This is a genomic window from Kitasatospora sp. NPDC001309 (assembly GCF_042896295.1).
Lineage (GTDB): Bacteria > Actinomycetota > Actinomycetes > Streptomycetales > Streptomycetaceae > Kitasatospora.
The window spans coordinates 57085-113959 of the sequence record NZ_JBIAXC010000005.1 but is presented as its reverse complement, the minus strand read 5'-3'; the positions used below and the strand labels follow the sequence as shown (position 1 = coordinate 113959).

The following is a 56875-nucleotide window of genomic DNA, read 5'->3' as shown; positions in this document are numbered from 1 at the left end:
GGCTACCTGGTGCGCACCGACGGCGGCTACGCCCTCGGCTACCAGGTCTCCGCCCTGCACCGCGCGTTCCAGCGGCAGATGGGCCTGACCGACGGCATCGACGACCTGCTCGCCCGGATGCGGCAGGCCACCCGCGCGTCCGCGAACTACGTCGCCTACCAGGGCGACGGGCTGGTGATCGCCGACGTGCGCACCGTCGCCGCCGACGGTGACCAGCGGCCCGAGCTCACCGTCGGCGTCGACCCGCGCTCCCACGCCTACGCCCACGGCAAGATCGCCCTGGCCGCCGCCGGCCCGGCCGCCCGCCGCCGCTACCTGGAGCAGCCCGGCCTGCGCCGGTTCACCCCGCGCACCATCGCCTCGGTCGACCGGCTCGACGAGGAGCTGCGCCGGATCCGCCGCACCGGCGTCGCCCTGGACGTCGAGGAGGCCCGTACCGGCCTGGCCTGCCTGGCCGCGCCCGTGCTCGGCGCGGACGGCGCCGTGATCGGGAGCGTCTCGCTGGCCGTCCGCCCCGAGGACCTGCGCGCCCGCCGCCACCAGCTGATCGCCGCCGTCAAGCAGGCCGCCCGGGAGGCGTCCCCGGCGCACCCGTCCTGACGCCCGGGGGCCCCGCCGTCAGGAGGGACCGGGCACCAGCGGGGCGATGACGTGCTGGGTCGGGTTCGTCCCGTTGTCGTCGTCGTTGTCGTCGGTGTTGACCGAGGCGGTGACGGAGCTGGTCGCCCAGGAGACCACGCCGAGGATCAGGAAGAGCACCACCAGGCCGCGCCCGCCGCCGCTCAGCACCAGCGGGCGGGTGGCCGAGACCCGCTCGGGCTCGCTGCCCGGCTCCTCGCCGAACAGGCGCTTGGGGTAGGCGGAGGTGAGCATCACCAGGTAGGCGGTGTAGCGCAGCTGGTAGCGCAGGATCGCGGTCGTCGCCTCGTAGAGCGGCTGCGGCATCCGGCCGAGGACCAGCACCACCAGCCAGATGATGAACGAGACCATCCACCAGCCCGCGTGCAGCAGGCCCTGCACGATGGAGGCGGGGATGACCAGGATGATCCGGAACAACACGGCCAGCCGGTTCAGTTCACCGGGCCGCAGGCCGACCTGCACCGGGTACTCGGGGGCGCTGAACCGGAACGGCGGGTAGCGGTCCACGGTGAGCATCAGATAGGCGGTGACCCTCGCCTCGTACGGGACGAAGGAGCTGAGGTAGGTCGCCGCGAAGTCGGGCAGCCGGCCGAGGACCAGCGCGCAGAACCAGCCGACCACGGTGACCACGAACGCCACCAGGGACAGCACCCACAGCACCACGAACTGAGGGATCAGCAGCAGCAGGCGCAGCAGCACCGTCCAGCGGTTCTGCTCGGCGGGCGCCGGCATGTCCAGGACGGGAAGCCACTCACGGCTGACGGGGGCGGGGGGAGCCTGCCACATCCGGGCCTCCACGATCTCGGAACGACGGGGACCCGGCAGTCGTGCACCGCCGGGTCCCTCCGAAGATCGCAGTCCGCCGCCCGCCCCGCGCGCCACGCTGCGCCGGACGGGTCACGCCGCACCCCGGCGCCGTACGGGGGCAATCCCCACCGTTCGTACACCTGGTGTCCGGATGGTCCAGTGGATCTTGGAAAGGGGAGGCTGAGGGGGCAGACGGAAGTCCTACCTCCGAGGAGAGCCCCGATGTTCAACGGGAAGTCCAGCAAGCGTCGTACGGCCCGCGCCGCGACCGTGGCCGCGGTCGCCCTCGGCTGCGCGGTCGCGACGGCCGGCAGTGCCGGGGCGATCGTCAACGGGACGGCCGCCCCGCAGCGCTACCCGTTCATGGCCTCCGTCCCGGTGTCGGCACCGGGCCTGGACGACGGGGTCTGCGGCGCCTCGCTGATCGACCGCCAGTGGGTGCTGACGGCCGCCCACTGCGTCGACCCGAACCTGGTGAAGCCTGCGGGCACCGTGCGCATCGGCAGCGCGGAGCGCAGGTCCGGCGGCACCGTCCGCGCGATCGCCGGCACGGTCACCCACCCCGGGTACCGGCAGGGAGGCAACGCCGGACCCAACCAGAACGACGTCGCGCTGATCCGGCTGGACCGCCCCGTCAAGGAACGGCCGATCCCGATCGCCGGGCGGCCCGGCGACCCCGGCACCCCGACCCGGCTGCTCGGCTTCGGCACCGTCGTCGACACCGGCGACCTCGGCGGCCTGCGCTTCCCCGACCGCCTCCAGCAGTTGGAGACCCGCCGGGCGGGCGAGGCCGAGTGCGACCCGGGCTACGCGGGCCCCACCCGGCTGTGCACCGTCAGCCTGGTCCCCCGGGCGATGGCCTGCTTCGGCGACTCCGGCGGGCCGCAGCTCCAGCGCGGCCGGGGCGGGCGCTGGGAGCTCGTCGGCGTCACCTCCGGCCCCGGCGTCGGCGGGCACGTGCCGTGCTCCGCCGGCCCCGGCCTCTACAGCAGCGCGCCCGCCTACGCGGAGTGGATCCGCGCGACGATCCGCGCGAACGGCTGAACGCCCGCCCGGTGACGGGGTGACCGGCCCGGGGCGGACCCGGGCCGGTGACCCCGTCACACGGCGCCGGTCAGTAGAACAGGTCCGGGCTGAGCTGGTAGTCGTAGTTGGAGCCGCCGTTCCAGTAGAGGCGCACCTCGGCCTTGTAGTCGTGGCCCGGACTCGGGTTGCTCAGGGTGTAGCTGAAGCTGTACGGGCCGGTGTGGCAGCCGAAGCTGGTGTCCAGCGCCCTGCCGCCGGTGGTGTAGTCCCAGAGGATCACCTCCTCGGTGCAGTTGCCGTTGCCGAAGTTGGTGTTGGCCGTCGCCGTGACCTGGCCGTTCCCCGCGCTCACACACGCCTGTTCCCAGTCGGGGCCGCCGCAGCCGCCACCGCTGGACGCCGCGGCGGTCCCGGTGCCCGCCAGCGCGAGGCCGGCGGCCAACGCCGTGCCGACCAGGGCGATCGCCGTCTTCCTGACTCCGTTGCCGAACATGACGGTCCTGCCTCTCAGTAGCGGCCCGGTCCGGTGACCGGGCGCAACAGAAGGTTCGGGTACGGCGATGGACGTTTGATGAGCAAGCGCGTCGGACGCGTGCGCGAGTCCGTCAGGCGAGGCCGTGCAGCGTCCGTTCGATGTCGGCCGCGTCCCGGAGGTGGCCCAGTTGCCGGAACCGTCCCAGTGCCTCGCTCAGGCAGCTCCTGGCCCGGTCGGTGCGGCGCAGCGCGGCGAACGCCTCGCCGAGGATCCCGAGCGCGTGCCCCTCCAGGGTGCCCGAGGCCTGCCGGGCCAGCGGGAGCGTCTCCTGCGCCGCCCGGACGGCGGCCCCGGCCCGCCCGGCCGCCAGGTGGACCCGGGCGATCAGCACGCTCGCGGCGACGTGGTAGTCGGTCTGGCCGAAGCGGCGCATCCGCCCGCGGGCGTGCTCGGCCTCGACGAGGGCGGGTCCGAGGTCGCCACCGAGGTGCAGCACCCGGGCGAGGTAGAAGTGGCTGAGGGCCTCCGCGCAGCAGCTGTGCCGCCCGGTGAGCTCGGCGCCCCGGGTGGCGGTGGCCCGGGCCTGGGGGAACCGGCCGGTCTGCGCCTGGTTGACGGCGAGTTCGCCGAGGGCCAGGCCTTCGGCGCCCTCGTCCCCGAGCTCGTGGAAGAGTGCGACGGCGCGGCGCAGCGCGACGATGGCGTCCTCGTAGCGCCGCTCCAATCGCGCGGTGGAGCCGAGGAGGTGCAGGGCCCTCGCCCGCAGTGGGCGCAGCTCGCGGGCCCGGCAGAGCGGCAGGGCGCGCTCGAGTTCGGCGCGCGCCTCGGGGAAGCGGCCGGTGTGCCAGAGCATGCTCGCGCGCACCGAGCGGGCCAGTGCCTCGGCCGCGTGCTCGCCGCGGCCCCGGGCCGTGTCGGCGAGCCGGCCGGCGAGCTCGGCCACCGACCCGGCGTACCCCCGGCCGAAGAGGGAGGATCCCATGGTGTCCAGCAGGTCGGCGGCCCGGGCCGCCGGCAGGTCGGGGTCCCGGCAGACCCGGTGGATCACCGCGTGGTGCAGGGCGCTCTGGGCCAGCATCCAGACGTTGGCCTCGTCGACGCCGCGGAAGGTCAGCCCCGGCACGGTCGTCGTGGCCCCGGTCAGCTGCTTCCCGGCCCGGTCGACGTGGCGGGCGCTCCCTTCACCGTTGCGGGCGCTGGCGAGGCAGAAGTCGAGCAGCCGGGCGAAGGCGGCGGTGAGCGCCTCCGGGGCGTCCTGCCGCTCGCTCCGGCCGCGGGCGAACGCCCGCACCAGGTCGTGGAGCCCGTAGCGGTCGGCGGCGGGCGACTGGAGCAGGTTGAGGTCGACCAGCGTCTCCAGCAGTTCCCGGGTCTCCTCGGGGGCGCGGTCGAGCAGGGCGCCGGCGGCGGCGAGCGGGAGTTCGGGCGTGTCCGGCAGCGCGACCAGCCGCAGGGCGCGGGCCTGGGCGGCGCCGAGCCGGGCGTAGGAGAGGGCCAGCACGGGTTCCACCGCACTGTGGTCGAAGGCAAGTTCGGCGAGCCGGGTGCCTTCGTCGGCCAGGCTCGCGGCGAGCGCCGCGAGCGGCTGCCCCGGGTCGGCGGCCAGCCGAGAGCCGGCCACCCGTACCGCCAGCGGCAGCAGGCCGCAGGCCGCGACGATCGCGGTGGCCGCCCGGGGCTCGGCCGCGATCCGGGCCCGTCCGGCGACGGCGGCGAGCAGGTCGACCGCCTCGGACGGCGGCATGGCGTCCAGGTGGAGGTGGTGGGCGCCGGGCAGGAGGCCCAGCCAGTGGCGGCTGGTGAGCAGCACCGCGCAGTTCCGGGTGCCCGGCAGCAGCGGGAGCACCTGGGCGGCGTCGGCGGCGTTGTCGAGCAGCAGCAGCACCCGGCGTCCGGCCAGCGTGGTGCGGTAGAGCGCGGCGCGTTCGGCGGGGTCGGTGGGCACCGCACGGTCCGGCACGCCGAGGGCGGTGAGCAGGTCGGCGAGCGCCTCGGCCGGGTCGAGCGGGTCGCTCAGGGTGCCGCGCAGGTCCAGCCGGAGCTGACCGTCGGGGAAGCGGTCGCGCAGGGCGTGCGCGACGTGCAGGGCCAGCGTGCTCTTGCCGACCCCGCCGAGGCCGTTGACCGCCACGACGGCCACGGCGGTCGGGTCCGGTGGGGCGAGCAGGGCGGTCAGCCTCGCCACCGCGCTCTGCCGACCGGTGAAGTCCGCGATGCCGAAGGGCAGGTGCCGGGGCGCCGGGAGCAGGGACGGAGGCGGAGGCGGGGACTGGGCCGGGGTCGGGGACTGGGCCGGTACGGCGCTCGGGCGGTGGGCCGGGCCGCTCGGGCCCGCCGGCGCCGAGGCCGGTGCGGTACGGCGGATCCGGTCCAGTACGGCGTCCAGCTCGGCGCAGTCCAGACCCTGGTCGTGGTAGAAGCGCCGGGCTTCGGCGTGCACGGCCCGGGCCTCGTCGGGCCGACCCGCCCGGTGCAGCCCCAGCACCAGCAGGGCCCGGAAGCGCTCCTGGAACGGATGGGCGAAGACCGCCCGGCCGAGGTCGACGAGGCAGGACGGGCTGTCCCCGAGTTCCACGTCGAGGCCGAGCTTGGTCTCCAGTGCCGCGATCCGGCGCAGGGTCAGGTGTTCGCGCATCTCGGCCGCGTGCCGCCCCGGCAGACCGGCCAGCGGCTCGCCCCGGTGCAGGGCGAGCGCCCGGGCCAGCAGGTCGCGGGCCTGCGGCGGCCGGCCGGCGGCCAGCGCCCGGTCGGCCTGCCCGACCAGGAGGTCGAACACCCCGAGGTCGACGGCCCGGGCCGGCACGTCGAACCGGTAGCCGTCGTCGACCGTGACCAGCAGGTGCCCGGCGGCGTGCCCGCGCAGTTCCTTGCGCAGCCGGTAGGCGTGGGTGGCCAGTACGGCGGCGGGGCGGTTCGGGAGGGCCCCCTCCTCGAAGACCCCGTCGGCGAGCGCGGCGGCCGTCAGCACCCGGCCGGGGCGGGCCAGCAGCATCGCCAGGAACGCCCGCTGCTGGCGGCGGCCCAGGTCGAGCGGCTGTCCGTCGTACCAGCCGGCCGGCGGGCCCAGCAGGGCGAAGCGCGGTCCGGCCGCGCCGCCTGCCGGGGCCCCGGGGTGGGCCCACACCCCGTCCGGCGCGTCCGCGCACTCGGTGGGTTCGCGGCGGCTCATCGGCCACCGCCCGACCCGCAGCCCACGGCCGTGACCGAGGCCGTGACCGGCGCGACCGGTTCGGCCCGGGGGTCCTCGGGCCGGGGCAGCAGAGCGGAGATCGGCCAGGCCGGGCGGCGGACCAGCCGGTCGGCCGCGCGGCGCAGCGGGCCCGGCAGGTGGTCGCAGGCGGCCGCCAGGGCCCGGGCGGCCTCCGGCTCGCGGGCCGGCCGCTCCGGGCCGAGGATCCGGCCGAGCAGGAGCAGTGCCTCCGGTGGGCTGAGCCGGCCGAGACCGACGGGGTGTCCGCCGCCCTCGATCCCGGCCGCCCCGGCCGAACCGGCCGAACCGCCCGGGCCGTCCGAACCGCCCGGGCTGCCTGGGCCGCCTGGGCCGTCCGAACCGCCCGGGCTGCCTGGGCCGCCTGGGCCGCCTGGGCCGTCGAGCGTGACGAGGGCGGCGCAGCCCGGCGCCGTGGGCAGCAGGGGGCGGACGGCTGCCACGGCGGCGGCGCCGTCGAGCACGACCAGCAGGCGCCGTCCGGCCAGCAGCCGGTGGAACAGGTCCCGGCGCTCGGCCGGACCCGGCGGTACGGCCCCGTCCTCGACGCCCAGCGCGCGGACGAACGCCGCCAGGGTGTCGGACACGGCGTCGGGGCCCGTGGTGTGCAGGTCCGCGTACAGCTGGCCGTCGGGGTAGCCGGTGGCGGCCAGGTGGGCGGCGTGCACCGCCAGGGCGCTCTTGCCCGCGCCGCGCGGGCCGGTCACGGTGGCCAGCGGCGCCGTGCGGCCGGCCGGACCGGCCAGCAGCGCCGCGACGGCGGCCAGTTGGGCCCGGCGTCCGGTGAAGTCGGGCAGATCGGGGGGCAGTTGGAAGGGCCGTCGAACCGCCCGGGTGGGTGGCGTCGGCGTCGGCGTCGGCGCCGGGTGGCCGGAGAGCTCCAGGTCGAGCTCCCGGCAGTGCCGCAGTGCCTCCTCCCGGCGGCCCGCCAGCAGGCGGCGTTCGTGGGCCGCGAACGGCCCCGGCACGTCGTCCAGGGCCGGGCCGGACCAGAGCGCGAGTGCGCCGGAGAGCAGGGTGCGGGCGCGTTCGGGCTGCCAGTTGCGGCGGGCGGTGGCGGCGTCGGCGAGCCCGGCCAGGAAGGCCGTCCGGTCGACGGCGCCCGGGTCGACGTCCAGCCGGTAGCCCTTGCCCTGGTGCCGCAGCACGCTCGGGCCGGTCCGGTCCGGCGCCGCGCCGTCCAGCAACTTGCGGAGCCGGTAGACGTGGCCGGGCAGGGCGGCGGGCCGGTCCGGCGCGCCGTCCGCCTCCTCGCCCCACACCCCGTCGACGATCTCGCCCACCGGGACGGTCCGGCCCTGGGCGGCGAGGAGCACCGCGAGCACCGCCCGGTCCCTGGCCCGGTTGATCCGCAGCTCCCGGTCGGCGGACCAGGCCCGCAGCGGCCCCAGGACGGTGAAGCGCATCTCTCGCACGGCCCTCTCCGACAGGTCCTGCCCGGCCCGCTCCGACGGACCGGACCCAACTCTGCGTCATCTTACGTGTACAGAACGAGAGTTGGTCCGATCCTCCGGAGTTCCGGCCGGATTGCCGGGGGGCGCGGGCCGGTTCCGCACGCCGGGCGGGCGGCCGGAACGGTCAGTCCGTCAGCTCCCGGGCCAGGTCCGCCACCATCCGTTCCAGCCAGGACCGGACCGTCCCCGCGTCGAACAGGTCGGCGTCGTACTCGGCCAGGCCCGCGTAGCCGTCCGCGTCCGGGGTGAGGAGCACGGAGAGGTCGGCGCGGGTGGAGGGGCCCGGCACGTCCTCGACCTCGACGGCCAGGCCGGGGAGGTCGAGGGCGATCGCCGGGGTGCTCTGCACCGCGAGCAGGACCTGCGGGTACCCGGCCGGCAGCCGGACGCCGCGCTCGCGCAGCGGCTCGACCAGCTGGCCGAAGGGCACCGTGGCGTGGTCCAGCGCGGTGGCCACCGCCCTGGCCGCCGTGTCCACCGAGGCCCCGAACCCGCCGGGCGGGCGGGTGGGCAGCCGGATCGGCAGGCCGGTGGTGAGCAGGCCGACGACCTGCTCGTCCACCGGCCGGGTGCGGTTGGCGTACGAGAGCACCACCAGGGTCTCCGCAGCCCCGGTCAGCTCGCCGAGCAGCCGGGCGTAGGCGGCGAGCAGCACCGCCGAGGCGGTGGTGGAGCGCCCGGCGGCGCAGCGGCGCACCGCCTCGGCCGACCCGGCCGGGACGCGGAAGGCGAGGGTGCCGCCGCGCCCGGAGCGCTGCTCGGGGCGCGGCCGGTCGGTGGGCAGGTCCACCGCCGGCGGGGTGTCCCCCAGGACGTGGGCCCAGTGGTCGAGGGCCTCGGTGACGGCGGCCGGGGTGACCACGGTCCGCTCCCAGCAGGCGTGGTCGGTCATCCGGCCGGGGTCCGGCAGCGCGGCGCCGTCCCCGCGGTACAGCGCGCCCAGGTCGGCCAGCAGGGTGGCCAGGGACCAGCCGTCGACCACGATGTGGTGGAGCGACAGCAGCAGCACCGCGACGTCCTCGGCCGTGCGCAGCAGCCGGGCGCGCAGCAGTCGGTCGCCGTCCAGGTCGAACGGCAGGGCGCCCTCGGCCCGGGTGGCCCCGGCGAGCGCCGCGTCCCGGGCGGCCGGGTCGAGCGTGCGCAGGTCCTCGACCGGCAGCTCCACCGGGGTGTTCGGCCGCACCTGCTGGAGCAGGCCCAGGTCGGTGTGCCGGTAGCCGGTCCGCAGGCTCTCGTGGCGCTCGCTCAGCGCCGTGAGGGCGGCGGCCAGCCGCTCGGGGTCGAGCGGGCCGCGCAGGGTGATGCGCTGGGTGATGTTCCACACCGCCGGGTCGGCGGAGCGGCCGTGCATCCCGTACAGCCGGCGCTGGGCCAGCCCGGCCGGCGCGGCGGCGAGCGCCGCGCCGGAGCCGGTCAGGACGGCCAGCAGCCGGTCCCGGTGCGCCCGGACGAGCCCGGCGGCCTCCTCGTCCAGCGCGCCGGCCGGGGCGAGGTAGCCGAGCCGCTCGCCGGTGGTGCGCAGCACGATCCCGCGCTCGTCGAGCAGCCGGACCAGGCGGTCCCAGCCCTGGTCGGCGGTGGACACGGGGGCGGGGGCGGTCACAGCTCGCCCTCCTCGTAGGCCGGGGCCGGGCGGTCCTGGACGGCCGGGCGGTGGGCGGCCATCGCCCGGATGGTGGGGCGGCGGAAGAACTCCAGCACGCCGATCCGCAGCCCGGTGGCCTCGCGGACCCGGTTCAGCAGCCGGGTGGCGGCCAGCGAGTGGCCGCCGAGGTCGAAGAAGGAGGTCTCCACGCCTGTGGGGCGGCCGAGTTCCTCCTCCCACAGCCGTTGCACGGTGCGCTCCAGTTCGGTGGCCGGGGCGACGGCGGCCAGTCCGGCGCCCAGCGGCAGCGGCTCCGGCAGGGCGGTGGTGTCGAGCTTGCCGTTGACGCTGAACGGCAGTTCGGCGACCGCGGCCCAGAGCCCCGGCACCATGTGCTCGGGCAGCAGGTCGGCCAGCCGGTCGCGCACCCGGGGCAGGTCGGCGGCCGCGCACTGGACGTACCCGGCCAGCGCGGTGCCCGTCGCCGTCCGGCGTCCCGTCACGGCGGCGCCGCGCACGCCCGGCACGGTCCGCAGCACGGTCTCGACCTCGCCCGGTTCGATCCGGTAGCCGCGTACCTTGACCTGGCGGTCGGCCCGGCCGAGGTACTCCAGGGTGCCGTCCGGCCGCCAGCGGCCGAGGTCGCCGGTGCGGTAGCGGCGGCCCTCCGGGGTGTCGGTGAAGACGGCGGCGCTCTCCTGCGCCCGGCCGGGGTAGCCGAGCCCGACCTGGACGCCGAGCACGTGGATCTCGCCGACGGCCCCGGCCGGGACGGGGCGTCCGGCGGCGTCCAGCAGCACGATCCGGGTTCCCGGCACCGGGCGGCCGATCGAGGCGTGGTCCGGTCCGTCCGGGGTGGCCTCGCCGGCCGTGACCCCGTGGGTCTCGGTGGGGCCGTAGTGGTTCAGCAGCCGGCAGCCGGGGTTGCGGGCCAGGAACGCCCGCAGGGCGGGGGTGAGCAGCAACTGCTCGCCGCCCTGGATCAGTTCGCGCAGGTGGGGCGCCGGTTCGTCACCGAGCGCCGCGACCAGCGCGGCCAGCGGGGTGTACGGCAGGTGCAGCCGCTCGGCCCGGGTGGCGCGGACCACGGCGGCCAGCGCGGTGATGTCGTAGCGGGTCTCCTCCTCGATCAGCAGCAGGGTGCCGCCGCCGGCCAGTGTGGTCAGCATCTCCTGGACGCTGACGTCGAACCCGCAGGAGGCGTACTGCAGGGTGCGGGCGGCCGGGTGCTCGGCGACGTTCCAGTCGATCAGCGAGGCCAGGCCGAGGGTGTGCATCAGCACGCCCTTGGGGCGGCCGGTGGAGCCGGAGGTGTACAGCAGGTAGGCGGCGGCCTGCGCCGACGGGACGGGCAGCGGCAGCAGTTCCGCCCCGCCCGCGGGCCCGGTGTCGGTGTCCGCGTCCGTGTGGACGGTCGGCAGCGAGATGCCCATCAGGTCGGTGCCCCGGGCGGTGAGCAGCACGGTCGGGGCACTGTCCGCGGCGATCAGCCGGCAGCGCTCCGCGCCCTGCACCGGGTCGATCGGCACCAGGACGGCGCCCAGCCGCAGCACGGCCAGCAGCGCGGCCACCTGGTCCGCCGAGCGCGGCAGCAGCACGGCCACCCGGTCGCCCTCCCGCACCCCGGCGGCGAGCAGCCGGCGGGCCAGGCCCTCGGCCCTGGCGTGCAGCGTCCGGTAGTCGGCCGCGGTGCCGTCGGCCGCGACCACCGCGACGGCCTCCGGCCGGTCGGCCACCGTGGCCGCCACCCGGGCCAGCGGGTGCGCGGGCACCGGCGCCGCCTCCGGTCCGCACTCCAGGGCGGGGTCGGCGGGGGCCGCCGTCAGCTCGGTGAGCGGTCGCGCCGGGTCGGCGACGGCGGCGGCCAGCAGCCGCTCGAAGGCGTCGAACAGCCGGTCCACCGTGGCCCGGTCGAACAGGGTCTCGGCGTACTCCACGTGGCAGCGGATGCCGTCGGGGAGGTTGGTGAGGAAGAGCGCCAGGTCGAAGGCGGAGCGGTCGACCACGTGGTCCAGCGGGCGGGCCGTCACCCCGGGCAGGTCCAGCTCGAAGACCGCGTGGTTCTCGAACTCGACCATGACCTGGAAGAGCGGGTTGCGGCTGGTGTCCCGCTGCGGGTTCAGTTCCTGGACGAGGACCTCGAAGGGCAGCTGCTGGTGCTCGTAGCCGTCCAGCGCGGTGGAGCGGACCCGGTCCAGCGCCTCGGCGAAGTCCGGCTCGCCGGTGAGGTCCAGCCGCAGCGCCAGGGTGTTGACGAAGAAGCCGACCAGGTCCTCGGTGCCGTCCGCCCGGTTGGCCAGCGGAGTGCCCAGCACCACCTCGTCCTGGCCGCTGTAGCGCTGGAGCACCCCGGCGAAGGCGGTGAGCAGCACCATGAACAGGGTCGAGCGCCGCTCGCGGGCCAACTCCCGGATGCCCGAGGAGAGTTCGGCGGGAAGGTGGCGGACGTACGAACGGCCGCGACCGTCCGGTACGGCGGGGCGGGGCCGGTCGGTGGGCAGGGTCAGCACCGGCAGCTCGCCGCCCAGCACCTTGCGCCAGTGGTCGAGGCTCTCCTCGTAGGCCCCGGCGGCCACCGCGGCCCGCTCCCGGGCGGCTTCGGCGGCCGGGGTGGTGGTGAGCGCGGGCAGCCGGTGCGGCCGCTGCTCCCGGGCCGCCCGGTACAGCTCCCCCAGCTCCCGGGTGATCACCACGGTGGACAGGGTGTCGATCACGATGTGGTGCATGGACAGCACCAGGACGTGCCGGTCCGGCCCGGTCGCCAGCAGCCCGGCGCGGAACAGCGGGCCCTCGGCCAGGTCGAAGCGGCGGGCGCCCTCGGCGGCGACCAGCGCGGCCACCGCCTCCTCGGCCGGCCCGTGCACCGGGACCCGCTCCAGCACCGGGCCGTCCGGCGCCGGGATCACCTGCTGGAACGGTTCGCCGTCCTGCTCCCGGAAGACGGTGCGCAGCCCGACGTGCCGCTCCACCAGCGCGCGCAGCGCGGTGTCGAGCGCCTCCGGGTCGAGCGGGCCGTCCAGCTCGACGGCCTTGACCTCGTTGTACTGGGCGGCGTCGGGCAGCATCCGGTGCAGGAACCACATCCGCTGCTGCGCGTAGGACAGCGCGGCGCCCCGCTCGGTGGAGCGGCGCAGCGCGTCGATCTGCGGCAGGCCGGCGGCCACCAGGTCGGGGGCGAGCCCGAAGTCGACGAAGCAGGCGATCTCGTCCGCGCCGGCCGCCCGCAGCTCGGCGAGCACGGACCCGACGCTCTCCGGGGTGCCGATCAGGGCGCGCGAGGCGCAGTAGCGCTCGTAGGCGCGCTCCAGCACGAACTCGAGGTCCTCCTCGCGGGTGTTCTCGAAGTCCAGGGTCAGGCCGAGGCTGTTGGCCATCTGCCCGAACAGCGAGAGCGAGGAGCGCAGGTAGTGGCAGAACGGGCGGTAGGCCTGCGCGCGGGCGGTGGCGAGGTCGGCGCCCAGGTAGGTGTGGACCAGCACCACCACCCGGCCGGCCTCCGGGTCCAGCCCGTGCTCGGCCCGGGTGCGCCGGTAGAGGGCGACGTTCTCGGCGAGTTGGGCGATGTCCTGGGTCATCAGGTTGGTGATCACGCCGAGGTCGTGCCGGGCGGCCTCGCGGAAGCTGTCCGGGTTGCCGACGATCGCGGTGAACATCGGCGGCTGCTCCTGCAAGGGGCGCGGGTGCAGGGTCACCTCGATCGGCTCCCCGTTGCCGTTGCGGCCGCGGTAGGGCTCGCCGCGCCACAGCGCCCGGACGGTGTCGACCTGGCGGTGCATCAGCTCCTTGTGGCCGCCGTAGTTCTCCGGGAAGAACAGGAAGTCGTTGGGGTGCCAGCCGCTGGCGCAGCCCAGCCCGACCCGGCCGCCGGACAGGTTGTCCACCACCGACCACTCCTCCGCCACCCGGACGGGGTGGTGCAGCGGCAGCACCGCGCAGCCCGCGTTGAGCCGGATCCGGCTGGTCTCCCGGGCCAGCGCGGCCGCCAGCACCGAGGGGTTGGGGAAGATCCCGCCGAAGGAGTGGAAGTGGCGCTCCGGCAGCCAGACGGCGTGGAAGTCGTGCCGGTCGGCGAAGCGGGCGCTCTCCAGGACGATGCGGTACTTCTCGTCCCCCGGGGAGTCCTGGGGGTAGTCGCCGAAGAAGTACAGGCTGAAATCGACCGGGCGCTGCGGGTCGCTCACCGGGTGGTACGGAACGGGCTCGGCCCCGGTACCGGTGCGGGATTCCGTGGTGAGTGCGGGCAGTTCGGGCAGGTCGGCCGCCGGGCGCGGGGTCGGGGCCGGGAGCCGCACCCCGGGCGAGGCCGGGAAGAAGCCGCCGCGCCGCAGGCCGCGCAGCGACTCCCGGACGGCGTCGACCACGAACTCCAGGTCGCCGTCGCTGTGGGCGGTGGAGAGGAAGAAGTTGCGCCACTCCCAGACGTAGACCCCGCGGGTCAGCAGCTCCGGGAAGAACAGCTCCACGTCGGCCCGCGGCTCGAACCGGAACAGCGAGCCGAAGTGGGCCAGCCGGAGCGGGAACTCCTCCTCCTCGAAGAACCCGTTGAGGGTCGCGGCCAGTTCGTCGGTGCGGGCGTTCAGCCGCTCCTGGAGGCCGGGACCGGCCTCCTTGAGGTGGCGCAGCACGGCACCGGCCGCGGTCATCGCCAGCGGGTGCTGGATGTAGGTGCCGCCGAAGAAGGTGGTGTCCTGGGGCGGGTAGCTGTCGTCCCCGTAGTCCCAGTGGCCGCCGTCGATCCCGTCCATGATGTCGGCCCGCCCGGCGATCGCACCGATCGGGTAGCCGCCGCCGAGCACCTTGCCGTAGGTGGAGAGGTCCGGGGTCACGCCCCAGAAGCCCTCGGCGCCGCGCAGGTGGGGCCGGAAGCCGGTGAGCATCTGGTCGAAGAGCAGCACGATGCCGCGGCGGGCGGTCAGTTCGCGCAGCGAACGGACGAACTCGGCCGGCTGGCGCCCCGGGTGGCGGCTCTGCACCGGCTCGACCAGTACGGCGGCGATCCGGTCGCCGAGCTCCTCGATGACCTGGAGGCTCTGCGGATCGCCGTACCGCAGCACGATCAGGTCGGCGACGGCGCTGCCGGGGATGCCGCTCGACACCGGGACGGTCTCCCGGTCGGCGCCGTGGCCCACCGTCCGGCCCAGGGTGTGGTCGAAGTGGCCGTGGTAGGAGCCCTCGAACATGACGATCTTGTCCCGGCCGGTGAAGGCGCGGGCGAGCCGGATCGCCCCGGCGTTCGCCTCGGTGCCGGAGTTGGCGAAGGCGACCCGCTCGGTGCCGGTCAGCTCGGCCAGCAGCTCGGCGGCCTCCCCGGTCTCCGGGCCGCGCGGGCCCAGCCGCAGCCCGCCGGCCAGGTGCTCGCGGACGGCCTCGGCGACGAACTCCGGGTCGTGGCCGAAGAGCAGGACGCCGAAGCCCATGGTGATGTCGACGTAGGTGTTGCCGTCGAGGTCCTCCAGCCGGGAGCCCCGGGCCCGGCGGGCCGCGAGCGGGTAGAGCATCTCCTTGGTCGAGGAGCGGAAGCCCACCACGGCGCGGCTGTCCGCGAGGGTGCGGCGGTGGCGGCGGGTGACCGCCTTGGAGGCGGCGGTACGGGCGGTGAAGCGGGCGACCAGCCCGTCCACGTGGGCGCGCTGCTGCTCGGTCAGGCCGCCGGCGGCCATGCCGGACTCGCGGGAGACGGTCACCCGGGGGCCGTGCACCTGCGGGGCGGCCGGCGCGGGGGCGGCGGCGGGAAGCGGGGCCTCGACGGCCGGGACGACGACCGGGGCGACGGACGGGGGCAGGGCGGCGGGGGCCGCCACCGGGAGGGGCGCGGGCGGTACCGCCCCGGTCGCGGGCGCCGGCCCGGTCCCGGCCAGCAGGCCGAGCTGGTCGCGCATCAGGTCGGAGAACTGGCCGAGCAGCGCGAGCTGGCGCTCGATCAGGCCGGTGCCGTCGGTCACCGGGGCGGAGGCGAGCGGGACCGGGACCGGGGGTGCGGACGGAAGTGCCGGGACGGGCGCGGCAGGAGCGGGCGCGGACGGAACGGTCGCGGCGGGTACGACGGGTGCGGCGGGCGCGGCCGGTACGGGGAGGGCGGGCGTTGCGGCCAGGGGCGCCGGGGCCGCGACCGGTTCGGGCACCGCGACCGGCTCGGGCACCGCGACCGGCTCCGGCGCGGCCGCCGGGAGCAGCCCGTCCCGGACGTCGGGCTCCAGCCGGTCGGCGATCAGCCCGGCCAGCCGGGCCGGGGTGTCCGCCGCCTCGAACAGTTCGCGCATCGAGATCCGCACCCGGAAGGCGCGCTCCAGGTCCCGGATCATGTTGATCATCCCGAGCGAGTCGGCGCCCAGGTCGAAGAAGGGGTCGTCGGCGCCGACCGCCCCCTCGTCGTGGCCCAGCTGGCGGGCCGTCTGCTCCAGCACCCGGCGCAGCACCGCCTCCTCGGCGAGCTGCTCGGGGCTTGCTGCGGCGGCGGGGACGGCGGCCGGGACAGCGGACGCTGGGACGGCGGCCGCCGGGGCGGTCGGCTGGGGCGGCGGTGCCTGGTGCATGGCGGGGTCCTCGGTGGTCGTCGGCCGGTCGGGGGCGGTGAACCAGTGGCGGCGGCGTTGGTAGACGGTGGTCGGCAGGGGCACCCGGCGGGCCGGGCCGTCCGGCCAGTCACGGGCGGCGGCGAACCGCGCCCAGTCGATCGGGACGCCGTGGGACCACAGCGCGCCGGCCGCGGCGTCGAACTGCGGCTCCTGCGGGGCGCCGCGGCGGGCACCGGCCACGAAGTGGCGGTGCGGCAGCTCCCGGCGGCCCATGCCGGTGAGCGTCGGGTGCGGGCCGAGCTCCAGGAACAGTTCGTGGCCCTGCCCGTCCAGGGCGGCGAGCACCTGGTCGAAGCGCGCGCACTCCCTCGTCTGCCGGACGAAGTAGTCGGGCGTGGGCACGGTGCCGGGGGCCAGCACCTCGCCGCCCAGGTTGCTCACCAGCGGTACGGTCAGCGGGCGCAGCCGCAGCCGGGCGAGCTGTTCGCGGAACGGTGCGAGCACCGGGTCGAGCAGTCGGGAGTGGAACGCCCGGTCGGTGGCGAGTCGTTCGGTGGTCACGGCCTCGGCGGCCAGCACGGCCTCGGCGGCCGCGATGTCGCGCGGCGGGCCGGACAGCACGCACTGGCCGGCGCCGTTGACCACGGCGAGCTCCACCCCGGGCAGCCAGTCGGCGAGTTCGGCGAGCCGCTGCGGATCGGCCATCACCGCCGCCATGGCGCCGGGAGCGGTCGCCCGGTGCATCAGCCGGCCGCGCAGCGCGGTGAGGAACATCCCGTCGGCGAGGTCGAGGGCGCCGGCCGCGTGGAAGGCCGCGTACTCGCCGGCGCTGTGCCCGGCGACGGCGGCCGGGCGCAGCCCGAGCTCCTGCCAGAGCCGCAGTTGGGCCGCTTGCAGGGCGAACAGCGCGGGCTGCGCGGCCTCGGTGGTCCAGTCGTCGGCGGCGCCCTCGGGCACGGGGTCGAGCAGCAGCGGCAGCAGCGGTTCGTCCCAGGCCTCGCGGTGCAGCCGGTCGCACTCCTCCAGGACGGCCCGGAAGACCGGGAAGGCGCGGTGGAGTTCGGCGGCCATGCCCCGGTACTGGCCGCCCTGGCCGGTGAAGAGCAGCACCGGCCGGACGTCACCGCGCGGGGCCTCGCGGCGTACCGGTGCGGTGGCCGAGCCGCGGCCCGCCAGGTGGGCCTCCAGGCCGCGGAGCAGGTCCGCCGGACCGGCGCCGGTGGCGGCGAGCCGGTGGCGCAGGGCGCGGCGCCCGCCGCCCAGGGTGAGCGGCAGGTCGCCGGGGGCGGGCGCCGGTCCGGCGGCCAGGCGGTCACGCAGCAGCCCGGCCAGGGCGGTCAGGCCCTGTTCCGTACGGGCGGAGAGCGGCAGGACGGTCGGCGCCTCCTGCCGGGGGCCGTCGGCGGCACCGGGCGCGGACGACGCCGGGGCCTCCTCCAGCACCAGGTGGGCATTGGTGCCGCCGACGCCCAGTGCGCTGACCCCGGCCCGGCGCGGGGTGGCGCCGGCCGGCCAGTCGCGGCGCTCGGCGGCGAGCCGGAACGGGCTTCCGGCGAGCTCCAGCGCCGGGTTGGGGCGGTCGAAGTTGACCAGCGGCGGGACGGTGCCGTGCCGCAGCACCAGCAGGGCCTTGATCAGCCCGGCCATTCCGGCGCAGGTGTCCAGGTGGCCGATGTTGGGCTTGACCGAGCCGAGCGAGCAGAAGTCCGCGGCCCGCGTCCGGGCTCGGAACGCCTGGGCCAGGGCCCGGAACTCGATCGGGTCGCCCAGCGGGGTGCCGGTGCCGTGCGCCTCGACGTAGCCGACGCTCTCGGCCGGCACCCCGGCCAGGTCGAGGGCCCGGCCGATCACGGCCGCCTGCCCGTCCACGCTGGGCGCGGTGTAGCCGACCTTGAGCCCGCCGTCGTTGTTGACGGCGGAGGCGAGGATCACGCCGTGCACGGTGTCGCCGTCCGCCAGTGCCCGGTCCAGGCGCTTGAGCAGGACGGCCGCGACCCCGTTGCCGCCGACGGTGCCGGCGGCCGCCGCGTCGAAGGCCCGGCACTCGCCGTCGGGCGAGAGGATCGACCCCTCCTCGTAGCGGTATCCGGCGGCCTGCGGGATGTGCAGGGCGGCGGCTCCGGCCAGGGCCAGGTCGCAGTCACCGGCGAGCAGCGACTGGGCCGCCAGGTGCACCGCGACCAGCGAGGTGGAGCAGGCGGTCTGCACGCCGATCGCCGGGCCGGTCAGGCCCAGCCGGTAGGCGACCCGGGTGGCGGCGAAGTCGGCCTGGTTGCCGATCGCGGTCTGCAGCGCGGACACCGGCTGGGCCGGGTCGGCCGTGCCGGCCAGGGTGTGCTGGTAGTAGGTGCGCAGCGCGTACAGGGTCATCCCGGTGCCGGCGAAGACGCCGACCCGGCGGTGCGGGTCGGGGGCGTCGTAGCCGCCGTCCTCCAGGGCCTGGCGACAGATCTCCAGCAGCAGGCGCTGCTGGGGGTCCATCAGGGCGGCCTCGGTGCCGCTGATGCCGAAGGCCTCGGCGTCGAAGCGGTCGGTGTCGGGCAGTGCCCCGGTCACCGGGACGAAGTCGGGGTGCCGGTACTCCTCGGGGCGCAGTCCGGCCGCCGCCAGCTCCTCCTCGGTGAACCGGGTGGTGCTGCGGACGCCGTCGACGATGTTGCGCCAGTACTGCTCGGGGGTGTCGGCGCCGGGGAAGCGCAGGGCCAGGCCGACGACGGCGATCCGGCGGTCGTCGCCCGCCGGGGCCCCGGGGGCGGTGCCGGTCGCGGTGCCGGTCGCGGTGGCGGTCGCGGTGGCGGTCGCGGTGGCCTGGGCCGGCGCGGGGGCCTCGGTCAGGTGGGCGATCAGGGCGTCCACGGTGGGGTGCCGGAAGAGTTCGGTGGGCGCCGGGGGCGTCGGCAGGGCCGCGCTGAGGGCGCCGTGCACCCGCATCAACTGGAGCGAACCGATGCCGAGTTCGGCCAGCGGGCGGGCCGGGTCGAGCGGGGCGTCGAGGACCGTCTCGAAGGCGTCCAGGACGGTCCGGCGCAGCTCGGTGGAGACCGGCGAGGCGGCGGCAGGGGTGGGCTCGGCAGGGGCGGCCGCGGCGGGGGCGGGCTCGGAAACCCGCTGCGGGGGCCGGTCCTCGTCCGTACGGCCGGCGGGCGTCTCCGGGACCGGCCGGGGCGCGGTCGCCAGCAGGTGGCGGCGCGCGGCGGGGGCGCTCGGGTCCGGCCCGGCGTACCAGCGGCCCGGGGCGCCGGCCAACAGCAGCGTGGCCAGCCGGCGGCCCTGCGCGGCGCTCAGCACGGCGATGCCCCGGGCGGCGGAGGCCTGCTCGTGGTCGGTGGCGCGGTTCATGCCGACCCGGCTCCACAGGCCCCAGGAGATCGTCCAGGCCGGGGTGCCGGTCTCCCGGTGCAGCCGTTCGACCGCGCTCTCCAGGTAGCGGTTGGCGGCGGCGTACGCGGTGGAGCCGACGGCCTCCTGGAAGCCGACCATCGAGGAGAAGCCGACGAACTGGGCGCCGGGGCGCTGCCGGACCAGCTCGACGAGGTGGTCCGTGCCGGTCGTCTTGGCACGCACCGCCTCCCGCCAGTCGTCCGGGCCGGTGCCGGAGAGCAGGGCGATCCGGTAGGCGCCGGCCAGGTGGAGCACGCCGTCCAGCGGTGCTCCCCAGTCCCGTTCGGCCTCGGCGACCACGGCGGCCAGCTGCTCGCGGTCCGTCACGTCGGCACGGCGGTAGTCGACCCGGCCGCCGTAGCCGGACAGCCGGTGCAGCGCGGCGCGGCGTTCGGCCGCCTCGGCGGTGGGCGCGTCCAGGTCGGTGCGGCCGATCAGCAGCAGTCGGGAGCCGTGGTCGCGCAGCAGGCCGGGCAGCAGCTCGGCGGCGATCCCGCCGAGGCCGCCGGTGACCAGGTAGCGGGCGCCGGGCGAGAGCAGCGAGCAGCCCTCGTCGGCGGTGGCGTCGGTGGCGGTGCCGGGTTCGACCGGTCCGAGCCTGGGCACCCACGGGCGGCCCCGGCGCCAGGCGCTCTCCGGCTCCGGCCGGGGTTCGGCCAGCAGGGTGAGCAGGGCGGCGGCCTGCTCGGCGGGCGGCGGACCGGCCGGCAGGTCGATGTGCCGGGCGGCGGGCACCAGTTGCTCGGCTCTCGCCCCGGCGGTCAGTGCCGCCGTCAACGCCGCCGCCGGGTCGGGGAGTTCACCGGGCAGTACGGCGTGCAGTCCGGCGCTGACGGTGACCAGCTCGCCGGTCGGCGGCCGCTCGGCGAGGGCCCGCAGCAGGGCGAGCAGGGCTACGTCCGGCGGTACGCCGTCCGACGACGCGGCGGGCCCGCCGTCCGCGCCCCAGAGGTGGACCACCCGCCCGGGGCGCTCGGCGCCGAGCGCCCGCCGCCACTGCGCGGGGTCGGCGGTCGGCGGCTGCTCCACCAGGACGGCCCCGGGCAGGGCGGCGGCCAGTGCCTCGGCGAGGGTCCCGGGACCGGCCGGGCCGAGCAGCAGGGTCGGCTCCGGAGACTCGGAACTTTCAGGATCTTCGAAACCTTCGGAATCCCCGGGAGCCTCGGAATCCTCAGGGGCCTCGGGGGCGTCCGGCGCCGGGCGGGGTTCCCAGACGATCCGACGCACGCAGTCGGAAACGGTCCGGGCGTTGGCCTCCGCCAGGTCGATCGCCACGAGGTGCTCGTCGAGCCCGCCGTCGAGCAGGCGCCCGCGCAGTGCGGTGCGCTGGATCTTGCCACTGGTGGTGCGCGGGAAGTCGGCCGCCGGCACCGGCAGCACCAGGGCGGGGGCCGGCTGCCGCCGGGCGGCCAGCACCCGGCGGACCTCGGCGGCCACCGGGGCTGCGGGGGCGTCCGGGTCGTTCGGCACATAGGCGATCACCAGCTGTTCGGTGCCGGTGCGTTCGTCCGGGACCCCGAAGGCGGCGACGTGCCCGGAGCGCACCCCCGCCACCGAGGCGACCACGTCCTCCAGTTCGTGGCAGAAGTGGTGCACCCCGTTGACGATGATGATCTCCTTGCGCCGGCCGGTGAGCACCACCTCACCGTCGGCCAGGAAGGCGAGGTCCCCGGTGTCGAACCAGCCGTCGCCGACGAAGGCCTCGCCGTCGGCGGCCGGGTTGTTCAGGTAACCCGGCGTCACCCGGCCGGAGTCGACCTGGAGCCGGCCGACCCGGTGCTCGGGCAGGGCCCGGCCGTCCTCGCCCGCCACCCGTATCCGGGCGCCGGGGGCGGGGCGCCCCATGCTGAGGAACGCGGTGCCGCGCTCCGGGGAGTCCGGGTCCGCGGGCTCCAGCCGGCCGGTCAGCGAGTCGGTGCGCACCAGCCGGCGGGCGCCGTCCTCGTGGTAGCGCTTGTAGGTGATGACGGTGCAGGTCTCGGCCATGCCCCAGCCGAGCAGCACGTGCTCCGCCCGTACGCCGAACGGGCCGGTGGCGGCCAGGAACTCGTCCAGCACCGCCTCGGTGCACTGCTCCCCCGCGTTGATCAGGGACTTGACCGAGGAGAGGTCCCAGCTCCGGCCGGGGCCGGCCGCCCGCACCGCCTCGGCGACCAGCCGGTAGCCGAAGTTGGGCGACCAGGAGTGTGCGCCCCGGTAGCGCTCCAGGGTGTCCAGCCAGACCAGCGGGTCGGCGAGCACCAGCTCGGTGGGCACCTGCACCTGGTCGGCGGCGAGCGCCACGTCACGCAGGTGGAACATCAGCAGCCCGGCGACGTGGTCCAGCGGCAGCCAGTTGACGGTGACGTCCTCGGGCAGGGTGCCCTGGGCGACCGCGCCGGCCACGTACTCCAGGATGCCGCGGTGGGTGATCTGCACCGCCTTGGAGCGGCCGGTACTGCCGGAGGAGAGCTGGAGGATGGCCACGTCGCCGGGGTCCGGGGCGTGCTCGGCGCCCGCGCCGACGGCTGCGGCGGCGCCGTCGACTGGGCGGTCGACCGCGATGACCCGCAGGCCCGGCGCCGGGTAGAGCTCCCCGAGCCGGGCCAGGCCCGCCACGGCCGGCCCGCCCGCGAGCACCGGCGGCTCCGCCAGCGTCTGCCAGGCGTGCCAGAGCTTCTCCAGGACCGGGTTGGGCTGGTCGTACGCGGGCGGACGAGCGACCGTGACCGGCTGCACCCCGCCCAGCAGGCAGGCCCACAGGGTGGTGAAGTAGCCCTCCTGGTCCGGGACCTGGAGGATCACCCGGTCGCCCGCCCGCAGCCCCGCGGCGCTCAGCAGGGCGAGGGTCTCCCGGGCCCGCTCCAGCAGCCGGCGGTAGGTCAGCCTGGTCGCCCCGCCGTCGGCCCGGACCAGGTGCAGGCCGCGGTCCGGGTGCCGTTCGGCGGCGCGCAGCAGGGCCTCGGGCAGGGTGCGCGGCGCGTCCGGAGCCGGGGCGGGCAGCCGGGCGCCGACCGCCTCGGTCCCGGGGTCCTCGTTCCCGGGCTCCTCGGGTACGGCCTCTTCGGGCGCGGCCGTCGAGCCGGCCGTCGAGCCGCTCGGGGTTGCACCGGCGGCCGTGCCGGCGGCGCCGAAAGGCCGCCAGTGCGGGGTGAGTTCGCGCAGGTGGCGGAGCGCGGTCCCGGCGCCGGCCGGCGGCCGGGCCGCGGCGGCGGCGAGGGCGGCGCGGTCGGGTTCGCCCAGCGCGGTCCGCACGATGCCGTCCAGGAGGTGCACCTCGGTGCCCGGGTCGGCGTCCAGCAGGGCGGCGGTGGCCCGGCGGCGCAGCGCGACGGGGTCGGTGTCGGCGGCGGGCACCAGGTAGGCCAGCAGGCCGCGGCGGCCGTCGGCGCGCTCGACCGGCAGCACTGCGCAGTCGGCGACCTCGGGACGCAGCAGCAGCCGGGCCTCCAGGGCGCGCAGCCGGGCGCGCTCGGAACCGGTGGGGCTCATCGGCGACGGCACCTTTCGGATCGGTGCGGGGCGTGCGCGGGTAGGGCTGCCCCGGGTTGCGGAGGGTGGGCGGATCGGGGTCGCCTGCGGCCCGGTGGGGCGTCGGCGGATCCGGTGGCGCGGTACTTGCGGGTGCGGTGGCACGGTGCACGGTGGTCGCGGGTACGGTCGGGCGGTACGTGGTCCGGCGGTGCGTGGCCGGGTGGTGCGTGGCCGGGTGGTGCGGGTCAGCGCTTCCGGGCCCGGCCGACCAGGACCAGGAAGCCGAGCGCCAGCACGATCGGGACGGCGTGCGAGACGCCGACCACGGTCAGCGGGCTGAGCAGGGCCAGCAGCGATCCGCTCAGCAGCATCCCGGTGCCCATGCCGACGTTCTCGGCGGAGGCGAGCAACCCGAAGGCCTGGCCGCGCCGTTCGTCGGTGAGCGCCTGGATCCGGGTGGTGTACGAGATCTCGGTGAAGCCGTCGCCGAGCCCCGCGCCGATCGCCACCAGGAGGAACAGCGGGGTCGGCAGTCCGGTGAAGACCAGGATGAAGCAGCCGGACATCAGGCAGGTCCCCAGGGCGAAGGCGCGCTCGCCCGGTTCGATGCCCCGGCGCAGCATGAGCCGGGAGACCAGTTGTTGGGCACCGAGGTTGCCGACCGCCCAGGTGGCCCAGAACATGCCCAGCAGCGCGGCCGGGTTGCCGGGGTCGTGCTGGTTGGCGAAGACCGGCAGGCTGATGTTGTGCGCGGCGGAGCCGAAGGCGTCCAGCAGTCGGATCGCCGCCATCGCGCCGACCACGGGGGCCGCGCGCAGCACCACCAGCGCCTGCCACCGGGTGCCGAATCGTTTCGCCTTGCCGCCGTCGGCAGCCTTGTCGGCCTCGGTGTCGGCGGTGGTACCGGTCGCGGCCGCGCCGGCGGCCTGTCCGGCCGCCTGCTCGGCGGGTTCGGCCCGGGTGCGCAACGGCAGCCTGAGCACCACGGCGGCGAACACCACGAAGCTCGACGCGTCGATCAGCAGTGCCGCACGGAACCCGGCCCACGCCACGACCACACCGGCGGAGGCGAAGCCGAGCACCATGGCGGCCGAACGGCAGCTCGCCATCAGGCTGTTGGCACGGGCCCGGCGCTCGGCGCCGACCATCTCCGGGATGCTGGTGCGCAGCGCGACGGCGCACACCGCGGCCGCGCCGCCGAAGACCAGCGCGAGCGGGTAGAGCACCGGGATCCGCGCGGACGCCGGGACGAGGGCCACCACGACCAGCGCCACCGCCTGGGCGAGGGCGCAGCCCGTCATCAGCCGCCGCCGGTCGACCCGGGCGACGAGCCGCCCGCTGACCAGTCCACCGGCGAAACCGCCGGTCAGACGCAGGATGAGGTACCCGGCCGTGCCGAGCGCGTTCCCGGCCGCCTCGTAGGCGAACAGGCTCAGCGCCACCAGGTCGAGCTGGCTCCCGTAGGTGGAGAGCGCGTCGCCCAGCGCCAGCCGGTAGAACACCCGGGGCAGCTTCTCGGTGGTCTGGAGCGGTACTTGCTGTGCGGTGTCCGGCACCGGTCCCCCAGGAAGGCCGCGTCGGTCGGCTCAGTGTGACATTGCACCGCAATCTAGAAGCCGCCCGGCCGGAGATCAAGAGCTTGATCGTCCACTGTCCGAAAGATCGTGAGTTCGGCCGACTCGGGGTCATCATTCCGGCCAGGGTGGCGATTTGCCGTCGGTGACACGTCAACTCGCGTTCACATGCGCATGACAGCATGCGCGCGGCCGAAGGCCCTGACCACCTGACCGGGGCTACTCGACCCGACCTGACCTGAGCCGACCCGACCGCTCCGACCCGGAGGACCGCAGTGAAGCGCACCCCCGCCCTCTCCGCCGCCTTGGCCCTCGCCCTGGCCCTCGGCGTCCTGTCCACCGCGGGCACGGCGTCCGCCCACGACCGCTCCGGCGCCGACGCCGACACCGCCCGGCACGGTCGCTACGGGACCAAGACCCCCTACCGGCCGCAGGGCGATCCGGACCGCTACCAGCAGCCCCCGCGCGGCTTCCGCCCGGTCTTCACCGAGAACGTCGCCCGCCACGGCTCCCGGGCCATGACCGGCAGCGAGGACGGCGACGCCGTGCTCGCCGTCCTCGCCGAGGCGGAACGGCAGGACGCCCTCACCGACCTCGGGGCCCGACTCGCCCCGCAGGTAGGGTCGTTGCTGGCCTCCGCCGCCACCCTCGGCTACGGGAACCTCTCCGCCCTGGGAGCCCGGGAGCACCGGCAGACGGCGCTGCGCCTGGAGCAGCGGCTGCCGTCCCTGTTCCGGACGATCGTCGCCGACCGGGAGCCCGTCCTGGTGGAGACCTCCGGCGTCCCGCGCGCGGTGGCCAGCGCCGACGCCTTCACCGCGGGTCTGACCGCCGGCGACCCCGGCCTGACGGGCCTGATCGGGGCCCCGGTGACCGACAAGGACCTGCTGTACTTCCACAAGCAGCCGCAGAACGCCGACTACCGCGCGTACCTGGCGAACGACCCCGACCTCGCCGCGGTCCTCGCCCGGAACGAGGCCGATCCGCGCACCGCCGAAGCGGCCCGGCACGCCCTCTCCCGCCTGTTCCGGGCGGACTTCGTCACGGCGCTGCCCGTCGACGAGCAGGTCTCCTTCGCCCGCTCGCTGTACGAGCTGTACAGCGCGGCTCCCGATCTCGCCGTGGAGGCGCCCTCGGTCGACCTCTCCCGCTACCTCACCGCCCACGACGCCCGGTGGTTGGGCTACCTCGACGACGCGGAGGAGTTCTACCAGAAGGGCCCCGCGTTCAGCGGACGCACCATCACCTACCGGATGGCCGGCGTCCTCCTCGACGACCTCCTCGCCCAGGCCGGGGCCAGGGCCGACGGCCGCAACCACAACGGCGCGGTGCTGCGCTTCACCCACGCCGAGGAGATCGAGCCGCTCGCCGCCCTGATGGGCCTGCCCGGCAGCACCGAGGGCGCCGATCCCGAACAGCCGTACAGCTACCGGAACAACCCGTGGCGCGGCGCCGAGGTGGTGCCGATGGCCGCGAACATCCAGTGGGACCTCTACGAGAACGCGCCCTCCGACGGCGGCCCGGCCGACCACCTGGTCCGGATGCTCTACAACGAGGAGGAGATCGCCTTCAAGCCCTCCTGCCGGCCGATCGCCGAGGGCAGCCACTACTACCGGCTGGACGAGCTCCGGCGCTGCCTCGCACACGACTGACCCCCGGCCCCTGGAGGCCAGGGGTCGGGGGTCAGGGGTCTCGGTATGTCGGAGCCGGAGCCGGAACCCGGGTCAGTTCGGGGAGCCGGTCCAGGTCACGGACTTCATGCCCTGCCCGCTGCCGTAGTAGGTGAACTGGACGGAGAACGGGTCGGCCGCGGCGTTCGGCAGCGCGTACGCCGACACCCCCGTGGCCTCCGCGCCCGGAGCCAGCGAGTCGCCGATGAACTTCATCCGGCCGCTGCCGTCGATCAGCGCGGTGACCAGGCCCCCGTTGGCGTCCTTGACGGTGGGCAGCCCCGATCCGACGAGCGAGACGTCCTTGGAGCCGGTGTTGGTGACGGTGATCCGTATCTGGATGATCGTGCTGTTCTTCGGCGCGGGGAACACGGTCTCGTTCGGCACGTACGGCTGCGGCGCGGCCATCGTGACCTTCAACCCGTCGGCGTAGGTGTAGGACTGGCCGAAGCCCAGGTGCCGGGCCTTCTCGTCGGCGGCCCGCGCCTGCTGCTCCTCCTCGAACTTCTTCTTCGCGGCGTCGAGCCTCTCCTTGGCCTTCGCCGCCCGGTCGGCGGCGGCCCGGTCGTCGGCCTCGGAGCGGAGCCGGGCGGCGTGCGCCTCGGCCTTCTCGTCCTCCTGCACGGAGTTCAGCGCCACCGCGAAGACCACCCCGCCGCCGACCGACAACAGCAGGCCGGTGACGCCCAGGATGACGCCCGCCAGGGCCACCCCCCGGTTGGTCGCCTCGCCCTTGCGCACGTACCCCAGGCCGATGATGCCGAAGATCAGCGCGAGCAGGGCCGGCAGCCAGGAGAGCCAGAACAGCACGACGACCAGGCCGAGGACGGTGCCGACGATCCCGAGCACCATGCCCGCGGTGCCCAGGCCGTTGCGCGGCTGGGGCGGGACCACCGGGTAGCCCTGCCAGTACGGCGCGCCCGGGTACGCACCGGGCGCACCGGCCGGGCCCTGGCCCGGGGCCGGATACGCGGCCGGGTACGCGGCCGGGGCGGGGGGCGGGGTCGGGGCCGCCTCCGGAGGAGCGAACGGCGACGGGCCTCCTACGGCAGCGGGAGCACCGACCGGCACGGGCGCGACAGGCGCCGCAGGCGCCGCGTCGGCGGGCACGGGCGCGGAATCGGGCTCGGCGGCGGGGCCCTCCGCCTCGGCCTCGGCCTCAGCCTTGGCCTCAGCATCGGCGGGCGCGGGCTCAGCGGCCTTGGCGAGCGAGACGGCATCGGCGGGCGCAGGCGTGGCGGCCTCGGCGAGCGGGACGACGTCGACGGCGGCCTCGGCATCGGCGGGCGCGGGCTCAGCGGCGGGGCCCTTCGCCTCGCCCTGCGCGTCGGCCTGAGCCTCACTCAGGGCCTCGCTCTGAGTGTCTGCCTGCTCCGGAGCCTCGCCCTGCCCCGGGGTCAGCGGCGTCCCCGGGTCGGCGCCGGCGGGCGCCGCCCCCGGCTGCGGGCTGTCGGGCGGGACAGGAACGGTCATACGGGATCCTTCGGGAACGTCGGGACGGTGAGCGGCTTTCCGCCCCGGGCCGAGGTCCCTCCGCAGTTCCCCCCGCACCGACGGCCCGACCTCCGCGATGCGCGTACCGGTCCGGGCCGGACCCGGGCGTCGGCATCCCGGTGGGGAGCGCGGCAGGGTCGGCGACTGATCAACATACAGGTGCCCGGTGACAGCCTCGACACCGCGGGTGCCGTCACCGCCCGGGACCGGCCGCCCTGCTTCGTCTGCGACTGACCACGGCCGGTTTCGCGCGGGTCACGCGCAGCACCTCGGCGAAAAACCGGTTGCCCGCCACCCCCCGGGCCGGGTGCAATGTCCGGCATGATCACACAGGTGCGCCTCCCGGCCCCGCCGGTCGGCGGTCCGGAGGAGCGCCTGTCACCGGACCGTCAGGCGGGAGACGCCGGCCCATGAGTACGCCATCTTCGTCGGCCGGCGCGGAGCGCGCCGACGGTCCGTCGGTGCCGATCGGCGCCCTCGTCCCGCTGAGCCGCCCGGGGTGGGTCGAGGCCGGCCGGCAGCTGCTCGCCGGGCTGGAGACCGCCGTCCGGGACGTCAACGACGCGGGCGGGATCGCCGGCCGGCCGCTGGACCTGCTGGTCCGGGACACGGCGGCCGATCCGCAGCGGGCCGCGGCGGCGGTGGAGGAGCTGGCGGGCCTGGGCGTGGTGGCCCTGACCGGGGAGTACCACAGCGTGGTCGCCCGGGCGGTGGCCGCGCGGGCGGAGGCGCTCGGTGTGCCGTACCTCTGCTCCTCGGCCGTCCTGGACGCGCTCACCGAGGGGCCGACGGACGGGGTCGCCCGGCTCTGCCCGGCGCAGTCGCACGGCTGGCGGATCTACGCGGAGTTCCTCCTCGACGCGGGCCACCGCCGGATCGCCGTGGCGGCCCAGCAGAGCGTCTACTGGGCCGCCGGGGCCCGTGTCCTGCGCGAGCGCCTGGCTCCGCACGGCGGCACCGTCGTCGAGCTGGACGCCGCCGCGCTCTCCCCCGCCGAGCTGTGCGGGGAGCTCGCCCGGCACGGCGCCACGGCCCTGTTGCTGCTGGTCGGCCACCCCGAGCCGGCCGTGCCGATCGTCCGGGCCGTCCGCCGTGACCGGCGCCTCGCCGGGGTCCTGATCGGTGCCCCGGCGGGGCAGCCGGAGTTCCCGCAGTGGCGGGCGCTGCTGGGCGAGGAGGGCGCGGCCGTCCCGTTCCTGCGCTACCTGCCCGAGCGGCTGGGCGCCACCGGCGAGCGCGTCGCGGCGGCCGTGCGGGAGCGGCTGGGCGAGGCGCCGTCCTTCGTGGCCTTCGAGGGCTACGACGCCGTGACCGTCCTCGCCGAGGTGCTGCGTTCCGCCGGTGCGGACCGGGAGCGCGTCGCCGCGGCCTGGCCGCGGGTCGACGTCGCGGGCACCCGGGGGCGGATCCGGTTCACCCGGGTGCCCGGCAGCGGCGTGTGGCAGTGGGCGTGGCCGCCGGTCCAGGTGGTCGACCGGGATCCGGCGGCGCCCGACCGGTTCCGGGTCCTGCGCTCCGGCTGAGCGGGCGGGGGCCGTGCCAACGGCGGCCGCGCCACGATCAGCTGTGCGGCGATCAGCCGTGGCGCGGCCCGCACCCGCTCAGCCGAGGGCGCTGAACCAGCGCACGATGTCGGCCGTGGCGGCCACGTTGGAGCCCAGGTGGCGGGAGCCCGCGAAGTCCGGGGTGCCGAGGTCGATGACCTCCGGGTCCGCGCCGTGCGCGCGCAGCGCGGCCGCGCAGTGGTCGGTGTTGGCGTCGGCGGCCTGCTCGTCGGCCTCGGCCGCGTAGAGCCGCACGGGGGCTCGCGGCGCCCAGTCGCAGGTGCCGTCGGCCACCCGGAGCGCTGCGGCGAAGCGGCCGGCCGGGTGGCGCAGCATCGCGAGGGCGCGCGGGGTGAGCAGTTCGCCGATGGTGCCCGGCGTGCCCGCGAACAGCTCCGGGCCGGTGTGCGAGCCGTCGAACAGCGCCTCGACGGTACGGTCGTACGGCTCCTGGAACACCTCGCCCGGGGAGTCGTAGAGGTGGTGCAGCCGGTTCCAGGCGACGAGCAGGTACGCGGCGTACAGCGCGCTCGACTTGGGCTCCAGGGAGCCGTCGAGCAGGGCCGGCAGCTCGGCCTCCCGGAAGGCGTAGCCGCCGCTGACCGGGGCGAGGGCTCGGAGGCGGAACCAGCGGTCGTCGCCGTCCTGGAGGGCGCGGGCGAGGCTCGTCGCGGCCGAGGCGCCCTGGGAGAAGCCGGTGACCAGGACGTCGTGGCCGAGGGTGCGGCCGGTGCGCGGGGCGAAGGCGCGGGCCGCCCGGAGCATGTCCAGGGAAGCGGTGGTCTCGGACGGCACGTCCATCCAGGGGTGGGTGCCGGGGCCGGTGCCCAGGCCCAGGTAGTCCGGGGCGACGGCGGCGAACCCGGCGGAGGCGTAGGTGAGGGCGGGCGAGGTCACGAACCCGGGCTTGGCCGTGGTGGAGGGGGCGTCGCCGCGGTAACTGGCGGTGCCGTGGGTGAACGAGACCGTCCGCAGCTGGTGTTCGCCACCGCGCGGGAGCACCAGTAGGCCGCTGGCGGTGGTCGGCCGGCCCTGCGGGTCGACGGTCCGGTACTCCAGGCGGTAGGTGTCCACGCCGTAGCGGACGGCGCCCGCGTCGTACTTGGCAGCGGTCAGGGCGGTGGCGACGGCGTCCTTGCTGTCGAGGGTGCCGGTCAGCCGGGCGGAGACCAGTCGGCCGCGCTCGCCGTGGTCCGACCGGTCCCACCGGTCCGTCGGGGCCGCCGACGCGACCCCCGCCGTCACGGTCGTGGTGGCCAGGGCTGCCAGCGCCAGCACGGTGCCGGCCCGGAGTCGGACGGAGCGTGATCTGCCCTTCGGGCGTAGGGAGTTCATGCCGCCGACGGTACGGTCGGTCGCCCTCGAACCGCAGTCCGGCCAGCGGGTGTGTCCGTCCTGGGGTTGTCCCCACCACGGCTCGGCGGAGGCAGGAGTCCCGACGGATCGTTTTCGGTCAGTTGTGAAGATCCTGCGATCCTGATCTTTCAGGGACCTGATCACCGCCGCTAGGGTGCGGCGCAGCCTCGCACTTCCCCCTCCCGCGCCGCCCCCGACAGCGGCGCGGGGACGACCGATCGGACCGGTGACACCGTGACCAGGACCCTCCGCCAGCTGACCACCCGCCTGGGACGGGCGGCCGCAGCGATCGCCGTGCTCGCCGCCGCCTTCACCGGCACCGCGGCGGCCGGCACCGCCTCCGCCACGGGCGGCTGGAGCTGCTCCGGCGCGCCCGTGCCCAGCGGCTACGTCATCACCATGTACAACGCGAGCGGCTGCAACAACCACGGCGCGTGGTTCCAGCAGCCCGCCCAGAACCGCCTGTGGACCTGCTCGGGCTCGCCGATCGTCTCCGGCTACGTGCTGACCAACTACAACCCGCAGGGCTGCAGCGGCGTCGGCGCCTGGTTCCACGAGCAGGTCCGCAACGGCATCTGGACCTGCCCCTACTCGCCGATCCCGGCCGGCTACCGCAGCACCACCTACGACGCCCGCGGCTGCAACGGCCTCGGCGCCTGGCTCACCATCAAGGCCTGACCGGACCGGCGCGCGGGCCGGGCCGGGCCGACGACCACCGGCCCGGCCCGCGGCGCTCCCCCGTCGGACCGCACGCCCCGTGGCACGCCCCGGCTCAGCCCGTGGCCGGGCCCGCCGCCACGCAGAACTCGTTGCCCTCCGGGTCGGCCATCACCACGTGGTGCCCGTCGGCCTCCGCCAACACCCGCCCGCCCGCCGCCGCCAGCCGCGCGGCCTCCGCGGTGACCCGGGCCCAGCGCTCGGCCGGACCGCCGTGGCCCGGCACCCGGATGTCGATGTGCAGCCGGTTCTTCGCCCGCTTCGGCTCGGGCACTCGGAGGATGGACAGCCGGGGACCGACCCCCTGCGGGTCGCAGAGCCAGGCGCCGTCGTCCGCCGAGTCGTCCTCCGGCAGGTCGAACTGGGCGAGCCACTCCGCGCGCGTGCGGAACGGGGGCGGTGGCGGCTCGTCCACGTACCCCAGGGCCGTCCGCCAGAACGCGGCGAGGAGCTGCGCGTCCGCGCAGTCGAGGGTCAGATCGATCCGGGCTGCCATGACCAGGACCGTACCGCCCCGCTCCGACATCCGCGTCCGGGCCCGGTCGCCACGGCCGGTGAGAGTTCTTACACGCCTTTGTCATCGCTCTGCCGAACGCCTGACGCGCCCCAGGCAAGGTCGTTCCCACACCGACCGCAGGACGCCAGGAGGGCACCGCGATGACCGCGATCACGCACACCACCCCGACCACCCCGACCACCACCCCGAAGCGGGCCCGCCGGGGCGGCCTGGCCGCCGCCGCGCTGGCCGTCCTCGCCACGGCGCTCCCGATCGGCGCCCTCCCCTCCCCCGCCCAGGCGGCGCCCGCCGGCGCCGAGGGCCGGCCCGCCTGGTGCCCGACCGTCCCCGGGCACCGGGTCGACTGCACCACGATGCGCCGCCCGCTGGTCGCCGACGAGCCCGGCCTGGGCACCATCGGCGTCAGCCACGCCGTGGTGCGCCACAGCCGCCCCGGCCCGGCCCTGGGCACCATCGCGCTCAACCCGGGCGGCCCCGGCGAGACCATGATCGACCGCGCCGGGCAGGTGAGCACGGCACTCCAGGGAGTGCTGGACGACTACGACCTGCTCCTGCTGGACCCGCGCGGCACCGGCCGCTCCGGCCGGCTGCCCTGCGACGTCACCGAGGCCGAGTACCGCTGGGCCCCGCGGGCCGACCAGCGCGAGCTGGTCGCCGACTGCGCCGAGGAGCTCGGCCCGCGCGCCCGCGGCTACACCAGCGCCGCCACCGCCGACGACCTCGACGCGGCCCGCGAGCGCCTGGGCGCCCCCAAGCTGGTCCTGTACGGCCTCTCGTACGGCACCTACCTGATGCCGGTCTACGCCGACCGCCACCCCGAGCGGGTCGACCGGATGGTGCTGTCCGGCGCCTACCCCCTCGCCTTCGACTCGCTGGCCCGCCCCGGCGCCCAGCAGGTGTCGCTGACGCTGCGCCGGATCTGCGAGCGCAGCGGCTCCTGCGACCCGGACACCGTGGTGCACGACCTCGCCGCCGTCACCGAGCGGCTGCGCACCCGCCCGCTCAAGGTGGCCGCCACGGTCGACGGCCGCAAGCGCACCGTGGCGTTCACCGAGGACAAGCTCGCCAACCTGATGTACGAGCCCGCCACCCGCGGCATCGGCCTGCACCCCGGCGAGCCCGGCCTGCTCGGCGCCCTGCCCGCCGCCCTGCACGCCCTCGCCGCCGGCGACGAGGCGCCGCTGGCCGCCCTGGTGCGCGGCCAGATCGAGGGCACCGGCACCGAGGACCAGGCCTCCTTCCTGGCCGTCACCTGCAACGACTACGCCCGTGCCTGGGACCAGGACGCCCCGGTCACGGAGCGCCGCCGCCAGTACCGCGCCGCCCTGGCCGCCACCGACCCGGCCGACTTCGGGGCGTTCAGCGCCAAGGGCTGGGCCGAGGGGCAGACCGACGGCGGGGACAACTGCCTGAACTGGCCGCGCCGGGGCACCGCCCGCCCGCAGCCGACCGACCTGCGGAACCTGCCCGACGTCCCCGTCCTGGTGCTCTCCGGGGACCTCGACACCAACACCCCCGAGCTCAACTCCCGCCGTGCGGCCGCCCAGTTCAAGCACAGCGCGTTCGTCTCGGTGCCCAACAGCGGACACGTCCCGGAGATGGAGTCCACCGGCTGCACCCTGGAGATCGCCGGCCGCTTCATCCGCACCGGCGAGGTCGGCGACACCTCCTGCCTGGCGGGCGTCCCGCCGGTGCCGGTCGTCCCCGTCCCGCGCTGACCCGGCTCCGAGCCGCCCACGGACCGCCCCCGACCGCCCCCCGGCCGCCATGACCACGCCCGCCACCAGCGAAGATGACGCCATGACAGATCCCACCGCCGCCCGGCGCACCGTCCTGGTCGTCGAGGACGACCCCGGCGTCCGCAACACCCTCGACCACCTGCTCCGCTTCGAGGGCTACCGGGTGCTCACCACCGCCGACGGCCAGGAGGCCCTGGAGCTCCTGGAACACCGGCGCCCCGACCTCGCGGTGGTGGACGTGGTCATGCCCCGGCTCGACGGCCTCGCCCTGTGCCGGATGCTGCGCCGGCGCGGCGACCGGCTGCCCGTCCTGGTCCTCACCGCCCGCCACCAGCTCGGCGACCGGGTCGCCGGGCTGGACGCGGGCGCCGACGACTACCTCGCCAAGCCCTTCGCCACCGAGGAACTGCTGGCCCGGATACGCGCCCTGCTGCGCCGCACCGAGCCGGTCGGCGCCGAGAGCGCCGACCTCGGCCTGGACGACCTCGCCCTGGACCCGGCCGCCCGCCGGGCCCACCGCGGCGGCCGCCCGCTCGACCTCACCAAGACCGAGTTCGACCTGCTGGAGCTGCTGCTGCGCAACCAGGGCACCGTGCTGACCCGGTACCAGATCTACGAGCGGATCTGGGGCTACGACTTCGACACCGACTCCCGCTCGCTCGACGTGTACGTCGGCTACCTGCGCCGCAAGACCGAGGAGCACGGCGCACCCCGGCTGATCCACACCGTGCGCAACGTCGGCTACACCGCCCGGACCGCCTGATGCTGCGCGCCAGGATCGGCCTGGTCGTCCTCGCCTCCGTGCTGCTCGCGATCGCCGTGCCGGTCGTCGCCGCCTACCGCGGCGTCACCACCCTGGTCGCCGACCAGCTCGACCTGAGCCTGGCGGACCGGGCCGACACCGTGCTCGCCGCCGTGGACCTCGACCGTGTCCCGATCGCCCGGCCCGACACCGTCGAACAGCTGCTGGCCCCCGACGGCACCGCCCGCCCGCTCACCCCGGGCGCGGCGGCGCTGCCGGTCTCGGACCGGGCCCGCGAGGTGGCCCGCACCGGGCAGGGCTCCCACCAGGAGGACGTCGAGATCGACGGCACCCCGTACGGCCTGCTCACCAAGGCCCGCTCCGACGGGCGGGGCGCGGTGACGGTCGGCCAGACCTACGCCGGGGTGACGGCCGTCGACGAGGCCTTCCTGCTGCGGATCACCTGGACCAGTGTCGCCGCCGCGGTCGGCTCCGCACTGCTCAGCTGGCTCGTGCTGGGCCGCATCCTGCGCCCGGTGCGGCGGCTGGCCCACGCCGCCGAGCACATCACCACCACCCGCGACCTGACCACCCCGCTGCCCGCCGCCGGACGTGACGAGGTCGGCCGCCTCACCCGCGCCTTCGATGCGATGGTGGGCGCGCTGCGGCGCTCCCGGGAGCAGCAGCAGCGCCTGGTGCAGGACGCCAGCCACGAGCTGCGCACCCCGCTGACCTCGGTGCGCGGCTGCGCCGAACTCCTCCAGCGGGCCCGCGGCCGGCTCGCCCCCGCGGACGAGGAGCAGATCCTCGGCACCCTGGTCACCGAGACCGTCGCACTGGACGAACTCGTGCGCGAGCTGGTCGAGTTGGCCACCGACCAGTGGACGGCGGAGGACCCGGAGCCAGTCGACCTGCCGGCCGCCGCCGAGGACAGCGCCCGCCGCTTCCGCCGCCGCACCGGCCGGGAGATCACCGTCACCACCGACGGGCCGGTGCCGGTGCTGGCCCGCCCGCGCGCGCTCCAGCGCTGCGTGGACAACCTGGTCGGCAACGCCGTCAAGTTCAGCCCGGACGGCACCCCGGTGGAGATCCGGGTCACCGGCGGCCGGCTGGCCGTGCGCGACCAGGGGCCGGGCATCGCCCCGGGCGACCGGCAGGCCGTGTTCGAGCGCTTCTACCGCGCGGCGGGTACCCAGTCCACCCCGGGCTCGGGGCTGGGCCTGGCCATCGTCCACGACCTGGTCGCCGCCGACCACGGCTCGGTGTTCGCCACGGCCGCCCCCTCCGGCGGCGCCGAGGTCGGCTTCCGGCTGCCCCCGGCGCCCGGCGGGTGAGGGGCTACGCCCGGCGGGTGAGGGGCTACAGCCAGCCGCGTTCGTCGGCGGCGCGCAGCGCCTCGGTGCGGTTGCGGGTGCCGGTCTTGGCGATGGCCGAGGAGAAGTAGTTCCGGACGGTCCCCTCGGAGAGGTAGAGCTTCCCGGCGATCTCGGCGACTCCGGCGCCGGAGCGGGTGGCGTTCAGGACGTCGCGTTCGCGGGCGGTGAGCGGGGAGGTGCCGGCCGCGAGGGTGGCGGCGGCGAGTTCCGGGTCGACCACCCGCTCGCCCACCGCGACCCGGCGGACGGCGTCGGCCAGCACCTCGGCCGGGGCGTCCTTCACCACGAAGCCGAGCGCGCCCGCCTCCATCGCCCGGCGCAGGTAGCCGGCCCGGCCGAAGGTGGTGAGGATGACCACCCGGCAGCCGGGCACCTCCTGGGCGAGCACCGCGGCCGCCGCGAGGCCGTCCAGCCCGGGCATCTCGATGTCCAGCAGGGCGACGTCCGGCCGGTGCTCGCGGGCGGCCTCGACGACCTGGTCGCCGCGTCCGACGGCGGCGACCACCTCGAAGTCGTCCTCCAGGTCGAGCAGGGCGCGCAGCGCGGTGCGGACCAGCTCCTGGTCCTCGGCGAGCAGCAGGCGGATCGTCATGTCGTCCCTTCGGGGCGGGAGTCGGGCGGCCGGACGGTGACCAGCAGGCGCCACCCGCGCGGGTCGAGCGGGCCGGCCTCGACCGTACCGCCCGCCGCCGCGACGCGTTCGCGCAGCCCGGTCAGCCCCTTGCCGCCGCCGACCAGCCCGGCGCCGGGGCCGCCCGCCGCTCCCCGGCCGTCGTCGCGGATCTCCACCGAGGTCGCGGTCAGCAGCACCGAGCAGCGGGCGGCCCGGGCGTGCCGGACGACGTTGGTGAGGCCCTCCCGCAGCACCCAGCCGAAGAGTTCGCGCTGGTCCGGTCCGACCGCGTCGGCCGCCGAGGGCAGGTCGGCCACCACCCCGGCGGCGCGCAGCAGTTCGCGGCCGCGGGCGAGTTCGCCCGTCACGGTGACCTCGCGGTAGCCGGAGACCGCGGCCCGTACGTCGGCCAGGGCCTGGCGGGAGAGCGTCTCCACGGCGCTCATCTCCGCCACCGCCTGGTCCACGTCCTTGACCGCCAGCCGTTGGGCCAGGCGGGACTTGACGGTGATCGCGGTGAGCGAGTGGCCGAGCAGGTCGTGCAGGTCGCGGGCGATCCGGTTGCGTTCCGCCTCGGAGGCGAGCCGGGCGACCTCGGCCCGGGCGGCCACCAGGGCCTGGTTGGTGGCGGCGATCTCGGCGAAGGCGCCGCAGGTGAGCGAGGTGAACAGCAGGGCGAGCGCCTGGAACCCGCCGGGCCCGGTGTGCCAGGCGGGCACCGCCCAGGGCAGCAGCAGGGCGGCGAGGGTGCCGCCGGCCACCACGGGGACGGTGTACTTGCGCCACAGCACGGCGACCACCGAGACCAGCACGGTGGCCAGGAAGAAGGCGTCCGCGTGGGCGGACGGCAGCGCGGCCAGGAACAGCGCGGTCATCACGGCCAGCAGCGCTTTGATCCACCGCGTCCGCTGCGGCCCGGTGCGCCCGAGGGTGAGCGCGAGCAGGACGTAGCAGAGGCAGAACGCGACGACGACGGCGTACCCGGCGAGCGCCGCCGTTCCGCTGGCGTTGCCGCTCATGGCCACCGCGGTCAGCGCCGGGAAGACCAGCATCCCGGCGCCCAGCAGTATCCGCCGCAGGCCCCCCGCCCAGCGGTGGGCGGGGGCCGGCGTGCCCTCCCGGTCGAGGTCGGTCACCCTGTCGGTCACCTTCTGTCCTTCCTCAGGGCCGGGCGGCGAACAGCGTGCGCAGCTGCCGTCCGTTGAGCAGCACGGCCGCCCCGGCGAGGGCGAGGCCGCACAGGCCCTGTTCGATCTTCATCCAGACCGGGAACACGCCCGGCACCGCGATGATCGCAGCAATCGCGACCAGCATGACGCCGGAGATGATCCGCAGCCGCCGGAAGGCGCCGCGGGAGCCGCGCGCCGCCCGGACGGTCAGCAGCAGGGTGACGGCGGCGCTGACCAGGACGATGGTGCCGCGCACCCACACGGACGGGGTGATCAGGTCGGTGTGGGAGCGGAGGGCGAAGGCCGCCAGCATGGTGAGCGCGCTGAGGCCGAGGTAGACGAGCACGAGGTGCCGTACGGTGCGGAAGGCCCGACGGGTGTCGGGGTGGTGCAGGTCGGTGGAGGTCATGGCTTCATCGTGGCCGTCGGACCGGGGCGGCCGGCAGTGTGCTGCCACACCGCCGGACCGTGACATTTGTCAGCCCCTCGCCACCGGCTGCGCCCCGGCGCCCCAGCGGCGCCCCACCCGCCGGCGGCCCGGTGCCCGGGCTCAGCCGAGGCGGACCCGGGTGCACCTGGTCACGTACGGCACGGCGACCTCCTCCCGGCCGGCCAGGTCGGGGTGGCTGGCGAGCAGCTGCTCGACGTCGGCCAGCAGCCGGGCGCGGTCGGCCTCGGGCAGGGCGATGACGTAGCTGCGGGAGGCGACCATGTCGAGGACGCCGGCCGGGGTGGTGGGGTGCTCCCAGCGGATCTCCAGTCGCTCGGGGGCGCCGAACGGGGCCGGCAGGTCCGGCGCGGTGTCGAGCCGCTGACGGTCCGAGCGGTGCATCAGGGCGCCGAGTTCGGCGGCCCACGGCTCGGTCTCGTCCCGGACGTTCCAGATCAGGGCGAGGGTCCCGCCGGGGGCGAGCACCCGGGCGATCTCCGGGACGGCCGTGGCCTGGTCGAACCAGTGCCAGGCCTGGGCGACCACGACCGCGTCCACACTGGCATCGGGCAGTGGGATGCGTTCGGCCGAGCCGGCCCGTACGGCGGCCTTCGGCACGGCGGCGGCCAGCCGGTCGCGCATCTGCGGGTCAGGTTCGACCGCGACCACGTCCAGCCCGGCCTCGACCAGCATCCCGGTCAACTTGCCGGTGCCGGCGCCCAGGTCGAGCACCCGTCGGGCCTCGCGGGGCACCGCGGAGCCGATCAGGGCCTGCGGGTAGCCGGGCCGGCCGTGCTGGTAGGCGGTGGCCGCGAGGCCGAAGGAGCGCGCGCGCAGCCGGCCGGCCCAGCGGCGGGTGGCGCCCTGGCGGGTCATCCCGCAGGCGCGGCCGATCTCCTCCCAGGTCGCCTGCCGGCCGCGCCGCAGCTCCTCGACCAGGTCCGTGCGCCGTTCCTCCAGCGCCTCGATCGTCTCCGAGAGCCGGTGCAGGCCGTCCAGCCCGCCACCTGCGGCCACCTGGGCCGCCACCCGCCGTCCGGGGTCGTTGTCGTCCATGGCCCGCACTGTAGGGGCGGACCGCCGAGGGCGTCAACGGTCATTGCTCGCTGGCGCAACAGATGTTGCGCCACGCCGGGACGTCCCCCGGAGGAGTGATCACCGCGCACCGCGAGCCGCTCGTAGCACGAACTCGTCGCTGATCGTGGCGACTTGGGCCGGAAACCCTTCACATGGGCGAATCCCGGCCGGGTTGCCGGTGCGCGGGCGGCCGGGCGAGAAGCCTGGTGACGGGCGGTGGCCGACCGGACTCCGACAGGTGTGCGAGATGTCGGTCATGTCCGGCAAGTTGCCACAAGTCGGTTGACGGACAGTATTTTTGAGTTTCGGTCAGGATTGTCCTGAACTTGGCTATGCTGCAGCACCACGCCTCCGGAGCCGGTCGTCGCCCGACCCCGTTCGTTCCCACCCGTTCCCGACTTCTGTTCCGATCGTCCGATCGTTTGAGGATGCCGAATGCTTCGAGCTGGTACGTCACCCACCAGACGGCGCCCCGCGCCCCTGCTCGGCTGGATACTGCCCACCGCCGTGATGGCTGCGGCGGTCGCGGTCGCCGCGGTGGTGGTGTCGGCCGGAGCCCGAACCCAGGTGCTGTGGTGCGGGGCGACGGCCACCGTGCTGGTCGCGGTGGTGGCCGCCGAGTCCGCCCGCCGCGGGCGGGCCCTCGCCGACCTGCGGGACGAACACACCCGGCGCGTCGAGGAGTTGCACCGCAAGCTGGCCGGGCAGGAGGACGAGCTGGAGCGGATGGCCACCGGCGAACTGCGCCGGCTCGTCGGCGGCGCCCGGTACGGCTCCTCGATCGACGTGCTGCTCCAGCCCTTCCAGCGCCCGAACCCGCTGCTGTCACGGAAGTTCCGCGCCTCGCTGGAGCAGGTGGTGCGCGGCATCGCCCAGGCCGTCGACGACGAGGTCAGCCGCCGCGACTCCGCCGAGCGCGCCTTCGTCAACCTGGCCCGCCGGGTCCAGGCGATCATCCACCGCCAGGCCAAGGACCTGCGGGAGATGGAGGACCGGCACGGCAACGACCCGGCGGTCTTCGACGACCTGCTGCGCCTCGACCACGGCAACGCCCTGGTCGGCCGCCTCGCCGACTCCATCGCCGTGCTCTCCGGCGCCCGGCCCGGCCGCCAGTGGACCCGCCCGATCGCCCTCTACAGCGTGCTGCGCGGCGGGATGTCCCGGATCCTCGAGTACCAGCGGGTCGACCTCCACCCGGTCACCCAGATCTCGGTCACCGGACCGGCCGTCGAACCCCTGATCCACGCCGTGGCCGAGCTGCTCGACAACGCCACCCGCTACTCCCCGCCGCACACCCACGTCCACCTGAGCGCCTCCGAGGTGCAGAGCGGGATAGCGATCGAGGTCGAGGACGGCGGCCTCGGACTCACCGACGAGGCCCGCATCCGGGCCGAGCGCTCGATGCGCGAGGCCATGGTGTCCAAGGACTTCGACGACCTCACCGAGTCCCCCCGGCTGGGCTTCGCCATCCTCGGCCGGCTCTGCCAGGCGTACGGCTTCCAGGTGTCGCTGCGCCGCTCCGCGTACGGCGGCGTGCGCGCGGTGCTGGTGGTGCCGCAGGAACTGCTCACCACCGCTCCCCCGACCGGGCGGGCGCACGGCATCGGCGCCTTCTCCGGGCCGCGGCCGCTCCCGGCCAACCCGCCCCGGCACGCGGCCCCCGCCCGGCCCTGGGGCGCCCGGACCACCCCGGCCGGTGCCGGGTCGGCCGGTGCCGGGGCGCCCGGCGGGCCGGGGCACCCGACCCTGGGCACCGCCGCCGAACCGGCGCGGTCCGCCGGCATCGGGCCCTCCTTCGGCGCCACCACCCCCTGGGGGCCGCCCCCCGCCGCGGCCGGGGACGACGAGGTGGTCGTCACCGAGCGCACCCCCAACGGCCTGCCCCAGCGCCGCCGCAGCCGCCCCACCGGCCGGGCCGCCTTCGCCACGCCCCCGCGCGGCACCGCCCAGCCCAGCGGCCCCACCGCCGGGCCCGCCGCCGGACCGGCCGCCCAGGCGCCCCGCCCCAAAAAGCAGCCCGGCCTGTGGCTGGAGGCCTTCATGGAGGGCTACAAGGGCACCGGCGGCACCAAGGACGCCACCCCGGGCAACCCCCCGGGCACCACCTCGGGCACCACCCCGCAGCACAGCGCCGGACAGCCCGGTACCGAAGAGACGGCAGCGAAAGGCGAGCAGTGATTCCGCACCGCAGCAACATGGACTGGATCCTCAACGACCTCGCACACAGCGTCCCGTACGTGCGCCACGTCATCGTGCTGTCCGCCGACGGCCTGCGGATCGCCCAGTACGGCGCCGACCCCGACACCGCCGACCGGCTGGCCGCCGCCTGCGCCGGGCTGCAGAGCCTGGCCGCCGCCGTCGGGCACGAGTTCCCGCACGGCAACGGCGCGATGAAGCTGGTCGTCATCGAGGTGGACGGCGGCTACTTCTACCTGATGTCGGCCGGCGACCGCGCCTACCTCGCGGTGCTCGCCGACGAGGGCGTGGACGCCGGGCTGGTCAGCCACCAGATGCGCGACCTGGTCGACCGGATCGGCGAGCACCTCTCCACCCCGCCGCGCAACCCGGAGGTGGTCGCGTGAGCCGCCGCACCGCGGCCCGCACCACGGCCCCGGCAGCGGCCCCGGTGACGACCCCCGCGGCGGCCCTGGCAGCGGCCCCGACCAGCACCCCCGGCCCCCGGGCGGGCACGTGAACGAGCACAGTGAGGCAGTGACATGACCGCCGACCAGGGCGGCTGGGACGGACCCGAGCCCGATCGCCTGTACGTGATCACCCGCGGCCGCAGCGGCCCCTCCGGGCCGGGCGTCTTCGACCTGGTCACCCTGATCGTCTCCCTCGCGGAGCCCACCCCCGCCATGCAGCCCGAGCACGCGGCGATCCTGCGGCTGTGCCGCTCGCCGCTCTCGGTGGCGGAGGTCTCCGCCTACCTCGAACTGCCCACGAGCGTGGTCACCGTCCTGCTGGCGGACCTCCTCGACGACGGGCGGATCGAGGCCCGTTCCGCCGTGCCCGCGGCGGAACTCCCCGACCGTGCCCTGTTGGAGGCGGTGATCCATGGACTTCAGCGGCTCTGACACCGTCGTCGGCCCGGCGAGCGCGGACCTGCTGCCCGACACCGTCACCACGGCCGTCAAGGTGGTGATCGTCGGCGGCTTCGGCGTCGGCAAGACCACCCTGGTCGGCGCGGTCAGCGAGATCCGTCCGCTGACCACCGAGGAGACCATGACCCAGGCCGGGGTCGGCGTGGACGACCCGACCGGGGTCGAACGCAAGACCTCCACCACGGTGGCCATGGACTTCGGCCGGATCAGCATCAGCGACAAACTCGTGCTGTACGTCTTCGGCACCCCCGGGCAGGAGCGGTTCTGGTTCCTCTGGAACGGCCTGTTCGAGGGCGCGCTGGGCGCCGTCGTCCTGGTGGACACCCGTCGGCTGGAGGTCAGCTTCGAGGTGATCGGCCGCCTGGAGGACCGCGGCGTGCCCTTCGTGGTGGCCGTCAACGGCTTCCCCGAGGCGCCCAGTTACGCCCTCGACGAGCTGCGCCAGGCGCTCGACCTGCCGGCCGAGGTGCCGATCGTCGCCTGCGACGCGCGCAGCCGGCAGTCCAGCCGGGACACCCTGATGACGCTGATGCACTACCTGTACGAGCTGGCCGCACCGCCCGCGGGCTGAGGCCCGCTCCCGCGGCCCCCACCCCCGTCGTACCGCTTCCGAACCTCGTGACCCGGAGACCCTGTTGACCACCCCGTTCCCCGACGACGAAGCCGCCCCCGTCCCGCCGCCCGGCTGCCCCGCCCACGGGCACGCCGTCGAGCCGACCGGCCCCGGCGGACTGCGCCGGCTGTACGGCCCCGAGGCCGAGGCCGACCCGGCGGGCCTCTACGAGAAGCTGCGCGCCGAACACGGCGACGTCGCCCCGGTGCTGCTGCACGGCGACCAGCGGGCCTGGCTGATCCTCGGCCACGCCGCCAACATCACCGCGATGCGCACCCCCTCGCTGTTCTCCCGCGACTCCCGGCTGTGGAGCGCCTTCCGCAACGACGAGGTCCCGCCCGACTCCCCGCTGCTGCCCGTGGTCGCCTGGCAGCCGATCTGCGTCTTCGCCGACGGCGAGGAGCACCGCCGGCTGCGCAACGCCCTGCTGGACGGCCTGAACGGCTTCGACCGGCGCGGCATCCGCCGCCACGTCCGCCGCTTCACCACCGACCTGGTCCAGGTGGTCGGGCCGACCGGCCGGGCCGAACTGATCACCCAGTTCGCCGAGCACCTGCCGATGCTGGTGATGACCAAGCTGCTCGGCATGCCCGACGAGTACGGGCCCCAACTCGTCGATGCCGCACGGGACCTGATGAAGGGCACCGAGACGGCCATCGCCAGCAACGAGTACGTGGTGGCGAGCCTGCGCCGCACCATCGCGATCAAGCACGAGTCCCCCGGCGACGACCTCACCAGCCGCCTGCTCGCCCACCCGGCCGGGCTGACCGACGACGAGGTGATGGAGCACCTGCGGGTGGTGCTGCTCGCCGCCAACGAGACCACCGTCAACCTGATCGCCGACTCCTTGAAGATGGTGCTCACCGACCCGCGCTTCCGCGCCCACCTGTCCGGCGGCCAGATGACCCTGGGCGAGGCGCTCGACCAGGTGCTCTGGGACTCCCCGCCGATGTCCCTGGTCGCCGGGCGCTGGGCCACCACCGACACCGAGCTGGGCGGCCAGCAGATCCTGGTCGGCGACCTCCTGCTGCTCGGCCTCGCCGCGGGCAACGTCGACCCGACCGTCCGGCCCGACCTCGCCACCCCGCTCTACGGCAACCGCTCCCACCTGTCCTTCGGGGCCGGACCGCACGAGTGCCCCGGGCAGGACATCGGCCGGCACGTCGCCGAGGCCGGGATCGACATCCTGCTCACCCTCCTGCCGGACCTCCGACTGGCCGTCCCCGAGGAGGAGTTGACCTGGAGTTCGGCCTGGATCTCGCGCCACCTGACGGCGCTGCCGGTGGAGTTCACGGCGCAGGAGATCGAGCCCGACCCGGAGTCGGTCGCCGAGGCGGAGCGGGCGGCGGAGGAGGCACGGGAGCTCGCCGAACGCGCACTGGCGGCCACCCAGCGGGCGGCCGCCCAGGCCGCGGCATCGGCGGCGGGGACGGAGGCGGCCTCGGCATCGACACCCGCTGACACCGCGACCACGACCGCGACCGTCCCCGCGCAGCGGCGCAGCTGGTGGGACGCCCTCACCGGCCTGTTCCGGCGCTGATCCCCGGCGCTGATCCCCGGGGCGACGTCCCCCGGGTGGCGGCGGCCGCTGAGCAGCGGTCGCCGCCCCGACTCGTCCGGATGCCCCGGTGCGCGTGCAACGCACCGGTTCTGCGACGACGTTGATGGGATGGACACCGTCATCGTGCTCGAACCCGACATCCCGACCAACGTCCGGCTCCTCGGCCCCGGCCACCAGCCGGCCGATCCGGAGAACCCGGTGCGCCTCGCGCACGCCGCCCCCGCGGAGGCCTCCGGCGTCTGCGGCCCGCTCACCCTGTGCGGCCTGGACACCTCCGGCATGACGCTCGCCCCGCACCGCTCCGCCGACCGGGGTCGGCCGCGTGCGCACTGGAACACCTGCCGGAACTGCCGCGCCGTCGAGGAGGGCGCGGCACCCCGCACCCCCGCTCGGTCCGCCCCGGGCGAACCCGGCTCACCCGGGGGCGACGCCCTGGCCGGGTAGCCGGGTAGGCCGCCACCGGCCCCGCCCTGCCGTCGGCGCCGCCCCCGCATCTCCGCCTCAGCCGTGCCCGTCGGTGCGGCGGCGGTGCAGGGTGAAGGTGTCGACCGGGGTGAGGTCGCCGTGCGGGCCGTCGAAGGTGTAGTAGGTGACCCGCATCGTGGTGGTGCCGCCGCGGCGGTCGCCGGGGTCGACCTCGAAGGCGGCGAAGCCGTGGGTGTGGGTGCGGTCCTGGTAGGCGGCCCAGGGCGCGTCCTCGGTGAGCCAGATCGACTCCCGGTACGGCGCGCCCGGCGCGGGCTTGTCCGCCAGGCCGATCACCACCCGGCCCTGGGGGCGCTCGAACAGGTCGTCCTGGGTGGTGGCGGCGTTGCCCCCGGCACCGATGACCATGTGGACGGTGCCCCGTCCGGTGTCGGCCAGCCGGGGGTCGGTGCCGGTGGGCACCGGGGTGCGGGCGTCGTTCGGCAGGGTGCCGCGGACGGGGTGGGAGCGCTCGTAGTAGTGCTCGTGGCCACTGACCACCAGGTCGACCCCGTAGGCGTCGAACAGCGGGCCCCAGGCCTCGCGGATGCCGAGGTCGCTGCCGGAGCCGTGCTGGGAGCTGGAGATCATCGGGTGGTGCATGCAGACCACGATCCAGTCGATCCCCCGGTCTCCCCGGGCGGTGCGCAACTCCCGCTCCAGCCAGCGCCGCTGGGCGCCGCCGGAGTAGCCGCGCAGATAGGTCTCGCCGGAGTTCTGGATGGCGACGTCGTCGTTGGCGAGGCTGATGAAGCGCACCGAGCCGACGGTGAAGGCGTACCACATGCCCCGGGTCTCCTCGTCGCGGTCGGCGGCGGAGGCGGGGAGGGTGAAGTAGGCCTGGTAGCCGTCGGCGCCGATCGGGCCGTTGCCGCCCTCGTTCTCGTGATTCCCGGCGCAGGGCATCCAGGGGCGCAGCCGGGTCGACCGGCTGTTGTTGATGAACCAGTCGGCCCAGATGGCGGTGCGGCTCTGCCCGTGCCGGCCTCCGTAGGAGGCGTAGCAGAGGTCGCCGTTGACCAGGTTGAACAGCGGGCCGACGCGTTCGACGGCGGCGACGATGTCGGCGGCGTGCGGGCCGCCGATCTGGCTGGTGGTGTACACCGGGTACTTGCCGAGCGGTGAGGGCATGCCGTTCGGGAAGTCCACCTTGCGGCGCAGGTTGGGGGTGGCCTGGTCGCCGAAGCTGGTGAAGGTGAAGGGGGTGCGGCCGCGCGGGGCGGTGGTGAACGTACCGGTCTCCGGGTTCGCGCCGTCGTGCCCGGCGCTGTACAGGTACGTGGTGGCCGGGCGCAGTCCGGTGAGCCGGGCGTGGTGGACGTACACCTCGTCCTTGCCGAGGGAGTCCCGGTAGGTGCGGGTCTCGGCCTCGACCGCCGCCCCGGTGCCGCCCTCGGGCGTGCCGAGCCGGACCAGCGGGCGCCGGACGGACTGCGGGGTGAGCCAGGAGACGGTCATCTCGGTGGCCGGGTCGGTGCCGAACTGCAGGTGCAGGCCGCTCACCGAGGGCGCGCCGATCCGGTGCGGCCTGGCCTGCAGCAGCGGGCTCGCGGGCGGGTCGCCCGCCCCGTCCTCCGCCGCCGCCGGCCCGGCGCCGGCACCCCCGCCGACCAGGGCGGCCCCGGCCGCCGACGTGCCCTTGAGGATGGACCTGCGTGCGATCGTCATGACGCTCCGTCTGCCGAGTGGGGGTTCGGGACCCGCAGCACTGTAACGACATGAGCATGCAAAGGCGATCACTTTTCCCGCGCCCGCCCGGAGCAGCCGCCACGCCCGCGCCCGGGGCCGGTAGGTTGTCGTGATGACCGATTCCCTCCCGCCCGGCGGCCTGGTGCTGGGTACGGACGAGCTGACCGACCGCTGGGCCGACGCGTGGCGGCCGGAACAGGCCGCGGAGCGGCTGGGCGGGTTCGGCGCGAGCTGGTGCGTCGCGGCGGGCTGGGCGCTGGACCTGTTCCTCGGGCGGCAGACGCGGCCGCACGGCGACCTGGAGATCGCCGTGCCGGCCGCGTCCTTTCCCGAGCTCCGGGGACGCTTCCCGGAGTTCGTGTTCGACGCGGCGGGTCATGGGCGGGTCTGGCCGGCGGCCGACGCGGCGGCGCTGGCGGCCACCCACCAGACCTGGGTGCGGGAACCGTCGAGCGGCCGCTTCCTGCTCGACGTCTTCCGTGAGCCGCACCGGGGCGGTACCTGGATCTGCCGCCGGGACGAGCGGTTGCGGTTGCCGTACGATGCGGTCGTCGAACGGACGGCGGACGGGATCCCTTATCTCGCACCGGAGTTGGTGCTGCTCTTCAAGGCGAAGACGATGCGGCCCAAGGACCGGGCGGACTTCGACACCGTACTGCCGTCGCTGGACCGTACGCGGCGCGAGGCCCTGCGCGGGTGGCTGGCGCTCGTGCACCCGGGCCATCCCTGGGCGGAGAGCCTGGCGGGCTGACCGGGCCCGGCGCACACCCACGACCGTCGGAGAGCAGCACGGCATGGAACTGACCAGGGGCGACAAGCGCGCGATCGTGGCGGTGGGGCTGATCTGCGTCGGGGTGGCGGCCTGTTACGCGTGGGGTGGTGACGGGAGCGGATCCGACGACCCGCTCCCGTACAAGCGCCGCCCCGCCTCGCTGCTGTTCCGGATCGATCTGGCGGACCCGGACGCGCTGCACACGACCGTGGCGGCCGACGACCGCACCATCACGCTGGACGCCTCCTGGAGCGGCTGCGACTACAAGCCCGACCTGGTGGTGAGGGAATCGGCCGACCAGGTCACCCTGATGCTGAACCGCCGCGACGCCTCCGGCCCGGACATCGGCTGCGAGGACGGCGGCATCGCCCGGCTCACCGCCGTCCTCCACCGCCCGCTGGGCGCACGCGCGTTGACCGACGCCGTCACCGGGAGGCCCGTCCCCCACGCCCACGGCTGAGGCCGTCCTCCGATCACGGCGGGTCCCCGTACTCGCCCTCGTGGTTCCGGACGGCCCTGGCGACGACGGCGAAGCCGTGGTCGAGCATCTCCCGCTCGTAGCGGCGCACCGCGTCGAGCAGGGGCGCGCCCGAGGTCAGCCGGGCGGCGAGCAGGCCCGCGTCGTGGAGGGCGGCTCCGGCGCTGAGGCCGGCCGGCGGCATCGGGTGCGCCGCGTCGCCGACCAGGGTCACCGGTCCGGGCGGCCACGGTTCGGGGCGTGCGGAGGCCTGGATGCCCGCGGGCACGAGGTACCCGGGCTCGGCCAGTCGCAGCAGCGCGCCGAGCGAGGGGGCCCAGTCGGCGACGGTGTCCGCCGCCAGTTCCAGCAGCTCGGCGGCGCCGAGTCGGAAGAAGTCGGGGCCGCACCTCCCGGCCGGGGCGGTCAGGCCCCACATCAGGTAGTCCTCCGCCGGTGGCAGCCCCAGTTCGGCCGGGTTGCGGCGGAAGCGCTGGGCGGCGAGGGCGAGGCCGCGGCCGTCCGGGCCGAGTACGCCCAGGAAGCCGTCGAGTGCCGGCGGCGGGGTCAGCTCCCGTGCCCGGGCGGTCAACGGGGTGCGGCCGTAGATCAGCCGGCTGTCGTACGCGGTGACCGGGAAGTGCGGCAGCAGTTGGCGTCGGACGCCGGAGTTGGCCCCGTCGGTGGCGACCAGCAGGTCCCCCTCGGTGACGGAGCCGTCCGTGAGGAGGAGCCGTACCGTACCGTCCTCCGGCAGCTCGTAGCGGGAGAACCCGGCGCCGAACCGGACCGAGTCCGTCAGGCCCTGCAGCATGATCCGGCGCAGTGTGAGCCGGTCGACGGTGATGCCCGCGGCGTCCGGGGGGAGCGGGATGGCGGTGAACTCGCGCAGGTCGGGGCCGGTCATGGTGACGCCGCCGCCCGCCCGGCAGGACGTGGCGACGGCCTGCTCGTAGGCGGCGGTGGGCAGCCAGGTGCGCAGTGCGGCGTCCCCGTCGCCGTTGATGTGGATCCGGTAGCCCTGGGCGCGGGCGTCGACGGCGCCGTCCCGCTCGAAGAGCCGGACGTCGTGGCCGTGGCTGCGCAGGCCGTGGGCGAGGCACGGGCCGGCCAGGCCCGCGCCGATGATCAGGACGCGCATGAAACCCCCAGGTTGAGATCATCTCAGCTGAGACTTTCTCAACACGGTAGCATCGGCGGCATGACGGCCCCGCCGATCGATCCGAGCGCCCTCGGACTGCTGCTGTACCGCGCCCACCGACTCGCCCGCGCCGGCGCCAACGAGGCGGCCCGGCCCACCGGGCTGGAACTCCATCAGGCCGCCGTGCTCGCCACCGTCCGGGCCGGCGGGATCGGCAGCCAGCGCGAACTGGGCGCGGCCCTCGGCATCGACAAGTCCACCCTGGTCCGGATCGTCGACGACCTGGAACGCCGGCACCTGCTCGAACGCCGCCGGACGGCCCACGACCGCCGCGCCTACGAGATCGTGATCACCGAGGACGGGGAGCAGCACCTGCGCGAGGCCGACGCGCTGTTCCGCGGCGCGATGCAGAGCCTGCTGGCGGTCTTCGACCCGCGCGAACAGCGGCAACTCCACGACCTGCTGGCCCGCTTCGTCGCGCAGGAGGGACCGACGGAGAGCTGAGGCACAGGCCGGTACGCCCCGGGGGTCGCACCCCCGGGGCGGCGGCACGGTCCGTCAGGCCGAGGCCGAGGGCGTCGTCACGGCCTGGACGCGGGCCTCCTGGGCGGCCCTGGCCGCCAGCGGGTTGATGTCGGCCCGGCGCTCCCGCTGCATGGCCGTCAGCCGGGTGACCATCAGGATCGCGGTGATCGCGGCGACGAGTCGCAGGACCTCCTCGGCGGTCTCCAGCCGGAGGCCGATGCGCAGGCTCTCGAGGTCGGCGTAGTCCCGCACGGTGAAGCCGGTGCTCTTGAGCGTGGCGAGCCGGCCGAGGATCAGGGAGCCCATCCAGGTCAGCCACCACACCGCGACGATGCTCTCGGACGGCGTGCGGCGCCTGCCCTCGGCGTCCAGAGGTGCGCTGGCCCGCCAGCAGTCCACCATCAGCTGCCAGGGGAACCAGAACATGGCGATCGGGGTGAACCAGCCGCCGATGGTCCAGCCGCGCCCGAGGCGGTGCCCCTTCGGCAGCAGCAGGTCGGCGTTCCCGCGGGTGCGGTGGAACCAGAGGATGAACACCACCACGGTGGCCAGCCCCACGGGGACGACCGCCCCGTTGAACGTGTGGACCACCGACCCCAGGGCCGCCGGGGTGTCCGGATCGACGCCGTCCGCGCCGTCCAGCAGCTGCCCCGCGAGCACGTCCAGCCAGACGTCCAGGACGACCACCGCCAGCGCCGCCACGGCGCCCAGGCCCAGCAGCACGTTCAGCGCCGTGGCGAGGCCGTTCGCCGGCCGCAGCGCGGCCGCCCATCCGGGGGCCGCCTCCGCGCAGCCGAAACAGCGTCCGCTGTCCGTCCCCACCGGGCGCGCCCCGCACGCCACACACTTCATCGGATCGTCAACTCCTGGAATCGCCGGGCAGCTCGACCGAGCACACCGGTACGCCACCGCCCCGACCGGGACGGGCGCGCCGACTCTAGGGGATCAGCGACCCCGGCTGCCAGTGGGTTTTCGCAGGTCAGGGGCGGTATCGCCAGATACCCGACAGATCGCACCACCGGGGTCGGGAGGCCGGCCCGGCAGCCGACGGGCACCCGTGCGCGGCGGGCTCAGCCGGCCGGCCGCTCCAGCGCCCGGACGAGCAGGTGGGCGTTGGCGAGGTCGAGGTCGGTGGCGCGGCGCAGCTGCCGGACCGCCCCGTTGCGGTCGCCCTGCGCCAGCAGGCGCAGCAGTGCGTCGTGCAGCTGCGCGTCCTCGCGGGCCAGCCGGGCGGCGGCCTCGGCGGGGGTGGCGGGCAGGCTGCCGTCGCGGACCAGGGCGGCGAGGGCGGCCGGGCTGTGGAGGAGGGCGAGGAAGGTGTCCTCGCGCAGCGCGCGGACGGCCTTGACCTCGGCGCCCTCGGCGTACAGGGCGAGGGCGCGCTGCTGGGCGGCGGCGGGGATCGGCGTCAGGGTGGCAGCGGTCGCTGCGGAGGCGGCCACGGTCAGCACTCGTTCCCTGGCGCGGTGGCGCCGGACGTGGGCGGGTGGAAGCGCATGGGGCTCCTTGTCGTTCTGCGGATCACGGTGCGGGGGGGTTCAAACTACGGAGCCGCCGAAGCGCCGATCAAGGCGATCTGATGGTCACTTGAGCCTTACCGCCCGGTAGCCCCACGACTCCAGCCGAACGGCGGGCCCCTCCCCGCCGTCCGACGGGCCCCGGGCGCGCACAACCCCCGGGCCCGCACCACCCCCGGGCGCGCCGCGGCCCCGACGGCCGGGGCTCCGTCGGGGCCGGGGCGGGTGCGGGGAGGTCAGGGGCACTGCTTCCAAGCGAGGTGGTAGGTGGTGTTGATGTTGCCGTCGGTGGAGTCCATCGTCATGAAGCTGGTGGTGTGGGCCTGGTCGGAGCTGCCGCCGGCGACGCGCAGTTCGGTGTTGATGTTGAAGTTGCGCTCCTCGCCGCAGGGGGCGAAGACCAGGGCGGCGACGTCGACGGTGTCGGTCGCCTGCCAGCTGTCGTCCTTCGGGCCGTCGAAGCGGTGGCTCTGGTAGCTGGTCTGGGAGTCGCCCTGGAAGTAGTAGTTGGCCCGTTCGGTGCCGTTCGCGCCCTGTTCCAGGTGGGCGAAGCCGCGGTAGTCGGCGGAGGCGATGGCGTAGGTGAAGCCCTGGGGGACGTGCACCCGCAGGTCGAGCTGGCAGTTCTTCCGGAAGTCGGTGGGCTTGGAGCCGACGCCCACCTGGGCGAGGTAGCTGCTGTACGTCACGGTGAAGGCGGTGTTGTCGGGCGAGACGGCGACGGCGGCGGTTCCGGCCGGACAGCCGGAGCCGTTGACGGTCGCGACGTCGATGACGATGCGGTCCGGCGGGGTCGGCAGCGAGTCGCCGCCGAAGGTCGAGGTGCCGACCAGTGCGGCGGTCGCGGTGGCGGCGACGGCCAGGGTACGGAGCAGCATGGGCTTCCCCTTCGATCGTCCACGGAGGTTCGGGGGCGGAGCGGCGCGCTGCGGCGCAGGGCGGCGCGACGGCGCTGCGGACGAGGCCGAGCGCGGCCCCCTCGGGTTTGACGTGGCTATGTCAGCACATCGCGCGGACGGTGTACAAGGGGTGACGCATGGTCACTGTCGACGGGCTCGGCGGCCCCCCGGGTGACCTGCGGGCGTGGGGCGCGGGTCCGGTGGATAGGGCACCCGCATAGTCGGAGGGTTGATCACACCTTCCGATCGTGAGACGAGACGACCGTGCCCTTCCCCCGCCGCCGGACCGCCACCACGGCCCTCGCCCTGCTGCTCGCCCTCCCCGGCTGCGGAGCCCCGGCACCCACGCCGAACGCCACCGGGGACCGGACCGCGACGGCCACCGAGGACCCCACCGCGACGGCAGGAGGCCAAACCCCTTCCGAGCCAAGGGCGTTCACCCTGGTCGCCACCGGCGACGTCCTGCCCCACACCGAGATCATCCAGCAGGCGAAGGAGGACTCCGGCGGCACCGGCTACGACTTCACCGCCATGCTGGCCGGCGTCAAACCGCTGATCAGCGGCGCCGACCTGGCCATCTGCCACATGGAGACCGTCTACGGCGCCGACGGCGGCCCGTACACCGGCTACCCGGCCTTCAAGTCCCCGCCCCAGGTCGCCAAGGCGCTCAGGGACGCGGGCTACGCCTCCTGCGACACCGCGTCCAACCACACCCTGGACGACGGCCCGGCCGGCATCCGCCGTACGCTCGACGCGATGGACGCCGTCGGCCTCGCCCACACCGGCTCCGCCCGCACCGCCGAGGAGGCCGGGAAGCCCGCGCTGCTGCGGGCGGGCGGCGCGACGGTGGCCCAACTCGCCTACACCTACGGCACCAACGGCATCCCGCTGCCGAAGGACGAGCCCTGGGCGGTCAACCTGATCGACCGGGACCGGATCCTCGCCGACGCCCGCGCCGCCCGGGCCGGGGGCGCCGACCTGGTGGTGGTCAGCATCCACTGGGGCACCGAGTGGCAGGACACCCCGAACGAGCAACAGCTCACGCTGGCGCGCGAGTTGGCCGCAGCCGGCGAGGGCCCGGGCCGCCCCGACGTCGACCTGATCCTGGGCACCCACGCCCACATCCCGCAGGCCTACGAGAAGATCGGCGACACCTGGACGGTCTACGGCCTCGGGGACCAGCTCGCCGGGCACATGTTCACCCACGGCGACACCGAGGACCCGCGCGGCAACTGGAGCTCGCTCGCCCGCTTCACCGTCGGTCCGCCCGCCGGGCCGGGGCAGCGCTGGACGGTGAGCCGGGCCGAGTTCGTCCCGCAGATCACCGACCTCGGCCCGCCCTACCGGGTGCTCGACCTGCGCGAGGCCGTCCGCCGCAACCCGGGCCGCGCCGACTGGGTCCGCGCGCTGGACCACATCCGCACGATGGTGCTCAGCCGCGGCGCCGGCGCGGCGGGCCTCACCATGGCACCGTGACGCCCGCCGGGCGGACGCCACCCCCGTCGCCCCCACGGCAGCCGCCCGAGCCCGCACCTCACACGCAGTAGCCGCCCAGCCCGTGCTCCAGGAGGTCGAACGCCCGCCGCGCGGCGGCCACCGCGTCCGGGTGGACCACCTCGGCCGCCTCACCGGCCGCGAGTCGCCGGACGTTCTCCCGGACCAACTCGGCCTGCACCCCGCACAGTTGGGCTGCCACCGTACGCGCCACCGTACGGGACGCGACATCCCGCACGCCGGCCCCGCTCTGCTCGGCGAGCGCGTCGGCGAGCGCGTCGGCGAGCGCGTCGACCGTGCGGGTGGCCTGCTCCAGGACGCGCAGCCGCAGGCTCGGCGCGGCGAGCACCATCCGATGGAAGGCGAGGACGTGCGGGTCGTCGTCGAGGCCGGTCACGACGTCGTGCCGGTCGAGTCCGGCCAGGAAGCGCCGGCGCACGGCCACGATCGCGGACTCGCCGGGGGCCCTGTCGAGGACGACGGCGACGATGTCGTCGAAGTGGTCCTCGAAGCGGTGCAGGACCAGGTCCTCCTTGGTCGGGAAGTGGTTGAAGACCGTCATCGTCGAGACCTCGGCCACCGCCGCGACCTCGGAGACGGGGACGTTGTCGAAGCCGCGCTCCAGGAACAGCGCGATCGCCGCCTCGGAGACGGCCCGCCGCGTCTGCTGCTTCTTCCGCTCCCGCAGGCTGCCGGTCCCGTTGCTCATGCCGGCACGCTACCACATCACTTGTGTCGCTCAAAGATTTTATTGACAACAGCATTTTAGTGACTATAAAAATCCTCCCAGGGGTCGCCACCGGGCGACCGCGCCCAGGAGGAGGAGTCGGATGCACACCACAGCAGCGGTCGGGGCGGTGCCCGGGGAGGGCGCCGACCCGCCGATGAGCCGGAAGCACGTGGTCATCGCCGTGACGGGCTGCTTCGCCACCCTGTTACTGGGCCTACTCGACCAGAACATCGTCAGCGCGGTGTCCTGGACGATGGTCAAGGATCTCGACCCGCTGCACGGCGTCGATCACCTGCCGTGGCTGCTGACGGCCTACACCCTGGCCGACTGCATCGTGCTCCCGCTGTACGGGAAACTGGCCGACGTCCACGGCGCCAAGCGCGTCTACCTGTTCTCGCTCGGCGTCTTCCTGGCCGGGTCGGTCCTGTGCGGCCCGCGCGGAACCTGCCCGAGCTGATCGCCTTCCGGGCCGTGCAGGGCGTGGGCGGCGGCGGACTGATATCCGTGACCATGGTGGTCCTCGGACTGCTCACCAGGCCGGGCGGGACGCACGCGGAGGAGGATTCGGGCAAGGCGGGCATGGGCGGGATCATGGTGGGCCTGGGCATCGTGCTCGGTCCGGCCGCAGGCGGACTGGTCGCCAACCATCTGAACTGGCGCTGGGTGTTCTACCTCAACATCCCGCTGGGCATCGCCGCGTTCGTCACGTCCGCGCTGCTGGTCCGACTGCCGGTGACACCGGTCGGACGCCGCATCGACTTCCTGGGCGCGGCCCTCATCGCCGCAGCCGCGAGCGCACTGCTGATGGTCTCCCAGTGGGGCGGCAAGGACTACGCCTGGACCTCACCGACCATCGAGGGCCTGGGCGCCGCCGCGATCGTCCTGCTGGCCGCGTTCGCCTGGCGTCAGACCACCGCGGCCGAACCGATCTTCACACCGGCCCTGCTGCGCAACCCGGTCGTCCGCATCATGGTGCCGCTCGGCTTCTTCGGCGGCATCGGCCTGGCCGGTTCGGTGGCCTACCTGGCCGGCTACCTCCAGGAGGCCCGGGGGCTCACCCCCACCGGCGCCGGTCTGCTGTTCTTCCCGATGGCCATCGGCATGGTCGTCACCGGTGTGCTCTCCGGGAAGGCCATGGTCAGGATGGCCGGCCGCCACCGCTACCAGCTGCTCGTCGGCCACCTGCTGGTCGCCGGCGCGATGGTGGTCTTCACCGGCCTGGGGACCGACACCACGCTCTGGTTCCTCGGCTTCGGACTGTTCCTGCTCGGCCTCGGACTCGGGCTCTGCCTGGGCATCGGCCTGATGATCACCCAGAGCGCGGTCGGCCCGGAGCACCTCGGCGTGGCCACCACCTCGGTGCGCTTCGCCCAGCAACTCGGAGCCTCGGCCGGCCTGGCGCTGTTCGGCACCGTACTCAACCGCGAACTCGCCTCGAAGCTCAGCAGTGCGGCGGGCGCCGCCGACGCCGACGGCCGGTTGAACACCGCCGCCCTGCCCACCCTGGACCCGGAGCAGAAGCGCGTCGCGCTGGACGCGATCGTCTCCTCCACCCACACGGTGTTCGCGATCGCCGCCTGGGTGATGGTCGTCCCGGCGGTACTGTCCCTGTTCCTCCGGGAACGACCGGTCCCTCACGGACGCCGGCCTCGGCAACGTCCGTGAGGGAGCGGCAGAGCCGGCGACGGCCTGCCTACGGCTTGCGGCCCACGCCGCCGTACACCGAGACCTGGCCGTCGAGCCGCTGCGCGGGGTCGCCCGGTTCGGGGTGCCACTGGTTGATCAGGACCACGCCGGGGTCGTCCAGCTCCAGGCCGGTGAAGAAACGTTCCACCTCGGCGTGCGAACGCGTGTGGACCTCTATTCCGGCCTCCGCGTAACGCCGGGCGCCCGCCTTGGCCGCCTCGGGCGCATTGTCGGCCGTGCCCGCGCTCAGGGCCAGGAAGCTGCCGGAGGGCAGGGCGTCCACGAGCTTGCGCACGGGCGGGTGCGCGGCCTCGTCGGAGAGGAAGTGCACGATGTTGATCAGCGTCAGCGCGACCGGCTGCGTCAGGTCCAGGGTGGCGGCCACCCCCGGATCGGCCAGGAACCTCTCCGGCTCGCGCAGGTCGCCCTCGACGTAGGCGGTGCGCCCCTGCGGGGTGCTGCTCAGCAGCGCGCGCGAATGGGCCAGCACGATCGGGTCGTTGTCGACGTACACCACCCGGCAGGCCGGGTCGACCGCCTGGACGATCTCGTGCAGGTTCGGCGCGGTCGGGATGCCGGTGCCGACGTCCAGGAACTGGCGGACGCCGTGCTCCTCGGCCAGTCGGCGCACCATCCGGTGCATCACCGCGCGCGCGGCGGCCGCGGCGGTCCGGGCCTCCGGGAGGTCGGCGAGCACCCGGTCGCCGACCTCGCGGTCCGCCGGGAAGTTGGTCTTCCCGCCGAGCAGGTAGTCGTAGACCCGCGCGGAGTGCGCCCGGTCCGTCCGCAGGTCCACCTGCGGCGGCGGCTCGAAGTCCACCTCGGTCAGCCAGCTCTCCGGCCCGTTGCCGTCCATCGTCGCCCTCCCCGTCCGGCGTCTGGTCCGGACCACTCAACCACAGGACGTGAACGTCCGTCAGGCGGTTCCCGGTGTCCGCTGAACCCCGGATTCCGCCTCCCGGAGCGCTGCGGTGAAGGAGGGCACCCGCATCGCCGTCAGCAGGCCCAGCACCGGCCCCGCCGTGCAGACCGTGACGTAGAACGGGATCAGCCCGAGCTTGCCGTGGGAGTCCAGCCACGCGGCGAGCAGCGGGAAGGTGCCGCCGAAGGCCGCGATGGTGGCCGCGTTGACCACGCCGAGGCCCACCGCGCGCACCTCGGTCGGGAACAGCAGGCCGGTGAACACGTTGAGCGTGCCGAGCACCGTCGCCACCATCATCCCCAGCAGCACGGCCACGAGTTGGAAGGGCAGCCAGCCCTCGCGCAGCCCGGCCAGCAGGAACCCGACCAGCGGCACGGGCAGTCCGAACCCGATCCGGGCCACCGGCAGCAGGCCGAAGCGGTCGGCGGCCGCGCCGGTGAGCAGCATGGTGGCCAGCACCACGGCCAGCACGACCGTCATGAAGGAGGCCGCCCGCTCCTTGTCGATGACGTGGTAGGCGGCGGCGTACTGCGGCAGGTAGGTCAGCGCGAAGTAGTAACCGACCGTGCCGCCCAGGGTGTTGAGGAAGACGGTGAGCACCGCCCAGCGGTGCTCCCGGAGCGTGCGCAGGAACGGCGGGCGCCCGCCCGGCCCGGCGGCGGCCCGGGCGCGGTGGAACTCGGCGCTCTCCGGCGCGGCCCGCCGCACCCACACCGCGCCCAGCCCCAGCAGCGCGGCG

42 protein-coding genes (2 of these 42 running past the window's edge) are annotated in these 56875 nt (G+C 75.4%); 20 read left to right on the top strand and 22 right to left on the bottom strand.

Annotated elements, in window-relative coordinates:
* A protein-coding gene (locus ACFY2K_RS07175) for an IclR family transcriptional regulator (RefSeq protein WP_380530482.1) crosses the window boundary here: on the top strand, nt 1–600 show its 3' portion. The gene continues 159 nt to the left of window position 1, outside the view; only the last 600 of its 759 coding nucleotides appear in the window; its start codon lies off the left edge, out of view; it ends in the stop codon at nt 598–600.
* Between the two features lie 18 nt (nt 601–618).
* Here the strand turns inward: ACFY2K_RS07175 and ACFY2K_RS07170 are convergent, their stop codons facing one another.
* Nucleotides 619–1425, bottom strand: a complete 807-nt coding sequence (locus ACFY2K_RS07170; RefSeq protein WP_380530479.1) for a DUF4389 domain-containing protein — start codon at nt 1423–1425, stop codon at nt 619–621.
* Between the two features lie 243 nt (nt 1426–1668).
* Between ACFY2K_RS07170 and ACFY2K_RS07165 the strand changes: the two genes are divergently transcribed.
* A complete protein-coding gene (locus ACFY2K_RS07165; protein ID WP_380530476.1) occupies nt 1669–2490 on the top strand; it encodes a S1 family peptidase in 822 nt (273 codons plus the stop codon).
* Between the two features lie 70 nt (nt 2491–2560).
* On the opposite strand, the gene ACFY2K_RS07160 is transcribed toward ACFY2K_RS07165, so the two are convergent.
* From ACFY2K_RS07160 to ACFY2K_RS07135, 6 genes are all read right to left on the bottom strand, one after another.
* Nucleotides 2561–2965, bottom strand: coding sequence for a hypothetical protein (locus tag ACFY2K_RS07160; RefSeq protein ID WP_380530473.1), 405 nt, complete (start codon nt 2963–2965; stop codon nt 2561–2563).
* A 112-nt stretch (nt 2966–3077) separates the two neighbouring features.
* Nucleotides 3078–6116 carry a BTAD domain-containing putative transcriptional regulator gene (locus ACFY2K_RS07155; protein WP_387710054.1) on the bottom strand — a complete coding sequence of 1013 codons (3039 nt, stop codon included), beginning with the start codon at nt 6114–6116 and terminating at the stop codon, nt 3078–3080.
* Complete coding sequence (locus ACFY2K_RS07150) at nt 6113–7561, bottom strand: BTAD domain-containing putative transcriptional regulator (protein ID WP_387710195.1); 1449 nt, start codon at nt 7559–7561, stop codon at nt 6113–6115. The genes ACFY2K_RS07155 and ACFY2K_RS07150 overlap by 4 nt, the downstream gene beginning before the upstream one ends.
* A 172-nt stretch (nt 7562–7733) precedes the next feature.
* Nucleotides 7734–9212 (bottom strand): condensation domain-containing protein, encoded by a 1479-nt coding sequence (locus ACFY2K_RS07145; protein ID WP_380591889.1) that lies wholly within the window; start codon nt 9210–9212, stop codon nt 7734–7736.
* Nucleotides 9209–22561 (bottom strand): MupA/Atu3671 family FMN-dependent luciferase-like monooxygenase, encoded by a 13353-nt coding sequence (locus ACFY2K_RS07140; protein WP_387710051.1) that lies wholly within the window; start codon nt 22559–22561, stop codon nt 9209–9211. The genes ACFY2K_RS07145 and ACFY2K_RS07140 overlap by 4 nt, the downstream gene beginning before the upstream one ends.
* Nucleotides 22562–22788: 227 nt before the next feature.
* A complete protein-coding gene (locus ACFY2K_RS07135; protein WP_387710049.1) occupies nt 22789–24099 on the bottom strand; it encodes an MFS transporter in 1311 nt (436 codons plus the stop codon).
* A 293-nt stretch (nt 24100–24392) separates the two neighbouring features.
* Here ACFY2K_RS07135 and ACFY2K_RS07130 point away from each other — a divergent pair, with 293 nt between their 5' ends.
* Nucleotides 24393–25769: a histidine-type phosphatase gene (locus ACFY2K_RS07130; RefSeq protein ID WP_387710047.1), complete on the top strand. Its 1377-nt coding sequence runs from the start codon at nt 24393–24395 to the stop codon at nt 25767–25769.
* Nucleotides 25770–25841: 72 nt separating this feature from the next.
* Here the strand turns inward: ACFY2K_RS07130 and ACFY2K_RS07125 are convergent, their stop codons facing one another.
* Entirely contained in the window at nt 25842–27260 is a 1419-nt protein-coding gene (locus ACFY2K_RS07125) for a DUF4190 domain-containing protein (RefSeq protein WP_387710045.1), read from the bottom strand.
* Nucleotides 27261–27691: 431 nt separating this feature from the next.
* On the opposite strand from ACFY2K_RS07125, the gene ACFY2K_RS07120 reads away from it, so the two are divergent.
* On the top strand, nt 27692–28804 hold the full coding sequence (locus ACFY2K_RS07120) for an ABC transporter substrate-binding protein (protein WP_387710043.1): 1113 nt from the start codon (nt 27692–27694) through the stop codon (nt 28802–28804).
* A 78-nt stretch (nt 28805–28882) separates the two neighbouring features.
* On the opposite strand, the gene ACFY2K_RS07115 is transcribed toward ACFY2K_RS07120, so the two are convergent.
* Nucleotides 28883–30160: a lipase gene (locus ACFY2K_RS07115; protein ID WP_380527093.1), complete on the bottom strand. Its 1278-nt coding sequence runs from the start codon at nt 30158–30160 to the stop codon at nt 28883–28885.
* A gap of 255 nt (nt 30161–30415) precedes the next feature.
* Here ACFY2K_RS07115 and ACFY2K_RS07110 point away from each other — a divergent pair, with 255 nt between their 5' ends.
* Nucleotides 30416–30859, top strand: coding sequence for a hypothetical protein (locus tag ACFY2K_RS07110; protein WP_380408260.1), 444 nt, complete (start codon nt 30416–30418; stop codon nt 30857–30859).
* A gap of 94 nt (nt 30860–30953) precedes the next feature.
* Here the strand turns inward: ACFY2K_RS07110 and ACFY2K_RS07105 are convergent, their stop codons facing one another.
* Nucleotides 30954–31394, bottom strand: coding sequence for a VOC family protein (locus ACFY2K_RS07105; RefSeq protein ID WP_380527091.1), 441 nt, complete (start codon nt 31392–31394; stop codon nt 30954–30956).
* A 161-nt stretch (nt 31395–31555) separates the two neighbouring features.
* Between ACFY2K_RS07105 and ACFY2K_RS07100 the strand changes: the two genes are divergently transcribed.
* From ACFY2K_RS07100 to ACFY2K_RS07090, 3 genes are all read left to right on the top strand, one after another.
* Complete coding sequence (locus ACFY2K_RS07100) at nt 31556–33133, top strand: alpha/beta fold hydrolase (protein ID WP_387710041.1); 1578 nt, start codon at nt 31556–31558, stop codon at nt 33131–33133.
* An 82-nt stretch (nt 33134–33215) separates the two neighbouring features.
* On the top strand, nt 33216–33917 hold the full coding sequence (locus ACFY2K_RS07095; RefSeq protein ID WP_380408237.1) for a response regulator transcription factor: 702 nt from the start codon (nt 33216–33218) through the stop codon (nt 33915–33917).
* Complete coding sequence (locus ACFY2K_RS07090) at nt 33917–35230, top strand: ATP-binding protein (RefSeq protein WP_380527087.1); 1314 nt, start codon at nt 33917–33919, stop codon at nt 35228–35230. Before ACFY2K_RS07095 ends, ACFY2K_RS07090 begins: the two co-directional genes overlap by 1 nt.
* Nucleotides 35231–35255: 25 nt before the next feature.
* On the opposite strand, the gene ACFY2K_RS07085 is transcribed toward ACFY2K_RS07090, so the two are convergent.
* The 4 genes from ACFY2K_RS07085 to ACFY2K_RS07070 all read right to left on the bottom strand — a co-directional run bounded on the left by ACFY2K_RS07085 (nt 35256) and on the right by ACFY2K_RS07070 (nt 38540).
* On the bottom strand, nt 35256–35864 hold the full coding sequence (locus ACFY2K_RS07085) for a response regulator (RefSeq protein WP_380527085.1): 609 nt from the start codon (nt 35862–35864) through the stop codon (nt 35256–35258).
* Complete coding sequence (locus ACFY2K_RS07080; protein WP_380527083.1) at nt 35861–37033, bottom strand: sensor histidine kinase; 1173 nt, start codon at nt 37031–37033, stop codon at nt 35861–35863. The genes ACFY2K_RS07085 and ACFY2K_RS07080 overlap by 4 nt, the downstream gene beginning before the upstream one ends.
* A 13-nt stretch (nt 37034–37046) precedes the next feature.
* Complete coding sequence (locus ACFY2K_RS07075; protein ID WP_380527082.1) at nt 37047–37463, bottom strand: hypothetical protein; 417 nt, start codon at nt 37461–37463, stop codon at nt 37047–37049.
* Between the two features lie 141 nt (nt 37464–37604).
* Nucleotides 37605–38540, bottom strand: coding sequence for a class I SAM-dependent methyltransferase (locus ACFY2K_RS07070; RefSeq protein ID WP_380592217.1), 936 nt, complete (start codon nt 38538–38540; stop codon nt 37605–37607).
* A gap of 456 nt (nt 38541–38996) precedes the next feature.
* On the opposite strand from ACFY2K_RS07070, the gene ACFY2K_RS07065 reads away from it, so the two are divergent.
* The 6 genes from ACFY2K_RS07065 to ACFY2K_RS07040 all read left to right on the top strand — a co-directional run bounded on the left by ACFY2K_RS07065 (nt 38997) and on the right by ACFY2K_RS07040 (nt 44283).
* Entirely contained in the window at nt 38997–40739 is a 1743-nt protein-coding gene (locus ACFY2K_RS07065; protein WP_387710038.1) for a sensor histidine kinase, read from the top strand.
* A gap of 17 nt (nt 40740–40756) precedes the next feature.
* Nucleotides 40757–41143, top strand: coding sequence for a roadblock/LC7 domain-containing protein (locus ACFY2K_RS07060; protein ID WP_360231742.1), 387 nt, complete (start codon nt 40757–40759; stop codon nt 41141–41143).
* Between the two features lie 135 nt (nt 41144–41278).
* Complete coding sequence (locus ACFY2K_RS07055; RefSeq protein WP_350510307.1) at nt 41279–41638, top strand: DUF742 domain-containing protein; 360 nt, start codon at nt 41279–41281, stop codon at nt 41636–41638.
* Nucleotides 41619–42236 (top strand): ATP/GTP-binding protein, encoded by a 618-nt coding sequence (locus ACFY2K_RS07050; RefSeq protein WP_380527076.1) that lies wholly within the window; start codon nt 41619–41621, stop codon nt 42234–42236. Before ACFY2K_RS07055 ends, ACFY2K_RS07050 begins: the two co-directional genes overlap by 20 nt.
* A gap of 64 nt (nt 42237–42300) precedes the next feature.
* On the top strand, nt 42301–43818 hold the full coding sequence (locus tag ACFY2K_RS07045) for a cytochrome P450 (RefSeq protein ID WP_387710035.1): 1518 nt from the start codon (nt 42301–42303) through the stop codon (nt 43816–43818).
* 129 nt (nt 43819–43947) lie between these two features.
* Nucleotides 43948–44283 (top strand): hypothetical protein, encoded by a 336-nt coding sequence (locus tag ACFY2K_RS07040; RefSeq protein WP_380592213.1) that lies wholly within the window; start codon nt 43948–43950, stop codon nt 44281–44283.
* Nucleotides 44284–44340: 57 nt separating this feature from the next.
* On the opposite strand, the gene ACFY2K_RS07035 is transcribed toward ACFY2K_RS07040, so the two are convergent.
* A complete protein-coding gene (locus tag ACFY2K_RS07035) occupies nt 44341–45972 on the bottom strand; it encodes a purple acid phosphatase family protein (RefSeq protein ID WP_387710032.1) in 1632 nt (543 codons plus the stop codon).
* Nucleotides 45973–46105: 133 nt separating this feature from the next.
* Here ACFY2K_RS07035 and ACFY2K_RS07030 point away from each other — a divergent pair, with 133 nt between their 5' ends.
* Together ACFY2K_RS07030 and ACFY2K_RS07025 are read left to right on the top strand one after the other, a co-directional pair.
* Nucleotides 46106–46744: a nucleotidyltransferase domain-containing protein gene (locus ACFY2K_RS07030; protein WP_387710030.1), complete on the top strand. Its 639-nt coding sequence runs from the start codon at nt 46106–46108 to the stop codon at nt 46742–46744.
* Between the two features lie 43 nt (nt 46745–46787).
* On the top strand, nt 46788–47225 hold the full coding sequence (locus ACFY2K_RS07025; protein WP_380643240.1) for a hypothetical protein: 438 nt from the start codon (nt 46788–46790) through the stop codon (nt 47223–47225).
* Nucleotides 47226–47238: 13 nt separating this feature from the next.
* On the opposite strand, the gene ACFY2K_RS07020 is transcribed toward ACFY2K_RS07025, so the two are convergent.
* Entirely contained in the window at nt 47239–48363 is a 1125-nt protein-coding gene (locus tag ACFY2K_RS07020; RefSeq protein ID WP_387710028.1) for an FAD-dependent oxidoreductase, read from the bottom strand.
* A gap of 60 nt (nt 48364–48423) precedes the next feature.
* Between ACFY2K_RS07020 and ACFY2K_RS07015 the strand changes: the two genes are divergently transcribed.
* On the top strand, nt 48424–48867 hold the full coding sequence (locus ACFY2K_RS07015) for a MarR family winged helix-turn-helix transcriptional regulator (protein ID WP_380592203.1): 444 nt from the start codon (nt 48424–48426) through the stop codon (nt 48865–48867).
* 54 nt (nt 48868–48921) lie between these two features.
* Here ACFY2K_RS07015 and ACFY2K_RS07010 read toward each other — a convergent pair whose 3' ends face one another.
* The 3 genes from ACFY2K_RS07010 to ACFY2K_RS07000 all read right to left on the bottom strand — a co-directional run bounded on the left by ACFY2K_RS07010 (nt 48922) and on the right by ACFY2K_RS07000 (nt 51283).
* A complete protein-coding gene (locus ACFY2K_RS07010; protein WP_387710026.1) occupies nt 48922–49740 on the bottom strand; it encodes a DUF4328 domain-containing protein in 819 nt (272 codons plus the stop codon).
* 218 nt (nt 49741–49958) lie between these two features.
* Nucleotides 49959–50330, bottom strand: coding sequence for a hypothetical protein (locus ACFY2K_RS07005; RefSeq protein ID WP_380527057.1), 372 nt, complete (start codon nt 50328–50330; stop codon nt 49959–49961).
* A 311-nt stretch (nt 50331–50641) separates the two neighbouring features.
* Nucleotides 50642–51283 (bottom strand): DUF4360 domain-containing protein, encoded by a 642-nt coding sequence (locus ACFY2K_RS07000; RefSeq protein ID WP_380527055.1) that lies wholly within the window; start codon nt 51281–51283, stop codon nt 50642–50644.
* Between the two features lie 285 nt (nt 51284–51568).
* Here ACFY2K_RS07000 and ACFY2K_RS06995 point away from each other — a divergent pair, with 285 nt between their 5' ends.
* Complete coding sequence (locus tag ACFY2K_RS06995) at nt 51569–52780, top strand: CapA family protein (RefSeq protein ID WP_387710023.1); 1212 nt, start codon at nt 51569–51571, stop codon at nt 52778–52780.
* A gap of 58 nt (nt 52781–52838) precedes the next feature.
* Here the strand turns inward: ACFY2K_RS06995 and ACFY2K_RS06990 are convergent, their stop codons facing one another.
* Nucleotides 52839–53507 carry a TetR/AcrR family transcriptional regulator gene (locus ACFY2K_RS06990; protein ID WP_387710021.1) on the bottom strand — a complete coding sequence of 223 codons (669 nt, stop codon included), beginning with the start codon at nt 53505–53507 and terminating at the stop codon, nt 52839–52841.
* 121 nt (nt 53508–53628) lie between these two features.
* Here ACFY2K_RS06990 and ACFY2K_RS06985 point away from each other — a divergent pair, with 121 nt between their 5' ends.
* Complete coding sequence (locus ACFY2K_RS06985; protein WP_387710019.1) at nt 53629–53985, top strand: MFS transporter; 357 nt, start codon at nt 53629–53631, stop codon at nt 53983–53985.
* Nucleotides 53955–55193 (top strand): MFS transporter, encoded by a 1239-nt coding sequence (locus ACFY2K_RS06980; protein WP_387710017.1) that lies wholly within the window; start codon nt 53955–53957, stop codon nt 55191–55193. The genes ACFY2K_RS06985 and ACFY2K_RS06980 overlap by 31 nt, the downstream gene beginning before the upstream one ends.
* Nucleotides 55194–55221: 28 nt before the next feature.
* Here the strand turns inward: ACFY2K_RS06980 and ACFY2K_RS06975 are convergent, their stop codons facing one another.
* Together ACFY2K_RS06975 and ACFY2K_RS06970 are read right to left on the bottom strand one after the other, a co-directional pair.
* Entirely contained in the window at nt 55222–56070 is an 849-nt protein-coding gene (locus ACFY2K_RS06975; protein WP_380527048.1) for an SAM-dependent methyltransferase, read from the bottom strand.
* A gap of 60 nt (nt 56071–56130) precedes the next feature.
* Nucleotides 56131–56875, bottom strand: the 3' portion of a protein-coding gene (locus ACFY2K_RS06970) for an MFS transporter (RefSeq protein WP_387710015.1). It continues 608 nt past the right edge of the window; only the last 745 of its 1353 coding nucleotides appear in the window; its start codon lies off the right edge, out of view; it ends in the stop codon at nt 56131–56133.

What these genes read in the sequence shown, in the direction of transcription:
- ACFY2K_RS07170 (WP_380530479.1), bottom strand. Translation starts at nt 1,425, where the DNA reads ATGTGGCAGGCTCCCCCCGCCCCCGTCAGCCGTGAGTGGCTTCCCGTC.
- ACFY2K_RS07165 (WP_380530476.1), top strand. Translation starts at nt 1,669, where the DNA reads ATGTTCAACGGGAAGTCCAGCAAGCGTCGTACGGCCCGCGCCGCGACC.
- ACFY2K_RS07160 (WP_380530473.1), bottom strand. Translation starts at nt 2,965, where the DNA reads ATGTTCGGCAACGGAGTCAGGAAGACGGCGATCGCCCTGGTCGGCACG.
- ACFY2K_RS07155 (WP_387710054.1), bottom strand. Translation starts at nt 6,116, where the DNA reads ATGAGCCGCCGCGAACCCACCGAGTGCGCGGACGCGCCGGACGGGGTG.
- ACFY2K_RS07150 (WP_387710195.1), bottom strand. Translation starts at nt 7,561, where the DNA reads ATGCGCTTCACCGTCCTGGGGCCGCTGCGGGCCTGGTCCGCCGACCGG.
- ACFY2K_RS07140 (WP_387710051.1), bottom strand. Translation starts at nt 22,561, where the DNA reads ATGAGCCCCACCGGTTCCGAGCGCGCCCGGCTGCGCGCCCTGGAGGCC.
- ACFY2K_RS07125 (WP_387710045.1), bottom strand. Translation starts at nt 27,260, where the DNA reads ATGACCGTTCCTGTCCCGCCCGACAGCCCGCAGCCGGGGGCGGCGCCC.
- ACFY2K_RS07120 (WP_387710043.1), top strand. Translation starts at nt 27,692, where the DNA reads ATGAGTACGCCATCTTCGTCGGCCGGCGCGGAGCGCGCCGACGGTCCG.
- ACFY2K_RS07115 (WP_380527093.1), bottom strand. Translation starts at nt 30,160, where the DNA reads ATGAACTCCCTACGCCCGAAGGGCAGATCACGCTCCGTCCGACTCCGG.
- ACFY2K_RS07105 (WP_380527091.1), bottom strand. Translation starts at nt 31,394, where the DNA reads ATGGCAGCCCGGATCGATCTGACCCTCGACTGCGCGGACGCGCAGCTC.
- ACFY2K_RS07100 (WP_387710041.1), top strand. Translation starts at nt 31,556, where the DNA reads ATGACCGCGATCACGCACACCACCCCGACCACCCCGACCACCACCCCG.
- ACFY2K_RS07095 (WP_380408237.1), top strand. Translation starts at nt 33,216, where the DNA reads ATGACAGATCCCACCGCCGCCCGGCGCACCGTCCTGGTCGTCGAGGAC.
- ACFY2K_RS07090 (WP_380527087.1), top strand. Translation starts at nt 33,917, where the DNA reads ATGCTGCGCGCCAGGATCGGCCTGGTCGTCCTCGCCTCCGTGCTGCTC.
- ACFY2K_RS07085 (WP_380527085.1), bottom strand. Translation starts at nt 35,864, where the DNA reads ATGACGATCCGCCTGCTGCTCGCCGAGGACCAGGAGCTGGTCCGCACC.
- ACFY2K_RS07075 (WP_380527082.1), bottom strand. Translation starts at nt 37,463, where the DNA reads ATGACCTCCACCGACCTGCACCACCCCGACACCCGTCGGGCCTTCCGC.
- ACFY2K_RS07070 (WP_380592217.1), bottom strand. Translation starts at nt 38,540, where the DNA reads ATGGACGACAACGACCCCGGACGGCGGGTGGCGGCCCAGGTGGCCGCA.
- ACFY2K_RS07065 (WP_387710038.1), top strand. Translation starts at nt 38,997, where the DNA reads ATGCTTCGAGCTGGTACGTCACCCACCAGACGGCGCCCCGCGCCCCTG.
- ACFY2K_RS07060 (WP_360231742.1), top strand. Translation starts at nt 40,757, where the DNA reads ATGGACTGGATCCTCAACGACCTCGCACACAGCGTCCCGTACGTGCGC.
- ACFY2K_RS07055 (WP_350510307.1), top strand. Translation starts at nt 41,279, where the DNA reads ATGACCGCCGACCAGGGCGGCTGGGACGGACCCGAGCCCGATCGCCTG.
- ACFY2K_RS07050 (WP_380527076.1), top strand. Translation starts at nt 41,619, where the DNA reads ATGGACTTCAGCGGCTCTGACACCGTCGTCGGCCCGGCGAGCGCGGAC.
- ACFY2K_RS07040 (WP_380592213.1), top strand. Translation starts at nt 43,948, where the DNA reads ATGGACACCGTCATCGTGCTCGAACCCGACATCCCGACCAACGTCCGG.
- ACFY2K_RS07035 (WP_387710032.1), bottom strand. Translation starts at nt 45,972, where the DNA reads ATGACGATCGCACGCAGGTCCATCCTCAAGGGCACGTCGGCGGCCGGG.
- ACFY2K_RS07030 (WP_387710030.1), top strand. Translation starts at nt 46,106, where the DNA reads ATGACCGATTCCCTCCCGCCCGGCGGCCTGGTGCTGGGTACGGACGAG.
- ACFY2K_RS07025 (WP_380643240.1), top strand. Translation starts at nt 46,788, where the DNA reads ATGGAACTGACCAGGGGCGACAAGCGCGCGATCGTGGCGGTGGGGCTG.
- ACFY2K_RS07020 (WP_387710028.1), bottom strand. Translation starts at nt 48,363, where the DNA reads ATGCGCGTCCTGATCATCGGCGCGGGCCTGGCCGGCCCGTGCCTCGCC.
- ACFY2K_RS07015 (WP_380592203.1), top strand. Translation starts at nt 48,424, where the DNA reads ATGACGGCCCCGCCGATCGATCCGAGCGCCCTCGGACTGCTGCTGTAC.
- ACFY2K_RS07010 (WP_387710026.1), bottom strand. Translation starts at nt 49,740, where the DNA reads ATGAAGTGTGTGGCGTGCGGGGCGCGCCCGGTGGGGACGGACAGCGGA.
- ACFY2K_RS07000 (WP_380527055.1), bottom strand. Translation starts at nt 51,283, where the DNA reads ATGCTGCTCCGTACCCTGGCCGTCGCCGCCACCGCGACCGCCGCACTG.
- ACFY2K_RS06990 (WP_387710021.1), bottom strand. Translation starts at nt 53,507, where the DNA reads ATGAGCAACGGGACCGGCAGCCTGCGGGAGCGGAAGAAGCAGCAGACG.
- ACFY2K_RS06985 (WP_387710019.1), top strand. Translation starts at nt 53,629, where the DNA reads ATGCACACCACAGCAGCGGTCGGGGCGGTGCCCGGGGAGGGCGCCGAC.
- ACFY2K_RS06975 (WP_380527048.1), bottom strand. Translation starts at nt 56,070, where the DNA reads ATGGACGGCAACGGGCCGGAGAGCTGGCTGACCGAGGTGGACTTCGAG.